Consider the following 56,683-nt stretch of genomic DNA (forward strand, 5'->3'; position numbering starts at 1 on the left):
ATGAGCGGCGTGAATGAAATCCGGTCGACGTTTCTCGACTACTTCAAGAAGAACGGCCATGAGGTCGTGCAGTCGAGCCCGCTGGTGCCGCGCAACGATCCGACGCTGATGTTCACCAATGCCGGCATGGTGCAGTTCAAGAACGTCTTCACCGGCCTCGAACAGCGTCCCTATTCGACGGCAGCGACTGCGCAGAAATGCGTGCGCGCCGGCGGGAAGCACAACGACCTCGACAATGTCGGCTACACCGCCCGCCACCACACCTTCTTTGAAATGCTGGGCAATTTCTCCTTTGGCGATTATTTCAAGGAACGGGCGATCGAACTTGCCTGGAACCTGATCACCAAGGATTTCGCCATCGACGCCAAGCGTCTGCTAGTCACCGTCTACCACACGGATGACGAGGCCTTTGATCTCTGGAAGAAGATTGCCGGTCTTTCCGACGACCGTATCATCCGCATCCCGACCAGCGACAATTTCTGGGCTATGGGCGATACCGGTCCCTGCGGCCCATGCTCCGAAATCTTCTACGATCACGGCGATCATATCTGGGGCGGACCGCCCGGATCCCAGGACGAGGATGGAGATCGCTTCATCGAGATCTGGAACCTCGTCTTCATGCAGTACGAGCAGGTCACCAAGGAAGAGCGTGTCAATCTCCCGCGCCCGTCGATTGATACCGGCATGGGTCTGGAACGTGTCGCAGCTTTGCTGCAGGGCAAACACGACAATTATGACATCGACCTTTTCCGCGCGCTGATTGCGGCCTCCGAGGAAGCGACCGGCGTCAAGGCCGAAGGCGACCAGCGGGCCAGCCACCGCGTCATCGCCGACCATCTCCGGGCGTCTGCCTTCCTCATCGCCGACGGTGTGCTTCCGTCGAACGAGGGCCGAGGCTACGTGCTACGCCGCATCATGCGCCGCGCCATGCGCCATGCGCAGCTGCTCGGCGCCCGCGACCCGCTGATGTGGAAGCTTCTGCCGGCGCTTGTCGGCCAGATGGGCCGCGCCTATCCGGAACTTTTGCGCGCTGAAGCGCTGATCTCCGAAACGCTGAAGCTCGAGGAAACCCGTTTCCGCAAGACGCTGGAACGCGGCCTTGGACTGCTGTCCGACGCATCCGCCGATCTTTCGGAAGGTGATCAGTTTGACGGCGAGACCGCCTTTAAACTCCACGACACATATGGGTTCCCGCTCGACCTCACCCAGGATGCCCTGCGCGCCAAGGGCGTGAGCGTTGATACGGCGGCGTTTACCGCGGCCATGGAGCGCCAGAAGGCAGAGGCGCGGGCCAGCTGGTCTGGCTCCGGCGACAAGGCGACGGAGACGATCTGGTACGAGCTGCGTGAAAAGCTCGGCGCGACCGAGTTCCTCGGTTATGACACTGAGACTGCCGAGGGCGTCGTGCTGGCCGTCGTCAAGGATGGCAAGGTAATTGTCGAGGCGGGCAAGGGTGATACGGTCCAGATCGTTCTCAACCAGACGCCGTTCTACGGCGAATCCGGCGGGCAGATGGGCGATACGGGCGTGATCGTTTCTGATGGTGCCAGGCTTACTGTCACCGACACGCAAAAGCGCGGCGAGGGCGTCTTCGTCCATACATGTACCGTCGAGGACGGCACGTTGAAGACGGGCGATGCTGTCGCACTCACCGTCGATCATGCTCGTCGCTCACGCCTGCGGGCCAATCATTCGGCGACCCACCTGCTTCACGAAGCGCTTCGCGAGGTGCTCGGCACGCACGTGGCGCAGAAGGGCTCGCTTGTTGCGCCCGAGCGCCTGCGGTTCGACGTTTCGCATCCAAAGCCGATGACGGCCGAGGAGTTGAAGGTCGTCGAGGAGATGGCCAATGAGATCATTGTCCAGAACACCGCCGTGACCACGCGCCTGATGAGCGTCGATGACGCCATTGCCGAGGGTGCGATGGCGCTGTTCGGCGAGAAATACGGCGATGAAGTGCGCGTCGTTTCGATGGGGCAGGGCCTGCGCGGTTCCAAGGCCAATCGTCCCTATTCGGTCGAACTCTGCGGCGGCACCCATGTCGGCGCTACCGGCGAGATCGGTCTTGTTCGCATCGTTGGCGAAAGTGCTGTCAGTGCCGGCGTCCGGCGTCTTGAGGCGTTGACCGGGGTTTCGGCCCTTGCCTATCTCAACGAGCAGGACGAGCGGGTGAAGGCCCTGGCAACGACGCTGAAGGTTCAGCCGCAGGATGTTGCGGCCCGCGTCGAGGCGCTGATGGACGAACGCCGCAAGCTGGAGCGCGAACTGACCGAGGCCAAGAAGAAGCTGGCCTTGGGCGGCGGCGAGGCCGGCGGTTCCGCCGATCAGGTTCAGGATATCGGCGGCGTCAAATTCCTCGGCAAAGTCGTGACGGGCGTCGATCCGAAGGATCTGAAGAGCCTGGCTGACGATGGCAAAAAGAGCCTCGGTTCGGGCGTCGTCGCCTTTATCGGCGTATCCAGCGACGGCAAGGCGAGCGCGGTCGTCGCCGTCACCGATGATCTGACCGCCAAGGTTAGCGCGGTCGATCTGGTTCGTGTCGCCTCCGCAGCCCTCGGCGGCAAGGGCGGCGGCGGCCGTGCCGATATGGCCCAGGCTGGTGGCCCCGATGGCGACAAGGCGGCTGATGCCATCCAGGCGGTCGCGACGGCCATCGCCGGCTGAGATCATTCGTCGCTATTTTCGGAAAACCGGGCCGCAACGCCCGGTTTTTTGATTCCGTGTGCCAAGCCGGGGAGGCTTCGCAGGATTTGTCAAATCGCACTATGCTTGTTTCTGCGGGTTCGGCTTGCTTGAGGAGCGACATGAAGGAAACCAGCATCTGGGCGATATATGAGCGCCGCTTGCGGCGCGTATCGGCCTATATCCATGATCATCTTGATGAGGAGCTCGATCTTGATCGGCTCTCGGAGATCGCCTGTCTTTCTCCGCATCACTGGCACCGGGTTTACCGGGCCGTGCATGGCGAGACGCTGGCGGCGACCGTCAAGCGCCTGCGGCTCCACAGGGCTGCCGGCGATCTGGTCGGCACGGATTTTTCTGTCGAAGAGATAGCGAGACGATCGGGCTACCCCAATCTTCAGTCGTTCAACCGGATTTTCAAGTGGGTGTTCGGCATGCCGCCTGCGCGGTACCGGAGAGAGGGAGCCACACGATCTTTCAATCGAATCCGCAAAAAGGACTATCCGTAATGTATGATGTCACACTGAAAACCCTTGCCCCCCGCGAACTCGTCGGGGTGCCCCATGAGGGGTCCTATATGGCGATCGACCGTGCTTTCGAGAGGCTGGGCGGCACGCTGATGGCGCATAACCTCTTTCGTCCGGACATGTGCATGGTCGGCATCTATCTGGACGATCCGGATCTCGTTCCGGAGGACAGACTGCGTTCCTTCGCCTGCGTCACCGAAGGACAGCATGTGCCCACACAGGAGACCTTAGTCCACCAGCATCTTGAGGGCGGTGAATATGCCGTCCTCCGGCACAAGGGACCCTATGCCGACATGCACAAGGCCTATCAGTGGCTTTACGGGGTCTGGCTGCCGCAATCGGACAGGGAATTCCGCGATACCGTGAGGTTCGAGGAGTACGTCAACAATCCCCGCGATACCGCACCGACGGAACTGTTGACGGATATCCACCTGCCGCTGAAATAAGGGCCCTCACTGCACCTTCGCCATGTCGGCGTCATCAAGCGCGCCGGCGCGTCTGGCCGGTTCTCTGGAACTCATGCGTTTTGCATAGGTTTCGAAGGCCGGCCGTTTTTCGATCGTGCCGAACTGAAGGCCCCAGGAGAGTTGCGCACCGATATAGACATCGGCCGCCGAAAAACGCTCTCCGGCGATGAATTCCCGGTTCGAGACGGCGTTTTCCAGCGCATCCATGACATGGTCATAAGTGCCGTAGCCGACCATGCGCTGTCTTTCGACCGGCACGTCGTTTCCGAGGGAGAGGTTGGTTACCGCGGCTTCGAGCGGGCCTGCCGCAAAGAATAGCCAGCGGTAATAGTCCGCCCGATCACCGGTTGCGGGCGCGAGCCCGGCCTCAGGGAAGGCGTCGGCAAGATAGGCGCAGATGGCCGCGCATTCCGTGATGATTCTTTCGCCGTGAACGATGGTCGGGACTTTGCCCATGGGGTTGATACGGCGATAGCTCTCCGATTTCATGCCGGATCCGAAGCCGAGTATTTCGACGCGATAGGGTTTGCCGACTTCTTCCAGCATCCACCGCGCGATGCGCCCGCGTGACATCGGGTTCGTGTATAGAACCAGTTCATTCATCCCGAAATACTCCTCTTGTTTTTCCCATTCTCATTTTATAGCTAAAAACCTCCGCAAAATATGACGCGCGCGACAGTAGCCACGCAAAAGGTAGAGGAACTCCGATAATGGGTCTAAACGGGACGATAAACATCAGGAGATCGCCGGCAAAAATGGCGCTGCTTATCGCAGGCGCGCTTGCCTTCGTCGTGATCGGGATCTGGATCGGCCATATGGGCTATGTCGAAGAGGGAGCCGGATCCTTCCGACTTTTCATCGGCATTTTATCCGTCGTGTTTTTCGGTTTTTGCGGCGTGGTCGGCCTGATCAAGCTCTTCGACCGGAGGGATGCCATTTCGATCCGTCCCGACGGCCTGCTGGTGCCGGACATTTCCCCGTCGGTTATTCGATGGACCGACATCGAGGCTGTGCGTCTTCTTGAAATCAAACGGCAGAGGATGATCGAGCTGGTGCTTGATCCTGAGGCTAGTCGGCGGCTGCCGCGTAGCCGGTTCGCCCGCATGCTGGAGAACGCCAACCGTTCGCTCGGAATCCAGGGCCCCTGTATTGCCGGCACCGGTCTTGATCGACCTGTCGAGGAGGTGGCCCGGCTGATTGTCGAAAGGATCGACGCGGCACGCAGCGCGCCTTCCATCGAGGAACCATAAACAAAGAACCCGGCGCGGGCCGGGTTCTCTGACTGTTTCGTCTTTTAGCTGTCTCAGGCGGCCATGGCCTTCTTGAGGTTCTCGTCGATCTTGTCGAGGAAGCCGGTGGTCGAGAGCCAGGGCTGATCGGGGCCGATGAGCAGCGCCAGGTCCTTGGTCATGAAGCCGCTTTCGACGGTATCGACGCAGACCTTTTCGAGCGTGTCGGCAAACCGTGCAAGTTCGGCATTGTCGTCCAGTTTGGCGCGGTGGGCGAGGCCACGGGTCCAGGCGAAGATCGAGGCGATCGAGTTGGTCGAGGTTTCCTCGCCCTTCTGGTGCTGGCGGTAGTGGCGGGTGACCGTGCCGTGGGCGGCTTCGGCTTCGACCGTCTGGCCATCCGGGGTCATCAGGACGGAGGTCATCAGGCCGAGCGAGCCAAAGCCCTGAGCGACGATATCGGACTGGACGTCGCCGTCATAGTTCTTGCAGGCCCAGACGTAACCGCCGGACCACTTGAGCGCCGAGGCGACCATGTCGTCGATCAGGCGGTGTTCGTACCAGATCTTGGCTTCCTTGAACTTGTCGGCGAATTCGGCGTCGAAGACCTGCTGGAAGATATCCTTGAAGCGGCCGTCATAGACCTTGAGGATTGTGTTCTTGGTCGAGAGATAGACCGGAACGCCACGCTGCAACCCGTAGTTCAGCGACGCGCGGGCGAAATCGGTGATCGATTCGTCGAGATTGTACATGCCCATGGCAACGCCGGCGGCCGGTGCGTCATAGACTTCATGTTCGATTTCCGTACCGTCCTCGCCGACGAACTTCATCGTCAGCTTGCCCTTGCCGGGGAATTTGAAGTCGGTGGCGCGGTACTGGTCACCAAAAGCATGGCGGCCGACGATGATCGGCTTGGTCCAACCGGGAACCAGACGCGGCACGTTCTTGCAGATGATCGGTTCGCGGAAGATGACGCCGCCGAGAATGTTGCGGATCGTGCCGTTCGGCGACTTCCACATCTTCTTCAGGCCGAATTCTTCGACGCGCTGCTCGTCCGGGGTGATGGTGGCGCATTTCACACCGACGCCGTGCTTCTTGATCGCGTTTGCAGAATCGATCGTCACCTGATCGTTGGTCGCATCGCGATTTTCCATGCCAAGGTCGTAATATTCCAGATCGATATCCAGGTAGGGATGGATCAGCTTTTCCTTGATGAACTGCCAGATGATGCGGGTCATTTCATCGCCGTCGAGTTCGACGACCGGATTGGCGACCTTGATCTTTGTCATGTTGCAAACCTCTGCATGGGGTTGGACGATAAACGGGGTTGGGCCCCTATAGCATCCAGTTCCCGACAGGCAAAGGCATACAGCGCATGAATCGCCATAGGCTTTCGATGTATGAGGAGAGACCGCATGAAGGCTCTCGCTCATTGGTGATAACAGTGGCATTCCGGTTCGTCGCTTGGCGATACGCCGCCGGTTGCCACCGGTGATCGATTCGCACTAACTGCTCTAAATGTGTTGGGCGAAGGTGGGAGCGCCGGATGAAGAGGATAGCGGCTTGGGTGGCATTGGTCGTGTTGACGGGCTGGACGCCGGTTCTTGCAGATGGACGCGAAGAGTTGGTCCGTAGCTATGTGGATCGGATCGTCGTTAATTCGCTTGATGAACCGGATCGCCATCAGGCCTATTTCACCGAAAGCCAGTTACTGAACGACTTCAGCGGCGATTTCGTCAACACCTATGCTGACGCATTGAAGGCATCCCGCAAGCGGGGCGATCCAGCTTTGTTCGAGACCGATCCGATGACGGGTGATACCAACCGATGCCCCATCGGCAAGACCGGGATTATCGATCGAACCCGCAGCGACACACGCAACATGCTTGACGTAACAATGGAGACGCCGTCCTGCGATGGTGCCCCGGTGCGTTCGATCCGCCTGATGTTTATTCTTGAACAGGACGATCCGTCTTCCGGCCTCTATCGGATCGACGATGTGCTGCGGTTCATCGATGAGGGAAACTGGTTTTCGTTGAAGGCGTGGCTGGAGCGGCAGACGAAGCCTTGATGCAGCCGTTCCTCTTGCGTTTTGATTTTCTCGCCGCTTTGTGCCAGTGAAGCGCCCGAAAGACAGGAAGGCTTTATTGGCATGGCAGGCACGAACAGCGAGCGCGTTCTTCTCACGGAAGGCCCGGCGATCATTCTGGTGCACCCGCAACTGGGTGAAAACATCGGCATGGTGGCGCGCGCCATGGCGAACTTCGGCCTGTCCGAACTGCGTCTCGTCAGCCCGCGCGACGGTTGGCCGAGCGAAAAAGCCCGCTCCGCTGCGAGCCGTGCCGATCATGTCATCGATGCGGCCAAGGTCTATGACACACTTCCGGAAGCAATCGCCGACCTCAATTTCGTCTATGCGACAACGGCGCGCGATCGATATGGCTATAAGCCGGTGCGTTCTCCGCTGGTGGCGGCCGAAACGCTGCGCAACCGCTTCAACATCGGTGAAGCGACCGGCATCCTGTTTGGGCGCGAGCGCACGGGGCTGACCAACGAAGAAGTGGCGCTGGCCGACGAGATCGTCACGTTTCCGGTCAACCCCGCCTTCGCCTCCCTCAATCTGGCGCAGGCCGTGCTCTTGATGTCCTACGAGTGGATGAAAACCAGCATGGAATCGCGAGAGGAAACATCCTTCCAGGCGCTGGAGCAGCAACCGGCGACCAAGGACCAGTTGCAGGGACTTTTCGACCATGTCGAAGAGGCGCTGGAGGCCCGCGGCTATTTCCGGCCGGCCGCCAAAAAACCGAAATTGATCGACAATCTTCGTGCCGTGTTGACCCGTCCTGCCTTTGCCGAATCCGAAATCCGGCTGGTGCGCGGCATCATCTCGTCACTCGATCGTTTCACCCGCGAGGCGCCGCGCGGGGCAGGGGCGCCGGACAATTCACGCGCGAAAAAGGCTGACGACAGCGGTGACGAACTCTGAACTGAAGCCGATCCTGGTCTTCGACAGCGGCATTGGCGGCCTGACCGTGCTGCGCGAACTGCGCGTGCTGATGCCGGAGCGGCACTTCATCTATATCGCCGACGATGCCGGCTTTCCCTATGGCGGCTGGGAGGAAGAGGCGCTGAAGGAACGGGTGATTTCGCTTTTCGGAAAGTTGCTTGCGGATCACGATCCTGAAATCTGCGTCATCGCCTGCAACACTGCATTTACGCTTGTCGGGGCCGACCTGCGCGCGGCATTCCCGGACATGCGCTTCGTTGGCACCGTGCCGGCGATCAAACCCGCAGCCGAGCGCACACGCTCTGGCCTTGTCTCTGTGCTGGCGACGCCCGGTACCGTCAGGCGTGCCTATACCCGCGATCTCATCCAGTCGTTTGCCTCGCAGTGCCACGTCCGTCTCGTCGGCTCGGAAAATCTCGCCCACATGGCGGAAGCCTATATTCGTGGCGAGCCGATCGATGACGCGGCGGTTCTCTCTGAAATTGCGCAGTGTTTCGTCGAGAAGGAAGGCAGGAAGACCGATATCGTCGTGCTCGCCTGCACGCATTATCCCTTCATGGCCAATGTCTTCCGCCGCCTGGCGCCCTGGCCGGTCGATTGGCTGGATCCGGCGGAAGCAATTGCTCGCCGTGCCCGCAGCCTTGTGCCGCTGCCGGATGGTTTCGCTCCGTTGCACGGAATCGACCCCGCCATTTTCACCTCCGGCAATCCCGATTTCAAGACGCGCCGACTGATGCAGGGGTTCGGCTTGACGGTGAAGTGACAGCTTTCTTCTCTATTTCGGCAAGCGCGAACGGAGATGTGGGGTGCGACGAAACCGCTTTAATATGACAGCCGCATCGCGTAATTCACCCTCTGCAATATTAGTAACATCAAAGTCGGATCATTCATCATGGACATGAAACTATCCAAGCGTCTTTTATTGAAAGGCGCCTGCTGTGGCGCCTTGACCGGCCTTGCCGCCACTGCGGCGTCAACGGCTTTCGTCTCCGCTGCTGCTGCTGCAGAGACGGCCCATACTGCGGTGCCCACCGGTCTTTCGCCGGATGAGGCGCTGGCCTTGCTCAAAAAAGGCAATGAGGATTTTGTCGCCGACAAGGCTCCCGTTCTGCACATCGATCGCAAACGGCGGCTGGAGATTGCCGAGAAGCAGCATCCCTTTGCCGTTCTGGTCGGATGCTCGGACTCGCGCGTTCCGCCCGAACTGTTGTTCGGCCGCGGTCTTGGCGATCTTTTCATCGTTCGCGTGGCTGGCAACACTGTCGGTCTGACAGGCCTCGGCAGCATCGAGTATGCCGTGGACCATCTCGGCACGCCGCTGATCGTCGTTCTCGGTCATGAGCGTTGCGGGGCGGTGGGTGCGGCTATCAGCCTCGTCAAGGAGCACGTCAGCTTCGACACTGCGATCGAGGCGATGGTGGCGCCGATCCTGCCGGCTGTGCTGAAAGCGCAGACAATGGACGGAGACCTGCTGGACAATTCCGTCAGGGAAAATGTTGCCAACGTCGTGGCCCGTTTGAAAACCACCGGAGGCGTCATCGGGGAAAAGTTGGAAGCAGGAACGCTGAAGATCGTCGGTGCCCGCTACGACCTCGACGAGGGCAAGGTCGAGTTCATCGCCTGACCAGTGTTTTGGCGGTTTGATACCAAAGTTTAAAAGGGGTGACGGCGAACAAATTTGTGCCGCCACCTTTTCGTCCTCCCGGCGATGCGCGCTGCAATTCTGTGGGTTACGATCGATCCTGCGGGCAAAACCGGAGGAACGATGATAAACGTCTTCGAGTGTCAAGGGGTCGCGACGAAATCCGGCGTGCACTGACAGCTTGAAAACGAGGGTGTGAATGAAAGTCGGCATCGACATGGGCACGGCGTCCGACGGGACGAGCGTTCCGCTCGATATCGAAGAGCTTCTGGCGACCCGCCTGCTGGTGCAGGGCAATTCGGGCTCTGGAAAGTCGCATCTTCTGCGTCGCCTTCTCGAACAGTCGGCTCCCTGGGTCCAGCAGTGCATCATCGATCCGGAAGGCGACTTCGTCACGCTCGCCGATAAATTCGGTCATGTGGTGATCGAGGGTGAGCGGACCGAAGCCGAACTGATCGGCATTGCCGGGCGTATCCGCCAGCATCGCGTCTCCTGCGTCCTGTCGCTGGAAGGTCTTGATATCGAGCAGCAGATGCGCAGCGCCGGTATTTTCCTCAATGCGATGTTCGACGCCGATCGCGACTATTGGTATCCGGTGCTGGTGGTGGTCGACGAGGCGCAGATGTTTGCGCCGTCGGTTGCCGGCGACGTTTCGGAAGAAGCGCGTAAGATCTCGCTCGGCGCCATGACCAACCTGATGTGCCGAGGAAGAAAACGCGGCCTGGCCGGCGTCATCGCCACGCAGCGACTGGCAAAGCTTGCCAAGAACGTCGCGGCCGAAGCATCCAACTTTCTGATGGGGCGCACCTTTCTCGATATCGACATGGCGCGCGCCGCCGATCTTTTGGGCATGGACCGTCGCACGGCGGAAATGTTCCGGGACCTGAAGCGCGGCTCCTTCGTGGCGCTGGGCCCGGCCCTGTCGCGCCGGCCGCTGCCGGTCACGATCGGCAATGTCGAGACGTCGGCGCGCTCGACCAGCCCGAAACTGACGCCATTGCCGGAAGCGGTCGCTGATGTCGAAGACCTGATCTTCACGCCGGACCCGGAAGAACTGATCCGCCCGATCACAAGACGAGCAAGCGCGCCGCGGCCGACCACCGATATTCTGGCGGAACTTTCCCGCCCGCGGCCCGAACCGGTTGCCGCCACGGAGCCGCGTGCGCCGGTTGTTGAAATGCCGGCCGCGGATCGCGAAGCCTTGCTGGATGGTCTGCTTGCCGAGATTCTCGAAAATCCCGATGCAGCGTTTCGCGCCGATGCCGAACTGTTCCAGGATTTTCTTGTCCGCTGTCGGATCTGCCGGGTTCCCGGTGCGCCACTTTCGCTCAGCGCCTTCCGCCGCAAGATGGCGGTCGCGCGCTCTGGTGTCGATCCGCAGACTGCCGCCAGCGAGATCTGGGCCTCGGCGCTTATCCTTTCCCGCAACGTGACCGACGATCTGCAGGGCGTTTTCCTGCTGGTCGCACAATCGGCCGTGCGCGGCCTGCCATGCCCGTCCGATGCGATGATCGCGCGCGCCTACGGCACCCACTCCGCCCGCCGCGCCCGCCGACTTCTCGGCTATTTCGAGGAGCAGGGGCTGATCGTCGTGCACAGCGATCTCTCCGGCAAACGAATCGTCGCCTTTCCGGATTTGCAGGTGGAGACTGCGCCGGGGCTGCGGATGCGGTCTATGATGTAGCCGGGACCCGCAGCGCCGCGGAGTGATGGAGTCCTTTATTTTACCTTCGGTCGCGGCAGACCCGGATTATAGTCGGAGAAATATGCGCCATCTGAACTTAACCCAAGTTTGGTAATGGCATAATTTTTCAAATTTTTGGCTTTTTCATAGGGCAGATAAGCACTAAGCCCGCCGACGATGAGTGGATAATATTCATTTCCAATCTGACGTTCGCCGACAAATGCTTGCAAATCCGGAGAAGATGCGTTCACTTCAGCGGCTTTTCTAAGCGCTACATCGGCTTGCTTGTAGGATCCAATTACAACCCAAAATCGACGAGTCTCTCCTCCATCTAGGCCAAGAATATATTTGAGCCCGTTTATTCTGCTGGAAGAATCGGCGTCCGCAATGTCCTGAGCAACGGCAGGTGGAAAGAAAAAGCCTCTATCTCCGCTGCCTTGTTCGTAGGCAATCCCGCGACGGGCTGGGCAAGCCATGGTGCAATAAGGGCAGGTGCAGAGACGCCAATCGCAAAAACCTTCATTCGCACCGACTCGTCCATCATGCACGCGATAACGGCGCCTAAAAACATCAGCAACGGTGCTTGGATGAATATCATTGCTTTGAGAGATGCTGCTTTGGTAAATTCGTCAGCACTAAGCAACGTAGACAAAACGACGGCGTCGAGCGCCAGCAATTTTGTGACGACTGCCGCAAGACCGCCCAAGCTACCTATGAAGCCTTTCTGCCACATTGGCAGTAACCCGCTGGTGGCTGAACGAGCGATATGAACATCTGCCATAGCTTGCCTCATTAGTTGTATTTCGTATTTAATGCAACTCATGCTCCTGTATCAAGTAGTTAGTTGAGAGGCGATTGACTTTATGTCCAATTCCCCTAAAGACCCGCTCAACGCCGGGCCGAAATGCCCGGTGTTTTATTTGACATGTCCCGTGGATTCTCCGTTAGCGTAATGTGAGAAGCCTGTCAGAGCTTTCAAAAGAAGTTCAGAGGAGGGCGTGTTTCCTTGATCCGGTTTGGCAACAGACCGGTGTAACCTGTTGAAGGGAAATACGATGAGCAAGCGCGAATCGTCCAAGTACAAAATTGACCGCCGTATGGGCGAAAATATCTGGGGTCGTCCGAAGTCCCCGGTCAACCGTCGCGAATATGGCCCAGGCCAGCACGGCCAGCGCCGCAAGTCCAAGCTTTCCGACTTCGGTGTGCAGCTGCGCGCCAAGCAGAAGCTCAAGGGCTATTACGGCGACGTTCGTGAGAAGCAGTTCCGTGCGATTTTCGCCGAAGCTGACCGTCGCAAGGGTGACACCTCCGAAAACCTGATCGGCCTGCTCGAATCGCGTCTGGACGCGATCGTCTACCGTGCCAAGTTCGTACCGACGGTCTTTGCTGCCCGTCAGTTCGTCAACCATGGTCACGTCACGGTCAACGGCATTCGCGTCAACATCGGTTCGTACCGCTGCAAGGCTGGCGACGTGATCGAAGTTCGCGAAAAGTCCAAGCAGCTCGTCATCGTTCTCGAAGCGGTTTCGCTCGCTGAACGCGATGTTCCTGATTATATCGATGTCGATCACCACAAGATGGTCGCGACTTTCGTTCGCGTGCCGGCTCTCTCTGACGTACCGTATCCGGTCGTCATGGAACCGAACCTGGTCGTCGAATTCTATTCGCGTTGATTTGTTGAGGCTTGCGCCTTGCGAATTTCGGAAAAGCCACTCAGAGATGAGTGGCTTTTTTGTTGCCCAATCTCGACCAAGACCCATCCGGAGAATGACTGATGCCAGGCACGGAACCCTTGGACCTGCAGTCGATAATCGATGATATTCATCGCGAGCTGACGCCGAGGCTCGGCGAGGGCAAGGTCGCCGACTATATTCCGCAGTTGGCGCGCGTCGATACGAAGCGGTTCGGCATGGCCATCGTGACAGTCGATGGCGCCATTCACATGGCCGGCGACGCCGAAATGCCATTTTCGATCCAGAGCATTTCCAAGGTTTTCACGCTGACGCTGGCGCTCGGCAAACATGGCGAGAACATCTGGAAGCGGGTCGGGCGCGAGCCGTCGGGATCAGCCTTCAATTCCATTGTCCAGCTCGAGCATGAGCATGGCATCCCCCGCAATCCCTTCATCAATGCCGGTGCGATCGCCATCACCGATCTGGTGCTCGCTGGCCATACACCGAAGGAGGCGATCGGCGAAATCGTGCGTTTTGTGCGTTACCTCGCCGACGAGGACGATATCGTCATCGATGCCGAAGTGGCGCGCTCGGAAGCGGCGACCGGCTACCGCAATTTTGCGCTTGCGAATTTCATGCGGTCGTTTGGAAAACTCGACCATCCCGTCGATCATGTGCTGGGCGCCTATTTTCATCAATGCGCGCTGTCGATGAGTTGTGTCCACCTCGCCAAGGCGGGCCTGTTTCTAGCCGCGTCCGGCACCAATCCGCTGACAAAACACTCCGTGGTTTCGCGCCAGAGGGCGCGGCGCATCAATGCGCTGATGCTGACTTGCGGCCATTATGATGGTTCGGGGGATTTCGCCTATCGCGTTGGTCTGCCTGGCAAGAGCGGTGTCGGTGGCGGCATTCTGTGTGTTGCTCCGGGCAAGGCCGCTGTCGCGGTATGGTCGCCGGGTCTCAACCATAACGGCAATTCGCTGATCGGGTCGCTGGCTCTGGAAATGCTCGCCAACCGCACCGGCTGGTCGGTCTTCGGCGCCTGAACAGCCGTTTGACGAAGTTTCCCCGCTGACGCTGCATTTTTCCTTGATCTTGCTGGTTTAGGCGGGCAAGTGCAGGGCAATGTTTTCGTGCACCGGTTTTCACCGCGCGCCTTTGATCCGGGACTTTGTCATGGATATTGCCGTTCAACCACCCATCACCGAAGTCGAAGGTTTGCTGAACAAAGCGGACCAGACCGCCGACGACATGATGCATCCGATTTTCGCGAAGATGCCGTCCTCGGTGTCCTTCAACAAGCTGCGCAAGCGGCTGCTGCGACAGGTGCGCCAGGCGATCGAGGACTTCGGCATGCTGAAAGGCCAGAAGCGCTGGCTGATCGGTGTTTCCGGCGGCAAGGACAGCTACAGCCTTTTAGCCTTGTTGATCGATCTTAAATGGCGCGGCCTGCTGCCGGTCGAACTCATCGCCTGCAATCTCGATCAGGGTCAGCCGAATTTCCCCAAGCACATCCTGCCGGAGTATCTCGCCTCGATCGGTGTCGAACACCGGATCGAATATCGTGACACCTATTCGATCGTGAAGGAAAAGGTTCCGGCCGGCGGCACCTATTGTGCGCTCTGTTCGCGCCTGCGCCGCGGCAATCTGTACCGGATCGCGCGCGAGGAGAGGTGTGACGCGCTGGTGCTCGGCCATCACCGGGAGGATATCCTCGAAACCTTCTTCATGAATTTCTTCCACGGCGGGCGTCTCGCCACCATGCCGGCAAAGCTGTTGAACGACGAGGGCGATCTGATGGTGCTGCGGCCGCTTGCCTACGCGGCCGAGGACGATCTTGCAAAGTTCGCGAGCGCCATGGAATTTCCGATCATCCCCTGCGATCTCTGCGGCTCACAGGACGGGCTGGAGCGCAATGCGCTGAAAGCCATGCTCGCCGATATCGAGCGGCGCATGCCCGGCCGCAAGGACACGATGCTGCGGGCGCTCGGCCACGCCAATCCCTCGCATCTGCTCGATCCCAAGCTGTTTGATTTCCAATCTCTCGTCGCGGAGCCCAAAGCATGACATCTGCCATCGATATCGCTGCCATCGCCAATATCCTCCAAGAAGCCGCCTTCAAGGAAATCCTGCCAAAGTTCCGCAATCTCGGTACGGGCGACGTGCGGGTGAAGACGGAGGCGATCGATCTGGTGACCGAGGCGGACGAAGCCGCCGAGCGCTTGATCAAGGCGCGGATGGCGGAACTCGCGCCGGATGCCTTGTTCATCGGCGAGGAATCAGTCTCCGCAAACCCGGCGCTACTTGCTGGTCTGGCCGGGGCTGATCTTGCCATCGTCGTCGATCCGATCGACGGCACGTTCAATTATGCGGCCGGCCTGCCACTGTTCGGCGTCATGGCCGCGGTCGTTTCCAAGGGCGAAACGGTCGCCGGCCTCATCTATGATCCGATGGGCAATGACTGGGTCATCGCCGAAAAGAGTTCTGGCGCCTGGCTGTGCAAGGCAGATGGTTCGCAGGAGCAGCTTTCGACTGTTCCCTCCGTCCCGCTTGATCAACTCGTTGGCTGTGCATCGACGGGATTTTACGCACCGGAGAACCGCCGGGAAGTCATGGGCAATATGGCCAAGGTTCGGATTGCCACAAGCTATCGCTGTGCAGCCCATGAATACCGGGCTTTCACGGCCGGGCATTTCCATTTCCTGATGTACCAGAAGCTGATGCCCTGGGATCATCTGGCGGGCACGCTGATCGCGCAGGAGGCCGGCGCCTATGCGGCGCGCTTCGATGGTTCGCCTTACCTGCCGCATCATGTAGACGGTGGCCTGCTGCTCGCGCCGGACAGGGACACTTGGGAAGAACTGCGCCGCGAAGTCTTCACGGTCTGATCGTTTTAGGGACATACGAAAAGCCCGCGGGAATCGCTTCCCTAGGGCTTATTTATATGAACTAGAAACAGGTTACATATGGCCGCCGTGATCAACGGTGGCGTGGTCATCGCTGGGGTGACTGAACAGCTTGCCATTCTCCGCCCAGAGCGTCGCAAGGATCGTCAGCACGCCGAATGCGGCGAAACCCGCCACCAGCGGAAAGATCGTTCCGTCGAACATCTGGCCGATTGCGCCGCCGAGAAGGGCGCCGCCCGTGGTCGAGACGAAGCCCGTGATCGCCGTGGCGGTGCCGGCGATATGGCCCATGGGCTCGAGGCTGATGGCCGTGAAGTTTGTCGTGATGACGGCGAAGAACATCAAGAGCACGCTGAACGCGATATAGGCGACCATGAAGGGCGGGCGGCCACCCAGCGCATAGAGGCTGATTGCGATTGAAACCAGCGTAAACAGGATCATCGCGACATGCGAGATGCGCCGCATGCCGAAGCTGCGGACGAAATAGCCATTGGCGAAATTGGCGATAGCGATGCCGCCGGCGGTTCCGGCAAAGGCAAGCGGCAGCCATTCGCCAAGGCCGTAGACGACGCCGAACACCTGCTGCACGGTGACGATGTAGGCGCAGATGACCGCCATGAACAAGGTCAGCCCGATCATGTAGCCGCAGGTGACGCGGTTGGTCAGCACCGTGACAAACCCGGATGCGACAGTAGCGACCGATAGCGGCTGGCGCTCGGAAACCGGCAGTGATTCCTTCATCCGCAGCAGCGCCCACACAAACAGGATCGCGCCGATGATGCCGAGTGCGATGAAAATCCAGTGCCAGCTGGCAACCGAAATGATCAGCTGTCCCACCGAAGGAGCGACGATCGGCACCACCATGAAGACAATGAAGACATAGGACATGACCCGCGCCATGTCGCGTCCGCCAAAACAGTCACGTACGATCGCCATGCTGTTGATGCGTACGGCGGCAGCACCGATGCCCTGGATGAACCGCAGGATCAGCAGCGTCTGGAAGTCTTCGACGAAGGCGGCGAGGAACATCGTGAACGCATAGAAGGCAAGGCCGGCCAGCAGTGTGGTGCGGCGTCCGAAAGCATCCGAAAGGCTGCCGAAGACGATCTGCGAGACACCGAAGCCAAGGAAGAACACGCCGATGACCAGTTGGGCGTCGTTCGGGTCCGAGACTTTGAGAGCGGTGCCGATCGCCGGCAAAGCCGGTAGCATGATGTCGATCGCCATGGCGACGCTGGCGGTCATCAGCGCGATGGTGATGACGAATTCAAGGAAGCCAAGGCCGATCCGGCGGGAACCCGGCTGGCTCAAGTCTTCTGTCGTCGTGGTGGAAGTCATTTTGGGTCCTATGGAATTCGGGAGCGGAGATCGGCGTCCTGATCGGGGAGAAATCACGACGCCGGATTGTGGGGACTAAAGAGCCTGCCTTTTTCGGCGATCAGGACGAAGCCGAGACCGATGGCAGAAAGCACGAAGAAGCCGATCGCAAGTGGCGTGACGGTGCCATCGAAAGCCTGGCCGATCGCTGCGCCGATGACCGCACCGCCGATCGTCTGGGTAAATCCCAGCACCGATGATGCCGTTCCGGCAACATGGCCGAGCGGTTCCATTGCCATGGCGTTGAAGTTGGGGCCGATCAGGCCGAACTGGAACATCGCCAGCGCATAGAGCACAACGAACAGCCAGAGCGGAACCGGACCGAACAGCGATGCGATCATCCAGATCAGGCTGACGGTCGCAAAACCGATCAGGGCGCCATGCGACAGGCGTCGCATGCCATAGCGCTTTACCATGCGGGAATTGGTGAAGGAGGCGACCGCCATCATGCCGGCGAAACCGGCAAAGACCAGCGGGAACCAGACGCCGAGCCCATATATGCCGACGAGGATCTGCTGGGCGGAGTTGATGAAGCCGAACAGCGATCCGAAGATGAATGACGTCGCCAGCGTGTAGAACAGCGCCACACGGTTGGTGAGAACGATCCGGAAGGCACCGAGGATGGAGGCGGCTGTGAACGGCCGGCGATTTTCATCATCAAGCGTTTCTGGAAGCTTAAGGCTGACCAGCGTTGCCACCAGCGCGGCAAACAGCGCAATCACCACGAAGATCATATGCCATTCGGCAAACAGCATGATCAACTGTCCGATACTCGGTGCGATGACCGGCACCACCATGAAGACCATCATCACCAGCGACATGACTTCGGCCATCTGGCGACCGCCGTAGACGTCGCGAACGATCGATACGGAAATCACCCGCGTTGCCGCCGCTCCGATGCCCTGGACGAAGCGAAGGGCCAGCAGTCCGGCAAAGCTTGGAACGAAGACAATGGCAAGGGCGCAGACGCCATAGATGGCAAGGCCGACAAGCAGGGGGATCTTGCGTCCGAACCTGTCGGACAGCGGCCCGAAGAACAGCTGCGCGCTACCCATGCCGATCAGATAGGAGGTGATCACGTATTGCCGATGATTTTCATCGATGACGCCGAGGCTCGCCCCGATTTCCTGGAGACCGGGCAACATAATGTCGATCGAAATCGCGTTTATGGCCATCAGCATGGCCATGAGAGCCACGAACTGGGCCTTGGAAAGTATCGGAAGTCCTGGTGCCTCGGATGTGGTGGTCATGACGTCTATCCTGGCAGATGCGCAGACGGCGCATGCGGTATGAAAGGCAACCGGCTGACCCGGCTGGACAATTGACCGTCGGCAGGCTGAGAGAGCCGGTCGGCATGTCGGAAACGTTTTCGAGCGACGGCGCTGCATGTCGCGGGATGGCGGATGGCTGTAGGGATTTTGCGCCATGCGACGACATGGCAGTGCCGCGACTACAGTTCTAACGGGTGGTCTAAATCGCGTCCTGTGCAGCCGGCCATTGATCCCACTTGAGAGATCATGATCTCTCAATGAAAGGAGAATAATGGTAGATGCTGATCAAGGGGCTTCAATATTAGAATTTGTTTGTAATCCCCAAGAATCAAAAAAGGCGGAAGCCCGCCTTTTCCGCTCTCGATATCGAAGGGCTGCGGATCAGGCCGCGCCCTTCACCGAAATTCCCTGCTCTTCGAGATGCGACTGCAGTTCGCCGGCCTGGAACATCTCACGCACGATGTCGCAGCCGCCGATAAATTCGCCCTTGATGTAGAGCTGCGGGATCGTCGGCCAGTTGGAATAGTCCTTGATGCCCTGACGCAGATCCGCGTCGGCAAGGATGTTGATGCCCTTGTAGTCGACGCCGATGTAGTCGAGCATCTGCACGACCTGCCCGGAGAAACCACACTGCGGAAACTGCGGTGTGCCCTTCATGAAAAGAACGACGTCGTTGCTCTTCACTTCGTTTTCGATGAAATCGTTAATTCCGCTCATGGTCTTGTCCTTCCTGCGCCCGCTTCAAGGGGCGGGGCTGTCATTTTCCCTAGATAACATGCGCGCCACCGATTTTCATCACCCAATTGAAGAAAAATGATGGCCCTCACAAAATATCGGGAGGCTTGTTATCGACTGCGGGCCCTGCTTCGCGATGCTGCCGTACGCCTCCGGCTCACTTGCTTTTTCGGTGCCGCGCGCTTGACCGTCCTTGTCTTCTTGAAGCGGCCGGTTGTTGCCGAACGCGTCTGACGCTTTTTGCGCTTCGTCGTCGTCTTGGCGCCAGCCTTCTTCAGGATTTCCTTGAGTACGTTCTCGACGACGCCCGTCACCAGTTCATTGATCAGGCCGGCCATGCGCGCTACTCCGGTGCCGAGGTCTGGAGGGCAAGCGCGTGCAGCACGCCGCCCATATTGCCCTTCAGCGCGTTGTAGACCATCTGGTGCTGCTGGACGCGGCTCTTGCCTCTAAAGGCTTCGGCAACGACTTCCGCGGCATAATGATCGCCGTCACCGGCGAGGTCACGGATCGTGACCTTTGCGCCGGGAATGCCGGATTTGATCATGTCTTCAATATCGCCAGGTGCCATCGGCATGCTTGGTACTCCCTGAAATTACTCGGCGGCGATCTTTGTCTCGCCATCCATGAAGTCAGGGAACCATGATTCATGGGCCAAGCGCAATTGCTGAATTGCCAGCGGCCGTGCCGCGCCCAGAGTTACCTGCGCACCACCGGTCTTGCCGATTTCAGCGACCACGACACCGGCCTTGGCCGCCGCCTCGATGATGCCGACTGCCTTGCCGGCCGCAACCGCGACGACGTAGCGGCCCTGGTCTTCGCCGAAGAAGGCCGGGATTGCATCGCCGACGGGGGTTGAAATGACGGCACCGATGTCGCCAGCCATCGCCATTTCGACAACGGCAAGTGCCAGACCGCCCGACGAGCAGTCATGAACCGCCGTGACCTTACCATCCAGGATGAGGCCGCGGACGAAATCGCCAACCTTGCGCTCATGGGCGAGATCGACATGCGGGGCAGGGCCATCGGTACGGCCATGGATATCGCGCAGATAGACCGTCTGGCCGAGATGCGTGCCCCAGCCTTCCGGCGCTCCGATCAAAAGGATGGTTTCGCCTTCCGATGCAAAGCGGATGCGCGCCATTTTCGACCAGTCGCTGAGCAAACCGACGCCGCCAATGGTCGGGGTCGGCAGGATACCCTGGCCGTTGGTCTCGTTATAGAGTGAGACATTGCCCGAGACGATCGGGAAATCGAGCACCCGGCAGGCCTCGCCGATGCCCTTGATGGCATGCACGAGCTGGCTCATGATTTCCGGGCGTTCCGGATTGCCGAAATTGAGGTTGTCGGTCGCCGCCAGGGGCAGTGCGCCGGTCGCGGTGATGTTGCGCCAGCATTCGGCCACGGCCTGCTTGCCGCCTTCAAAAGCATCGGCCTCGACATAGCGCGGCGTGACGTCGGAGGAGAAGGCGAGCGCCTTGGTGTCATGGCCCTCGACCCGCACGACGCCGGCATCGCCGCCCGGCAGTTGCAGCGAATTGCCCTGGATCAGCGTGTCGTATTGTTCGTAGACCCAGCGGCGCGAGGAATTGTTGGCCGAGCCGACGAGCGAAAGCACGGCATCGGCAACGTCCGACTGCGGTACGTCGCCGACAGCCAGCGGAGCGGCCACCTTGGCCGGCGTCCAGGGACGATCATATTCCGGGGCTTCGTCGCCCAGTTCCTTGATTGGTAGGTTGGCGACTTCCTCGCCCTGGTGGATGACACGGAAGCGCAGGTCGTCAGTGGTCTTGCCGACGATTGCGAAATCGAGACCCCATTTGACGAAGATCGCCTTGGCGACCTCTTCCTTGGAGGGCTCGAGCACCATGAGCATGCGCTCCTGGCTTTCCGACAGCATCATCTCATAGGCCGTCATGCGCTCTTCGCGCACCGGCACCTGATCGAGCAGCAATTCGATGCCGAGATCGCCCTTGGCGCCCATCTCGACGGCCGAGCAGGTGAGACCGGCGGCACCCATATCCTGGATGGCGATAACGGCGCCGGTTTTCATCAGTTCGAGGCAGGCTTCCAGCAGGCACTTTTCGGTGAAGGGGTCGCCGACCTGAACGGTCGGGCGTTTTTCCTCGATCGATTCGTCGAATTCGGCAGACGCCATGGTGGCACCGCCGACTCCGTCACGGCCGGTCTTGGCGCCGAGATAGACGACGGGCAGGCCGACGCCCTTGGCTTCCGACAGGAAGATCGCATCGGACTTGGCAAGGCCGGCTGCAAAGGCGTTGACGAGAATGTTGCCGTTGTAGCGCGCGTCGAATTCGACCTCGCCGCCGACTGTCGGCACGCCGAAGGAGTTGCCGTAACCGCCGACGCCGGCGACAACGCCCGAGACGAGGTGGCGGGTCTTGGGATGATCCGGCGCGCCGAAGCGCAGCGCGTTCATGGCGGCGATCGGACGCGCCCCCATGGTGAAGACGTCGCGCAGGATGCCGCCGACGCCGGTCGCAGCCCCCTGATAGGGCTCGATATAGGACGGGTGGTTGTGGCTCTCCATCTTGAAGACGACGACGTCGCCGTCATCGATATCCACCACGCCGGCATTTTCGCCGGGGCCCTGGATGACGCGCGGCCCGGTCGTCGGTAGCGTCTTCAGCCATTTCTTCGAGGATTTGTAGGAGCAGTGTTCGTTCCACATCGCCGAGAAGATGCCGAGTTCGGTAAAGGTCGGCTCGCGCCCGATCAGGCCCAGAATGCGCTGATACTCATCCGGCTTCAGCCCATGCGAGGCGATCAGGTCCGGGGTGATGGGGCGGGTATTGGAAATGGTCATGGTGATCCGTCGGGTCCGTTGGCGCATTCGGCAAGCCGGAAAAAGCCGGGCGGCAGGAATGCAAGAAACAATGAGCGCGCTTTGCGGCTTCTTAGCCCATGCGGCGGCGCGGTGCGACAGGAAAATGCCAATCCGGATAGGGCAAACAGCGGATTTCTGTGGGGCAGGCGAAGGCAGCCGACGGTGTCACGCAAAACTATCATAGCCCGTTCTGCCGCTATCGAGCAATCGACGTAGTGTCTGGAAGCCGTGACGGACCTCCTCGCGGTTTTGTGGGGAGGAAAAGCCGATGCGGGCGCGGTGAAAAACGCTGTCCGTGCGTCCGGCCTTGAACTCGTCCTCGTCATCGACAAGCACGCCTTCGGCAAGGGCGGCATTTTTGAACGTGCCCGACAGCCAGGGTTCCGGAAGCTTCAGCCAAAGGAACGGCACATGCGGATGGGAGTTGAACTCCAGGCCTGAAAAGATGTCTCGCGCCATCTGCTCGCGCAGCCTGATTTCAGCAATCCCATTTTCGCGCAGCCGCCGACCTTCGCCGGTCAGGACCAGACGGGCACAGAGCTCTGCCAGAAGAAAAGGCATGCCGCCGCTCACCATTTTGTGGGCGATGCGGATGCGCTGGCTGAAATGCGGCGGGCAGGCGACCCAGCCGCCGCGAACACCGGCGGCAACTGATTTCGACAGGCCGCCGACGAGAAAGGTGCGTTCCGGCGCAAGTTCTGCCAGGAGTGGTGTCGGATCACCGGTCATGGCGCCATAAAGATCGTCCTCCAGCAGCCAGACACTGTGCCGGCGGGCGATATCGACGATCGCCTTACGCCGCTCCAGCGACAGCGTGACCACGGTCGGGTTCTGGGCCGCCGGCATCAGGAAGGCGAGTTTCGGATGTTGTTGCGCGCAGACCCGTTCGAAATCCTCCGGAATAAGGCCAAGATGATCCGATTCCATGAGAACTTGCCGGCGTCCGATCAGACCGGCGCTGCGGCTGATCTGTGAATAGGTCAGGTTCTCGAAAGCGATCTTGTCGCCCGGTGCTGTCACCGCGGCAATCACCGCCACAGCACCCGCATGGGCACCGAGTGTTGGCACGATACAATCGGGGGCAGGGCGGAAATTGCCCTTGGCCAGCCATTGGCTACCGGCTTCGAACCAGTGATCGGGGAAATTGCGGGCATAGCTGGCGATATCGAACTGATGCTCGCGGGTAATGTCATGCAGCAAGGCTTCCAGCGTCGCGCTCTGGCCGACATCGGGGGCCGCCGTGCTGTCGAAGCGCAACTTGCCCGTAGGCGCGTTGATGGGGCGCGTACCGGCGAGCGACGCCGTCAGCGGATCAGCCTGCTCTGCGGGTCTGCTCTCCGGCTTGTCGAGCACATAGGTGCCTCTGCCGACTTCACCGCTGACGAGGCCGCGTTCGCGCACCAGCGTATAGGCCCGCCCGACGGTGCCAATCGTCACCCCGATATCGAAGGCGAGATTGCGTTGCGGCGGCAGCTTGGTGCCCACCGAAAGCACGCCGTCCATGATCGCTTGCTCGATCTGGTCGGCAATGCGGGCGTAAAGCGGGCCTTGGCCCTGCGTGGGGTCGGGTATCCAATTTGTCATGGTAACAATTATCTACATTGCACCAATTGCCATGTCAATTAAGTAGCATTGCTACTGACACAAATAGGCAATGCAGATTGATTGGGTGCAATGATGACAATCGAGACAATGCAATCGGAATATGGCACATCCTTCCCAAAGCGGGCGCGTGCACATGTTCGCATTGCCTCCTGGTTCGCAACCGTGTGGGCATGGTTGATGTGGCAGAGTGAAAAGTCACGGACGCGCATTGCGCTTTCCGAACTGACGGACAGCCAGCTCGACGATATCGGCGTCACGCGGGCCGAGGCTCGACGGGAAGCCTGCCAGTCCTTCTGGAATTAATCGCGGAGCCGCATTCATCACAGCTGAAGAACGTTCGACAATCTGCTCTTTACCCTGCCAGCGCGCGCTGCGATGCGTGTATCAGTTACATGCGGGATTGCCGGAGGCCCAGCGACGGATATCCGTCTTCATGCGCGCGCCGACTGGCTCATCAAGCAGGGGGCCGAAAGCCTGCATCTGCGCGGGCTGACCTTCGGCCTGGACAACGGCAAGTGGCCGCGATTCCGGAGAGTTGCGATGCACAATGAGAATGCGCGGGCGTCCGGAGAAGGAGTTGAGCTCCGGGGCAAGGCGGTATGCCTTGAAGGCAGAATCACCCGATTTGAACCAGCAGCGATTGGCTCCGAGAGCGACACGCTCCATCGTCGGCAGAGCCGCGGCGCTTTTTGTTGGTGCCGGCGGTCGCTCGGACTGGCAGCCGGCTGTCAGCGCCAACAAGCCCGTGGCGCCGGCAATCGCCAATCGGCGGAAGATGATGGATGTGCGCATCGGAAAGCCTCGGTGATTCGATCTCGTATCGAAGCTTCTATCAGCCAGAAGGTTAAGCAGCGATGACTTCCAGCGCCGATGCGATCAGACCACGACCGTCCGAGCCGCCATGGCCAGCCTCGATAAGGTTTTCCGGGTGCGGCATCATGCCGAGAATATTGCCCTTGGCGTTGATCAAGCCTGCAATGTCGTTGATGGAACCGTTGGGGTTCGTACCTTCGGCATAGCGGAACAGAACCTGGCCGTTGCCTTCGATCGACTTCAGAGTCTCTTCGTCGGCGAAGTAATTGCCGTCGTGATGAGCGACCGGGCAGCGGATGATCTGCCCCTTGCTGTAGGCGCGGGTGAAGTCCGTTTCGGCATTCACCACTTCCAGCTTGATTTCCTTGCAGACGAATTTCAGCGACGCGTTGCGCATCAGCGCGCCCGGCAGGAGGCCGGCCTCGACGAGGATCTGGAAACCGTTGCAGACGCCCAGAACCTTGACGCCCGCTTCTGCCTTGGCCTTGATCGCCTGCATCACCGGCATGCGCGCGGCGATCGCGCCGCAACGCAGATAGTCCCCATAGGAAAAGCCGCCCGGGATGACGATCAGGTCGACGTCCGGAATTTCTGTTTCCGTCTGCCAGATCGTGACCGGCGCCGTGCCGGAAATCTTGGTGATCGCAGCGATCATGTCACGATCGCGATTGAGGCCTGGAAGCTGGACGACGGCGGACTTCATGGGTGCGGTTCAAACCTTGATTGGGCCTCGGCAAGCTCACGCAGCTCTAGGCGGTTTTCGATACGGTCGAGACGAGTCTCGTGGCGGGAAAGAATGCCGTAGATATTATGAATGTCCTGCTGCATCGAAACCATTGTTCCGCGCATCGCATTCAGTTCTAGTCGGATTTCTCGTTGACCTTCCTTCAAGGCGGCAACGTCGCCATGAACGCGCTTCAGCAATTCATACATCAGTTCGTTTGTGATGTCGGCCATTGCATCACCTCATTCAACCATCAGGCGAGTGAGATAGTGTAATTCTCAATCACCGTATTGGCGAGCAGTTTTTCGCACATGGCTTTCAGGTCAGCCTCGGCCTTGGCCCTGTCGGCGGTCTCGATCTGGATATCGAAGACCTTGCCCTGGCGGACATGGCCGATGCCGTCAAAGCCGAGAGCGCCGAGGGCGCCTTCGATTGCCTTGCCCTGGGGGTCTAGAACGCCGTTCTTCAGCGTCACAGTCACGCGTGCGTTGATCACTGTCGTCTTTCCTGCTTATTTCACCAGAACCGGGCCGGAGCCGCGCGGTGGTTCGTTTTCGTTCATGATGCCGAGGCGTCGCGCCACTTCCTGATAGGCCTCGACGAGGCCGCCCATGTCGCGGCGGAAGCGGTCCTTGTCCATCTTTTCCTTGGTTTCGACGTCCCACAGACGGCAGCTGTCCGGCGAGATCTCATCCGCCAGGATGATGCGCATCATGTCGCCTTCGAAGAGGCGGCCGCATTCGATCTTGAAATCGACCAGCTGGATGCCGACGCCCAGAAACAGGCCGGTGAGGAAGTCGTTGATGCGGATGGCAAGCGCCATGATGTCGTCGAGTTCCTGTGGGCTTGCCCAACCGAACGCCGTGATGTGCTCTTCAGAGACCATCGGATCGTCCAGCGCGTCAGCCTTGTAGTAAAACTCGATGATCGAGCGCGGCAGGACCACGCCTTCCTCGATGCCAAGACGCTTGGCGAGAGAACCGGCGGCAACATTGCGCACGACGATCTCAAGCGGAATGATCTCCACTTCCTTGATCAACTGCTCGCGCATGTTGAGGCGGCGGATGAAATGGGTCGGGATGCCGATCCTGTTCAGATGCGTGAAGATATATTCGGAAATGCGATTGTTGAGCACGCCCTTGCCGTCGATAACCTCATGCTTCTTCGCGTTGAAGGCTGTAGCATCATCCTTGAAGAACTGGATCAGAGTGCCCGGCTCGGGACCTTCGTAAAGGATCTTTGCCTTGCCTTCGTAGATACGGCGGCGACGATTCATCAATGTTGTCTCTATGGTTGCTGGCGCTCTTGGGCTGCGCCATCGGCATTCTCTAGTCGGGTCATTAACCGAAAAGAATACATTTCACAATCGCGGTCTCAGCCGTTCCCCTGAATTAGGTGAGGGTAACACGAAAGTCGCCAAAGCGGAAAACTTGCATTGCACTTTCGCCGAGCTTTTGGTTTATGGGCGAAAAGCCGTTTCGGCGCGGACTCTTTTGGGGAGATTGAAGGATGGTCAATATGCAGGATCGCGAAAAAGCATTTGAATCGAAGTTCGCACTCGACGAAGAGTTGAGGTTCAAGGCAGAAGCCCGCCGCAACAAGCTTCTCGGTCTGTGGGCTGCAGGCCTTCTCGGCAAGTCCGACGCTGATGCGTATGCCAGGGAAGTGGTCGCCGCCGATTTCGAGGAAGTCGGTCACGAAGATGTCGTTCGCAAAATCCGCGCAGACTTTGATGCCGCGGGCATCGCTCAGAGCGACGAGCAGATCTCGCCTGAAAATGCTGGAATTGCTTTCCGAAGCCGTGACACAGATTCAGAACGGCTGATCCGTCGCAGCCGGTGATGATTTGAAAAGCCGTGCAGCCTCGCTGCACGGCTTTTTTATGCCGTCACATCTTTTCGTATCGTTCGGCGCGACCACTGCTCCGGCCGTGCTGCCGGGCGCCAGTTCTCGCAGCGCGCAAAAATTTCGAGATCCGTCTTCGACATCGGCTTTGCAAACGCGTAGCCCTGCAGGATGTCGCATCCGAGGTCGCGCAGAATATGCGCGTGCGCGAGCGTTTCAACGCCTTCGGCGACCACTTCGATGTTCAGCGAATGGCCGATATCAATGATCGAGCCGACGAGGCGGCGCTGTTCGGCCGCAACCGTGATCGGCTCCACCAAAGCCCGATCGATTTTCAGGCGGCTTGGGCTCAGCTTCAGCAAGCCGACGATCGAAGCATGCCCGGTCCCGAAGTCGTCGATTTCAACATCGATACCCAGTCCCTTCAGCGCGCTGATCGTTTCGGTCACGGATTCTTCAAGATCATCGAGAAAGATCGACTCCAGCAGTTCGAAGGAAAGAATGCCGGGCCTGATCGTCAATGCTTTCAGACTTTCAATCAGGCCCGGTTCGCGCAGCCGGCGAGAGGAGACATTGACGGAAAATCGTTGAATTCCGAGCCCCATGCGGTCCCAGTCGTCGAAATCGTTCAAGGCCTGTTCGGCGATGACCCGGTCGATTGCCGAGAGTGCGTTCACGTCCTCGGCGACCTTGAGGAAATAGGCGGGAGCCAGCAAACCATGCACAGGATGGCGCCAGCGCGCCAGCGTCTCGACGCTGGTAATATCCAGCGAACGCGCGCAGAATTGTGGCTGGTAAAAAGGCACGAATTCGTGTTCCTCCAACCCTTTCATGATCTCGTCGGCAGTCTTCTTGGCGTGGTGGATCTGTGTCTGAAGCTGTGTCGTGAAGAATTCGTAACGGTTGCGTCCAAGCCCCTTGGCGCGGTAAAGCGCGATATCCGCATTCATCAGTGACTGCTTGGCATCATGCGCATCTTCGCCGACCCAGGCTATGCCGACACTTGCCCCGAAGCGGCAAAGATGCCCTTCATGGGAAACCGGCTGCCGAAGTGCGCCAATGACGGCATCGGTCATTGTCACGATCTCGGTCCTGTTGCGGCCAGGGCCGCAAAGAACGACAAACTCATCACCGCCAATCCGCGCCACGAAATCGTCGGTTTGTACCAACGTGGCCAGTGTCCTGGCTGTGTGGATCAGCATAGCGTCACCGGCCTGGTGGCCGAGCGTATCGTTGATCTGTTTGAAACGATCGAGATCGATATGGAGAATCGCGGAGTATTTCAGCTTGTCGCTGGCCCATTCTTCGAGACGCTGATCAAGAAAACGGCGATTGGGAAGGCCGGTGAGATGGTCATGCAGCGCATTGTATTCAATGCGAACACGGGCGGCTTCAAGCTCCTGATTGCGCGCGTCCGCCAACATTTTGGCGCGTGCCAGTTCCTCCTGCAACGCCACGTCTTCCGTGACATCCCAATTGGCACCGATCAGTCTGCTTGCACCATCTGCATCGAGATAAGGGGCTGCATTCGAGCGGATGGAGCGAATGGTTCCGTCTTCCAGGACAATCCGAAATGCGTTCACAAAGGGCTTCTGTTCGCGGACGGCCTCGGCAACATTTTCGGATGCCGTGTTCAGATCTTCCGGGTGAACGAGCTTTTCCCAATCCGCTGGTGAATACCGACTTCCCGGTCGATCAAGGCCATAAATCTGCATCATCCGCTCATCCCAGAGGGCCTCGCCAGTATCGAGATTGAAGTCGAAGACGCCGATTTTCGAGACATCCAAAGCGAGCCGGAGCTTGCGGGAAATTTCGGCGAGTGTCGCTTCGTCGCGCTTGCGCTCCGTGACGTCCGTATCCGTACCGATGATGCGGCTTGGTTTGCCGTTCGGGTACCATTCGATGGATGAACCGCGGCTTTCGATCCAGACCCAGTGACCATCGGCATGACGCTCGCGATACTGGAAAACACTGAAGGCGACTTTGCCTTCATCCTGCAGTCGGATGGAGGCGAGAACATGCGCCTGATCGTCGGGATGGACACCCTCCAACCATTTTTCGAGGGAACCATCAACCGTTGCATCCGGGGCAAGGCCGCGGATTTTGCGCCAGGTTGATGAATAGAAGAACTCGTCTTTCTGGAAGTTGTGATCCCAGACCCCCTGATACGCGCTCTCAAGGGCGTATTTCCAGCGTGTCTCGCTTTCCTGCAGCGCGCCGAGCGTTTGCATCAGGCTGTCGATTATTTGTGTCTGGATGATCACCTCGAAGTGACCGGTCTGCACGCTCAGCCTGGCAAAACTCACGATCGTCCAGATCGGCTCAGCCTGTTTCGGCTGCAGGCGGATGGAAATCGTTCCTGGCCAATGCGTTGCCTTGCGTGTGTCGGAAAGCGCTTGATCAACGGCGGGCACGTCGTCCGCATGAATGAACGTCCGGAACGGCAGACCGGCGAGATTGCTGGTTTCTGACCCCGTCAATCGCGTGAATGCGGGGTTTGCCGACTGGATAATACCCTCTGCCGTGACGACGCAGATACCGCTGCCGGCCTGCTTCAAAATGGCGGAATCCATTCCGGCCGCCGCAGGCATCGGTGGTTCCTGCCAGTTTTTCGGGTCGCTGATGATGGGCACCGATGTTCGAACTCGCTTATTTTCAGCGATGATGATCAAGGACAATGAAATTCAGATTAATGACGAGGTATTTACGGCTTGTTCCATGAATTGCCTGCTCTCGGCATGTAGCGTGGCAAAACGTCTGAATATACCGATCGCCTCTAGTCTTCTTTTCCGGAATTGCCGTTCATGGCTTCAGTCGGCTGAGGAACTGGGCGAACACCATGGTTCCCTCCGGCCAGGGACCATGCCCCGATTCGGTATTGATATGGCCGGACTCTCCCGCGTCCACCAGAAGCGAGCCCCAGGCATTGGCGATGTCTCCCGCATGATCATAGCTGCAGAACGGATCATTGCGGCTGGCAACGATCATCGAGGGGAAGGGCAGTGGATCGCGCGGGTAGGGTCCGAACGTCATCAGGTGCTTTGGCTTAATCTTTGGATTGGCGACATCTGGAGGTGCGACGAGAAACGCGCCCGCGATCTTCTTGTCTATTCCCGATATGGCATGGGCGACGGCTGCGACACCGAGCGAATGGGCGACGATGACGATGGGCTTGGTGGCGGCATTCGCCTCTTCCACCATGCGAGCGATCCAATCCTCTCGCACCGGTTTTGACCACTCCGCCTGTTCGACACGCCTTGCCGATGCGAGCTTGCTCTGCCAGCGGGTCTGCCAATGTTCCGGGCCGGAATTGGTGTAGCCTGGGACGATGAGGATATCTGCTTCGGATGATTTCATGGTAACGGCGATGTGAGGTCGAGGAGGGATGAAGTCAAGTGAAAGAATGGCGCAACGGGTGTAGGGTATCGCCAAAGGCGGTGGTGTCACAACCGCTTTGTGCCGTCTGCTGAAGCGGCAATTGGGTTCAGAACGCATGCGCTCACCTGTCATGCCTTTTCTTGACGATGGCGTCGTGCCTTCCGGATCAGGTTGGTGACGTGGATCAACAAGGAGGATGGCTATGACGGCTTTTCACGTAATGGCGGGGCCGGGCGACGTCGTCGCGCACCCTGGAATTCGCAAGATCGGCGTGGCCGATGTCTTCGATGCGTTGCGCCTGGGTTTTGAGGATTTCCGCACCAAGCCATCCCATTATGCTTTTCTGTGCCTGATCTATCCGATTGCAGGTGTCGTCCTCGCCACCTGGAGTTCGGGCGTGGACATGCTGCCCATCCTCTATCCTCTCGCTTCCGGCTTCGCTCTCCTGGGACCGGTCGCGGCCATCGGCCTCTATGAAATCAGCCGGCGTCGCGAGCAAGGTCTCGATACCTCGTGGCGACACGCGTTCGATGTTCGCCATTCGCCCGCCTTGCCGGCGATCCTTGTCGTCGCTGCGATGCTTTTAATCCTGTTCGTTGCGTGGCTGATCGTCGCACAGGCGCTCTATGTGCGGTTTCTCGGCGAGGTTCCGCCCGCCTCGCTTTCGGCTTTCATGAGCGGCATTGTCGGCACGGAAGCGGGCATCGGCTTGATCCTCGTTGGAAATGCGGTCGGCTTTGTTTTCGCCGCCGTCGTTCTGGCAACCGTCGTAGTGTCGTTTCCGCTTTTGCTGGATCGCGACGTGGGTGCTGTTTCCGCCGTTGAAACATCGATCCGCGCCACGCTTGCCAATCCTGTTCCGGTTGCCGTCTGGGGCTTGGTGGTTGCGGCAGGCCTTTTGCTCGGTTCGCTCCCGGTCTTTATCGGGCTGATCGTCGTGATGCCTATTCTCGGTCATGCGACCTGGCATCTCTATCGCAAGATGGTCGAGCCGGAACAGATCGGCTAAAACGCTTGGCGCAGCTTTAAAGGCCGCCTTTTGGGGCGGCCTGTTGCAGGTGGCTGGGTATTCAGACTTAGCGGAAGAATTTGTAGTAGGACGAAATCTGCGCCGCCGTATTCGACGAAATATTCAGCTTTATGCCGATCTTGTCGCTGCGATACCAGTGCACGGTCCCCGTGAGGTGACCCAGCTCCTCGCTCTCGATCGTCACTTCCTGGCCGGTCTTGGCATTGATGTCGAAATAGAGCTGGAAGCAGATGCCCGCTGGCGACAGGTCCTTGACGATGCCGCGGCTCTTGCCGTTCTTGCAACTGACCGTGCCCGTAAACTTCGTTGCTGTGCGCTTGGCCTTCCGCTCAATGACTTGCTGCTGTGGCATATATCCTCCATCTCCGCATGGATCCGTCTGGAAACGATGGCAGAAAAGGCTGAAGGATATTTGAGGAATTTCGCCGGCATTTTACCGATCTGCTCCGATTGCAGACAGATTGGAGAAGGGAGGCGTGAACGCCTCCCTTTCAAGCGTCAGCCGAAGACTCGGCCGAAAATCGTATCGACGTGCTTGGTGTGGTAGCCCAGATCGAATTTCTCGCGGATTTCGCTTTCGGGCAAAAGGGCGCGAACTTCGCTATCGGCCAGCAGTTCTTCGAGGAAGTCCTTGCCTTCTTCCCAGACGCGCATGGCATTGCGCTGGACGAGGCGGTAGGAATCCTCGCGCGAAGCGCCAGCCTGGGTCAGGGCCAGGAGCACACGCTGCGAGTGAACGAGACCACGAAACTTGTTCATGTTCTTCATCATGTTATCGGGATAGACGAGCAGCTTGTCGATGACGCCCGTGAGCCGCGCTAGCGCGAAATCGAGCGTCACCGTCGCGTCCGGTCCGATCATGCGCTCGACCGAGGAGTGCGAAATGTCGCGCTCGTGCCAGAGCGCCACGTTCTCCATGGCCGGCAGGGCAAAGGCGCGGACCATGCGCGACAGGCCGGTGAGATTTTCGGTTAGCACCGGATTGCGCTTGTGCGGCATGGCCGACGAACCCTTCTGGCCCGGAGAGAAGTATTCTTCCGCTTCGAGCACTTCGGTGCGCTGCAGATGGCGGATTTCCGTTGCCACGCGTTCGACGCAGGAGGCGATGACGCCGAGGGTCGCGAAATACATCGCATGGCGGTCGCGCGGAATGACCTGCGTCGAGACCGGTTCTGCCGCAAGGCCCATGGCCTTCGCGACATGTTCTTCGACGCGCGGGTCGATATTGGCGAAGGTGCCGACGGCGCCGGAAATCGCGCAGGTGGCGATTTCTTCGCGGGCCGCGATCAGGCGCTTCTTGCAGCGCTCGAATTCGGCATAGGCAAGCGCCAGCTTGACGCCGAACGTCGTCGGCTCGGCGTGGATGCCGTGCGAGCGGCCGATGGTCACCGTGTCCTTGTGCTCGAAAGCGCGGCGCTTCAGTGCCTCCAGCAACTTGTCGAGATCAGCGAGCAGAAGGTCGCTGGCCTTGACGAGTTGGACGTTGAAGCAGGTGTCGAGCACGTCGGACGAGGTCATGCCCTGATGCACGAAGCGCGCGTCCGGGCCGACGATTTCGGCGAGATGCGTCAGGAAGGCGATAACGTCATGCTTGGTCACTGCCTCGATTGCGTCGATGCGGTCAACGTCGAATGTGGCGGCTCCGCCTTTTTCCCAGATCGTTTTTGCGGCTTCCTTGGGAATGACGCCCAACTCTGCCAGCGCGTCGCAGGCATGCGCCTCGATCTCGAACCAGATGCGGAATTTGGTTTCCGGCGACCAGATGGCCACCATTTCCGGACGGGAGTAACGCGGGATCATGGGCTCTCAGCTTTCGTCATCAGGGAAGTTTGGTTGTGCCTCTAGCAAAGATGGCGCGCAATCTCAACGCTGCATATCGTGCGGACGCATGGCCAGCCACAGACTGGCTACTACCAGAGCAGCCAGTCCGAAGGGAAGATAGAGCCTGACGCCCATGACAACGAACTGGTAGGAGGCGGACGCCGAGGTGAAGACGAATTGGTAGACCCATATCCTCGTGCCGAAGGGTGCATGCCATTGCTCGAAGAAAAGGCGGTAGTGCAGGGCAAATAAAAGCGTCGTCGAGGCGATCGTCAGGACAGTGAAGCAGAGGAAATAGGCGGCAAACCGAGTCTCAACGCTGCGACCCAAGGCACAGAACCGGCCGATGAAAATCGAAAAGGGCCAGGCGATCACGCCACCTGCGAAATACAATGTGAGAATTTTCGTCAGCTGGAATGTGGCTCCCACTTCACGCAGCAAAAGTGCGATGAGTGCAGATGCCGCCATCAGAAGACCCCAGATCGGCGTGCCGAGCAGCAACTCACGCCGGCTTGGCAATGCTGCCCGCAGGCGTTGCCCGGAGCGCCCGAAGATGCCCTGCGGTCCTACCACTGCACTTTTGGATCTCGACCGTCATGTGCCGGACCCAGCGCCGCCGCCGGCAGCCCAATTCATCTCAGTCCGCTTTCCGCCGCTGTCCGCAACTCATCGATCGCAGTCCGGTAACCTTCGATAGAACCCGCCCTGAAGATCGCGGAGCCTGCAACGAAGACATTGGCGCCGGCGCTGGAGGCGATTGCGATCGTCTCGGGGGCTATGCCGCCATCGACCTCAAGGTCGATCGGTCGATCCCCGATCATGGCGCGGATGCGGCGGATCTTTTCCGCAGTGGCATTGACGAATTTCTGGCCGCCGAAGCCTGGGTTCACGGTCATTACCAGAACGAGATCCACAGTATCGAGCACGTATTCGATCACGCTTTCCGGGGTGGCCGGATTGAGCGAAACGCCGGCCTTCTTGCCGAGTGCCCGGATGCTCTGCAGTGATCGATGGAGATGCGGACCGGCCTCTGCATGCACGGTGATAATATCGCAACCGGCCTTGGCGAAGGCTTCGAGGTAGGGATCGGCAGGGGCAATCATCAGGTGGCAATCGAAGGTCGCCGTCGTATAGGGGCGCAGCGACTTGATGACATCCGGGCCGAAGGAGATATTGGGAACAAAATGCCCGTCCATCACGTCGAGATGGATCCAGTCGGCTCCCGCCTCCGCGACATCACGCACTTCCTGTCCGAGTTTTGCGAAATCTGCAGCCAGAATGGACGGGGAAATCCGGATCGGCAAAGGCATGATGACAGGCACTCCCTAGGTTTTCCCGGCCATAGCATTGCTTTTGGGATCAAACAACATTTCCGAGCGCCACATTCTCGTTATTGCGGATTTCGAACCGATTGCCATGTGGGCAGAAGATCGCCCTCCGCGGGGCTTGCCGCGTAAACGCCCCTTGCAATCGCTCTCGCCATGGTTGACGTGGCTGCCGCCCCGAGATCGATGAAGTCCTGCACGGAAACGGTCTTGCCGCTTGCGCCGGTGGCCAGGGCAAACACGAGATCACCATCAAGCGGCGTATGCGAGGGCCATAGCGCCCGGGAAAAACCGTCATGCGCCGAAATCGCCAGTCGTTTGGCTTCCGCCTTTGACAGGACCGCGTCGGTCGCGATCAAGGCGATCGTCGTGTTCTGAGCCTCGATTTTCTGCTCACGGAACTTGATGCGCAGATCGCGGGCATTGTGGGGGAAAGGGTACGGCATTCCGAGACCGCCAAATTCCATGTTTTCCTCGAAGGGTGCCGCCCAAAAATGCCCCGTATCGCCGATCGTTGCGGAACCAAGCGCGTTGACCGCGACCAGTGCGCCGATGGTGATGCCGTTTGGCAGGGCCATTGACGCCGAGCCGAGGCCACCCTTGAAGGTCGCGGTCAGTGCACCGGTGCCGGCACCTGCCGTTCCCGTGGCGAAATTCCGCGACGCCGCCTCAACCGCTGCGTAACCGAGATCGCGATAGGGCGGATAGCGCCCCCAGTCCTTGTTGCCGCCATTGATGAGGTCAAACAGGATTGCTGCCGGAACGATCGGGACGCGAAGCGGGCCGACGGCAAAGCCACGTCCCATTTCGCGCAGGGCCGCCTGCACACCGGAGGCGGCATCCAGGCCGAAAGCCGAGCCGCCGGAAAGAACGAGCGCATCGACTGTCTGTACGGCGTTGTGGGGCTCCAGGAGATCGGTCTCGCGCGTGCCGGGCGCTCCACCAAGCACCTGTACCGCGGCAATTGCGGGAGGATCGCACAGCACCACGGTCACGCCGGATTTCAGTGTCGCGTCCGCGGCGTTTCCGACGGTCAGTCCGCCGACATCGGTGATCAGGTTGAGCGGGCCGGGCCGCATCAGTCTGCCGGTGGAAGAGGGGATACGGGCACGAAACGGCCGTCTTGCCACCGCATCAGCCGATAGGGATTATCGGCCAGCTCGTGGCCCTTATCAAAGCGGATCGCGCCAAGAGCTGTCGGGTAGGGGCCTTTGGCGAGCGCATCCAGCAATCCGGTGCCATCCTTTGCCGCCTGATCCTTTGCCAGTTCCAGCAGTGATACCGCTGCAAAGGAAGGCAGTACATATCCTTCCGGCACAAGCCCAGTGGCCTTCATGGCGGCGCTGACGGCTTTTGCCTCGGGCAGGGTCGCGTAATCCGGCAAGGTGACGGCCAAAACGCCGTTTTCCAGCGGAACGGTCTGGTCGGCGGCGCTGAGCGCTTCGCCGCCCATGAGCGTCAGGTCAAACGATTCCGACTTCGCGTCACGCGCGATGATCGCCGTATCTATGCGGTCGCCACCGGTGAATACGTGTGTCGCGCCGCTCTTGGCCAGCCTGCGCACGAGCGCCACCTGCTGCTCCTGCGCGGGACGATAGGTATCGTTGAAGACAGGCGTCAGCCCGATCGCGGCAAGTGCTTCGCGCACGCTCTCGACAAGCTCGCGCCCGTGGATCGTGCCGTCATCGATCAGTCCGAGCGGTTCGCCTTTCCAGCGCGACAGGATGATGTCGGTGATCCGCGCCGCTTCCGCCTTCGCATTCGGCACCAGCCGGAAGAACGGCCATTTCTTGCGCAACGCATCTTCCATCAGGATATCGGAGCGAACGCTGAGCGAAAGTGCTGGCATCGACGATTCGGCAAGGGCCGGTAGGACGGCCTCAAGGCTTTCGGTGCAGAGAAAGCCGATGGCAGCCTCGGCGCCTGCTGCAACGACCGCCTTGGCGAGCGCTTCACTATCTGTTGTCTCGCAGGTCTCGTTGATCGGAATGATTTCCGAGCCGTGGTCCTGCGCCTGGAACTGCGCACCATCCAGAATCTGCTTGCCGAGAAGGGCAAATGGACCTTCGGTCGGCGCGACGACGGCGATTTTCAGACCTTCCGCCCGCGCCGGTTTGGCCTGCGTCATCGCTGCCATGTTCAGGCCTATCAGGATCAGGATTGCGACGAAGGAACGGTACATACAGCTTTCCAGGTGAAGAAAGGCCATGTTTTAAAGATGTGGTCGCAAGCGTCAAAGGAAAAGATCGAAGCCTCGCCGCATACCATAACAATTGCCGCGATTAAGCCAGAAATTCGCCGCTTGGCGGGTTTCATAATTCTTTTCAATGGCTATGTATGGGCTGCACTCGATCAGGAGAAAGCAGTGTTGGACAAGCCGCGACTCGATCCGTTGACCTACCGCGATGCCATGAGCCGGCTCGCGGCGCATGTGCAGGTCGTCACGGCCGCCAAGGATGGCGAGCGTCGCGGCGTGACAGTGACGGCCGCATGTTCGGTCTCGGACAATCCTCCGACCCTTCTGGTCTGCCTGAACGGCGCCAATCCGCGAAACGCCATTTTCTCCCTCGGCGGCAGCTTTGCGCTCAATCTTCTTTCGGCCGACGAGACCGATATTGCCCATGCTTTTTCAGGGCGCGATCAACTGGATTCGGCCCTGCGTTTTTCAAGGGCCGCCTGGACGACACTGGAGACCGGCTCTCCGGTGTTGACGAACGCCGCAGCAGCTTTTGACTGCCGGATCATCGATGTGAAGACGGTTGCGACACATATCGTGCTGTTCGGCGAAGTCGTCGCCGTGAAGCTCGGCGAAAAGAAACCGGCTCTGCTTTATCTGGACCGGAGCTACCGCACGCTGTAGGTTTTCCCAAGGGAGAACGCATCATGACGTCATATCAAAGCGGGACGATACCGGCCTCTATCGGTGAGACGATGGCGATGCTCGAATCGGGCGATTATCTGGCTGGAACTGCGCTGGCGACGGTGCTCTTTCTGTCGCTGCGCATGAAGCGGCCGCTGTTTCTGGAAGGCGAAGCCGGCGTCGGCAAGACGGAGATCGCCAAGGTTCTGGCTAAGGCACTGAACCGCCCGCTGATCCGACTGCAATGCTACGAGGGTCTCGACGTCTCGTCTGCCGTCTATGAGTGGAACTATGCCGCGCAAATGCTGGAAATCCGTCTTTCCGAGGCATCCGGAACGACTGATCGATCGCGCATCGAAAGCGATATTTTTTCCGAGAGATACCTGATCCGCCGTCCGGTGCTGCAGGCGATTTCGGGTGAGCCCGGCAGTGCGCCAGTATTCCTGATCGACGAACTGGATCGCACGGACGAGGCGTTCGAGGCGTTTCTGCTGGAAGTGCTTTCCGATTTTCAGGTGACGATCCCGGAACTCGGCACGATCCGCGCGCAAGAGCCGCCGATCGTCATCATCACGACAAACCGGACGCGCGAGGTGCATGATGCCCTTAAGCGCCGTTGCCTTTATCACTGGGTGGATTATCCGAGGGCAGAGCAGGAACTGGAGATCATCCGGCGCAAGGTTCCGGGCTGCAATGCGCTCCTTTCACAGGAAATCGTGGCCTATGTGCAGAAGCTGCGCACACTCGATCTCTTCAAGAATCCCGGCGTTGCCGAAACGATCGACTGGGCGACGGCCCTGACCGAACTCGACCGTCTGGCGCTCGATCCTGATACCATTGCCGATACGCTCGGCACCTTGTTGAAATACCAGGATGATATCGCCCGCATCGAAGGCAGCGAGGGGCGCCAAATCCTCGACGAGGTGCGGGCCGAACAACGGGCGGTGGGCTGATCATGGAAGCCTTTGTTCAACAGTCTGAAAGCGCGGTGAGACGGCCGGAAGACGGACGCGTCCCAGATGAAGGGCGGCTGGCCGACAACATCGTCTTCTTTGCCCGCGTGTTGCGCAAGGCCGGCCTCAAGATCGGTCCAGGCGCCGTTGCCGATGCTATCAGGGCCGTGGCGCTGATTGGCATCGGCTCACGGGCGGAGTTTCACGCGGCGCTGCACAGCATCTTCGTCAAGCGGCACGAGGACAGTGCGGTCTTCGACGAGGCGTTCCGGTTGTTCTGGCGCTCGCGCGATCTTGTCGAGAAAATGATCGCGATGCTCTCGCCCAAGATGGCGGATCAGCGGGAGAAGGAAAAACGAAGGGCCGGCGAGGCGCGTGTCAGCGATGCGCTGTTTTCCGGCCAGGATGCAAGCCGGCCGCCGCGCGGCGAGCCCGAGGTCGAAATTGATGCGCGTTTTACCGCGTCCGGAGGCGAAGTGTTTCGCGAGACGGATTTTGCACAGATGACGGCCGTGGAGCTCGCAGCCGCGAAAAAGGCGCTCACGGGGCTCGTTCTGCCAATGGACCGCGTGACGACTCGGCGTTTTCAGGCCTCCCGCCGTCCGCGACGCATCGATCCGCGCGCCACGATGCGCGATGCGATGAAGACTGGCGGCGATCTCATCCTACCGCGCTTTCGCGAACCGAAGACCATCCACCCGCCGCTTGTGGTGCTTGCCGACATTTCCGGCTCGATGAGCCAGTACACCCGCATCTTCCTGCATTTTCTGCATGTGCTGACGGAAAAGCGCCGGCGCGTACACGCTTTCCTGTTCGGCACGCAACTGACCAATGTGACGCGGCAGATGAAGAACCGAGATCCGGACCAGGCTATCGACGATTGCACGGGGGCGGTGCGGGACTGGTCGGGTGGCACGCGCATCGGCGAGACCCTGCATCTGTTCAACCGGCTCTGGGCGCGAAGAGTGCTCGGGCAGGGCGCTGTCGTGCTTTTTATAACCGATGGGCTGGAGCGGGAAGACGTCGGCGATCTCGCGCGCGAGATGGATCGTCTGCACCGCTCGTGCCGCCGGCTCATCTGGCTGAACCCGCTGTTGCGGTTTGAGGGCTTTGAAGCACGCGCCCGTGGCGTCCGGGCCATGCTGCCGCATGTCGATGAATTCCGCGCCGTCCACAATCTGCAGGCCATCGCAGATCTCGTCGATGCGTTGTCAGGAACGCGCCGTGGCGAGTGCGACCCGCGCCGTTTCATGGGCCGGATATGAGTTCGGAATCGAAGGGCTGTACCATGCTCCAGACACCATATGAAAACGATCCGCTGATGGTGGCCGAACGCTGGTTGAGGGACGGCCGGAAGGTTGCCATCGCCACTGTCATCGAGACTTGGGGCTCGGCGCCGCGCCCGGTCGGCAGTCATCTGGTGATCGATGTCGATGGCAATTTTCATGGCTCGGTCTCGGGCGGCTGCGTCGAGGGTGCGGTGATTAGCGAGGCGGTCGATGTCATCGAGCATGGACAGGCGAAGGTGTTGGACTTCGGCGTTGCGGACGAAACGGCATGGCGTGTCGGCCTGTCCTGTGGCGGCCGGATCCGCATCCATGTTGCAAAACTGGGTGACGCATGAGGACAGGTGATCTTTCCGCGCTCAATGCCGCGCGTTTGCGCCGGGAAGCCGTGCTGTCGATCACCCGACTTTCTGACGACAGCAGTGTCATCTTCCTTGAGGGTCAGGCGTCGCCGCCTGGCCTTGAGGATTCGGTTCGGCTTGCCTTCCGAAGTGGAAAATCCGCGTTAGTCGAAGCCACCGGAGAAGCGCTGTTTCTCAACGTCTATCTGCCGCCACCCCGCATCGTGGTTATTGGTGCCGTGCACATTTCCCAGGCGCTTGCGGTACTGAGTGCGATTGCAGGCTTTGATCTGCTCATCATCGATCCCCGCACAGCCTTCGCCACGCCGGAGCGTTTTGTCGGCGTTGATCTTGTCGCCGACTGGCCAGAGGACGTGTTGAAAATCCGTCAGCTTGATCCTTATACCGCGCTCGTCGCGGTGACCCATGACCCGAAGATCGACGATTTTCCCCTGAAAGCCGCTCTGGATTGTGGATGCTTTTATGTGGGCGCTCTGGGTAGCCGCAAAACCCATGCGAGCCGGGTGGAGCGGTTGCGGGCCAATGGCGTGGCGGAAGATGCCTTAGAGCGCATATCGGCACCGATCGGGCTCGATATCGGTGCCGCCAACCCGGCCGAAATCGCCGTCGCAATCCTTGCGGACATCATCGGCGCGTTCCGCTCCCGCGACATTTCGAGCGTGCCGGAGACTGCCGTATGAAATTTGGTTCCGTTCCCGTCGCCCAAGCAGAAGGCTGCGTGCTGGGACATGCGGTTAAGCTTACAGGCCAGCGATTGCCCAAGGGGCATGTGCTGACGCGGGACGATATCGTTCTGCTGGGGGTGAGCGGCGTGATGGACGTTATCGTCGCGCGGCTGGATGCGGGCGACCTGCTGGAGGATGTTGCGGCGCGCCAGCTTGCGGCGGTGATCCGCCTCGACCACATGCGCGCGTCGGAGGCGGCTACAGGGCGCGTGAACATATACGCGACTGTGGACGGCCTATTCATGCCTGATGTTGCTGTGGTCGATCGTTTGAACCGGATCCATCCGGCGATCACCCTTGCTTGTCTTGCCGATCATAAGCCCGTACGCGCCGGCGATATGGTGGCGACCGTCAAGATCATTCCGCTGGCCGTCGCTGGCGCCGCTGTCGAGCAGGCTCGTGCGCTGCTTGGGTCTGCATCGGCCTTTGCCGTCAAACCCTTCATGTCCAAGCGGGTGACGCTTGTCGCTACCACGCTGCCATCGCTTAAGCACGGCGTGATGGATAAGACGCGGCGGATTCTGGAGGATCGGCTTCTCCCATCGAAAAGCACGCTTGTGGAGGAACTGCGCGTAAAGCACGACGCGGATGCCATTGCGCAGACAATCAAAAAAGCGGCTGTCACCTCCGACCTGATCATCATCTTCGGCGCCTCGGCGGTTGCCGACCAAGATGACGTGCTGCCGGCGGGCTTGCGGCTTGCCGGCGGTGTGGTGGATTATCTCGGCATGCCGGTCGATCCGGGTAACCTGATCGTCGTCGGCCGTGTTGGCGATATTCCGGTCTTAGGGGCACCCGGCTGCGCCCGCAGTCCCAGGGAAAACGGTTTTGACTGGGTCCTGAACCGCATTCTGGTGGGGGAGCAGCCATCGGCGTACGATATTTCGGGCATGGGCGTCGGCGGCTTGCTGATGGAAATACCGACCAGGCCGCGGCCGCGCGAACGGTCGCAGGGAGAGGAAAAGCTGGTAAGCGTTGAGATTGTCGTGCTCGCGGCCGGCAAGGCAAGCCGCATGGGGGCGTCTGGCCATCACAAGTTGCTGGCCGAATTCGAGGGTGTGCCGATGGTCCGCAAGGCGGTGGAAGCAGCCATGTGTGCGGCCGAATCACGGGTCATCGTCGTCACCGGGCATCGCGCGGTGGAGATCATCGACGTCCTCAAGGGGCTTGATATTGCGACCGAATACAATGACCAATACGCCGATGGCATGGCGACCTCGTTGAAAACGGGGCTCAATTCCGTCGATCCCAAAACAAGCGGGCTTCTGGTGATGCTCGCCGACATGCCGGGAATTGACGCGGGGCACCTGCGCCGGATGATTACCGCTTTTACCGAAGCGAATGGGGAAGCCGTGGTGCGTGCCAGCCATGACGGCAAACGCGGCAATCCGGTCATTCTTCCGCGGGCGACGTTCGCAGCAATTGGGAATCTGCAGGGTGATGTCGGCGCGCGCCACGTCATCGAAACCTGCGGACTGCCGATCATCGATATCGAACTCGGGTCGGCCGCTCATCTGGATCTGGATACAACCGATGCCGTGCTCGCGGCCGGTGGAGTTTTGAAAGGGTAATCGATATGGACAATGCTGCGATTGAGGAGATGTTCGAAACGCTCGGTCCCGTCAGCATCCGACGCATGTTTGGTGGAAAGGGTGTCTATGTCGACGGCCGGATTCTTGCCCTTGAGGTGGATGGCGAAATCCTGTTGAAGGCCGATGACATCAGCGCGCCTGAGTTCGAGGTCGCCGCAAGCCGTCAATGGGCCTATGACGGCAAGGGCAAACCGGTGCGGATGCCCTATTGGTCGGTTCCCGAGGAGGCTTTCGATGATCCGGACGAGATGGCGCGCTGGGTAAGGCTTGCCTATGAGGCCGCCCTCAGGGCCAAGAAATAACGATCAGGCCTGCCTTGCCTTCAATGCCGCAACGGCATCTTCCGCAAAGCGTGACAGCGGTTGAGGCAGGTTGTCGAGTGCGTACCAGCCGATATCCGAAAGCTTATCGGGTTCGGTCAGCCTTGGTTCGCCTGAGAAATTCTCCGTCACATAGATCAGCGAAACCCAGTGCTGGCGGTCGGCGGCTACAATCTGTTCGCTGACGCAGAGAAATTCGACCGAACCGATAGACAGCCCGCTTTCCTCTTCGGCTTCGCGCACTGCACCGTCCCTGGAGAGCTCTAGGTGATCGACCTTGCCGCCAACGATGTTCCAGTGCCCGGATTCCGGCGCCTTCAATCGCTTGCAAAGCAAAAGCCTGCCGTCTTTTACAACGGCAAGCCCACATCCCACACCGGGGAAATCAATGCCTGGAAGGGCCATGCGACAGCCTTACAGATCAGGCCTTGCCGGCGATCAGCATGAAGGCAGGGATATCGTCACCGAAGCCAACCGGCGTCGGACCGTCATCCTGGTCGCGGCGGTAGCGATTGCGACGATCGCGATTGTCATCGTTAGCCGGATAAGGAGCAGGTGCAGAACGGTTGCTGTTGCGGCCGGCGTGCTGCGGTTTCGTTTCTGCCTTGCGTTCTGATTTCACAGGTTCTGCCTTTATGATGACCGGTTCGATCTCTTTGGGAATATCGTCTGTTTTGATGTCCGATTTGTGACCGGGCTCCATGCTTGCGCTGTAGCCATGCACCGCGCGAGGGCGTTCACGATCATTTTCCTTGCGGCGTCCGCCACGCTTGCCGTCACGACCGCCACGCTCCGGCTTGCCGGAGCTTTCATGGCTTTCCATCGGGGCGGGCAGGGCGGAAAGGTCGCCATTCAGCCATTCGATCTTCTTGTCGATGAGCTTTTCGATGGCATCGGCAAATTTGCTATCGCGCTTGGAAACCAGCGTGAAGGCGGCACCTGAGCGACCGGCTCGGCCGGTGCGGCCAATGCGGTGAACATAGTCTTCCGCATGGATCGGCACGTCGAAGTTAAACACGTGGCTGACATCCGGAATATCGAGGCCGCGGGCTGCGACATCGGAAGCGACAAGGAGGGTGATCGCATTGTCCTTGAAACCGGCCAGCATTTTTGTGCGCGAGCTCTGGTCCATGTCGCCGTGCAGGGCGCCGACCGAAAAGCCGTGACGCGACAGCGAGCGATAGAGCTCCGCCACATCAAGCTTGCGATTGCAGAAGATGATGGCGTTCTTCAGATCGTCCTGCTTCTGGATCAGATCGCGCAGGACGGCACGCTTTTCGTAGTCTTTCGAATGGGTCGCAACGAATCGCTGCGTGACGGTCGTCGCTGTCGAGGAGCGAACGGAAACTTCAACGCGTTCCGGATTCTGCAGGAATCGGTCGGCCAGCTTCTGGATTTCCGGCGGCATGGTCGCCGAGAAGAACAGCGTCTGGCGCGTGAACGGAATGAGCTTGGCGATACGCTCGATATCCGGGATGAAGCCCATGTCGAGCATGCGGTCGGCCTCGTCGATGACGAGAACTTCGACGCCTGTCATCAACAGCTTGCCGCGTTCGCAATGGTCGAGCAAGCGACCGGGCGTGCAGATCAGAACGTCCGCGCCACGTTCGATCTTTCGGTCCTGCTCTTCGAACGAGACGCCGCCGATCAGGAGTGCGACGTTCAGCTTGTGATTCTTGCCGTATTTTTCAAAGTTCTCTGCGACCTGCGCCGCCAGTTCGCGGGTCGGCTCGAGGATCAGCGTGCGGGGCATGCGGGCCCGGGCGCGCCCCTTTTCGAGTAGCGTCAGCATCGGTAGAACGAAGGAGGCCGTCTTGCCGGTTCCGGTCTGGGCGATGCCCAGAATATCGCGCCGCTGAAGGGCTGGCGGAATGGCTCCCGCCTGAATGGGGGTCGGAATGGTGTAGCCCGCATCGGTCACTGCGGAAAGAACTTTTGGCTCAGGCCAAGATCAGCAAAAGTGGTCAAAGGGAGATCTGTTTCCGTTCCGGTTCAATTGAACTCTGGTGTCTCGGCAATGCTTTGACTGCCGTCGTCGGGCCTATTAAGCCCAACGACGGATAAAGTCAAGAAATCCGGGCATTTCAGGGAAGGAACGGTAAATTTAAAGGGTGAACGACGGCTGGGCGCGGTCAGTTGATATATTGTGTCAATTTTATTCCGGCGTTAAGAAAACGCATCGGATCGACGGCTTGCCCGTTCAGGCGGACTTCATAATGCAGATGCGGCCCGGTGGAGCGCCCGGTGCTTCCTGATTTCGCAATGGACTGGCCGGTCGAAATCTTGTCTCCGACGTTGACGAGAATGGTCGACAGATGCGCGTAACGCGTCGTAATCCCGTTGCCGTGATCGATTTCGACCAAATTGCCATAGCCGCCTGTGCGGCCGGCTGTGATCACCATGCCGGGTCCTGTTGCATGGATCGCCGTACCGACGGGCGCACGAAAATCGATGCCGGCATGCAGGGCAAGGCGCCCCAGGAACGGATCGAGACGATTGCCGAAGCGGCTGGTAATATCGCTTGCGGGAGAGGGATTGTTGAAGGGCAGGCTTTTGGCCTGGGTGCGGGCACGCTCAAGCCGGACCAGCGCGCTGTCGAGCGCAACTAGCGAATTGTCGAAGGCTTCTGTGGTTTCCGGCTCGACGAAGGGGCCGCCAATTGCGGTGTCATCGGAGAGAGGGGCAGCGAGTTCGGCAACTTCGCCCGTCGCGCGATCTTCCGGCTTGATTCTCGTTTTCGCCAGGATGGTGTCGATGGCGTTGGCTGTTTCAAAGGCACCTGTGGTCAAGGTCCTGATCCGCGCCACCTGATCGCGCTCGATGTCCTTCAGCGACAGCGTCACCCTGGAAAAAGCCGGTCGGCCCGATCCGACATTGTTTCCTGCGATCCCATTTGCGATGCGGACGGCGGCGCGTAAGCCGCAAGTGTTGTCCGTTTATCGGCTTTCGAGCCATCCAGTCCCATGAGGCGTTCGATTGCCTTCATGCCGCCGCTGGCATCGGCGCGTTTTTCGTAGGCCAGAGGGTTCGCGGTCGGCACCGGAATTTCGCCACTGGAAAGCCCAGAATCCTCGGCCCGCTCAAGAAGAGAGCCCAGCTTTCCATGCCGGGAGGACAGTGCCATCTGCTGCTCCAGCAGCTTTTCGACCTTTTCCTCAACGACCTGCTGATCGAGCAATTGCCGGCTCGTGACGCGATCGACCTGCGCGCGCAGGGCAGCGATCCGGTCTTCATATTCATACTGCATGCGTGCCTGCCGGGCCATCGTGCCGCCGATCAGGTCGTCGCGCAGGACGAGATAGGATGTCGCGGCGAAATAACCGATGGTGAAGACGCAAAGGAAGCAGACGGCCAGTGCTGCCATCCACGGCTCGACGATCATGTGACGGACCCGATCGCCGCTCGCCAGGATAATGATGTGCTTTTGCGTACGTTTGCCGAAGACCCGGCTTTCCGATTGAGCACCCACTAGATCACCCCCGAAACCTGCGATTCTCGCCGTCCTTATGGTTGGGGATTAGATACTGTTAAGGTTAATAAAGGCTTGCCGGCGCAGGCGCGCTACCATTGCTGTCAGTTGTTCACGGACGCCGTCATGGAACGATAGAACGACGGCGTCAGGCCGGCTTCGGCACGGGCAATGTCGTTGAACGGTGCTTTCAAAGGACCACGAAAATTCGCCCGCACCAGTGCCTGAAAAGTCGCGGCCGGATCGCGTTTTTCGCGGGCACAGAGAAAGCGGAACCACTTGGCTCCCACCGCCACATGGCCTTTTTCGTCGTGGTAGATGATATTGAGCACTGCAGCGCTGTCGTGGTCTCCGACCTCGCGCATCCTGGCCTGCAGTGCGGGGGTAACATCCAGACCACGCGCTTCGAGAATCAGCGGGACAACCGCAAGCCGCGTCGTCAGGTCGTTGCGGGTATCGTGGGCTGCCTGCCACAGCCCGTCATGGGCGGGCAGGTCGCCATAGTCCGCGCCCATCTGGCGCAAGCGATCACGCACCAGGCGAAAATGCTTCGCTTCCTCAAAGGCCACGCGCATCCAACCGTCGAAAAAGGAATTCGGAACCGGTTCCGTCACGAAGCGGGCAACGATATCGAGTGCAAGGTCGATGGCATTCAATTCAATATGGGCAATGGCGTGCATCAGGGCAATGCGGCCACGCTCCGTGGTCAGCGCCCGTTTTGCGACCTGCCGGGGCGGAATGAGTTCCGGCTTTTCCGGCCGACCCGGCCGATCCGGAACCGTAGTGTCGAGCGGGGAGCGCAGGGACAGCGTCCGCTCTGACCAGCGCCTGGCGGTTTCCTGCGCAAGTTCGGTCTTCAGGTCGAGGTCGTCGGCCCGGATTGCCCGGGCAGCGCCGTCACGCAGGCTGCGGATTGCGGCAAACTCGCTCATTCGCACGTCCCTCGGCGCATTCAGAGCGCCTTGACGGCGTTAAGAACATCTTCGGCATGTCCGGGGACCTTGACCTTTTCCCAAACCTTGGCAACCTTGCCCTCAGCATCGATCAAGACAGTTGTACGGTCAACGCCCATATATTTGCGGCCGTACATGCTTTTTCCACCCAGACCCCATAGGCGGTCAGCGTTGCCTTTTCTTCGTCCGAAGCCAGAATTACGGACAGCGCATGTTTCTTTGCGAACTTGTCATGGCTTTTCACAGAATCCGGCGATAGCCCGATCACGACCGCGCCGGCGGCTTCGAAGCTGTCGGCGAGGGCGGTGAACGCGATCGATTCGGCCGTGCACCCGCTGGTGTCGTCCTTTGGATAGAAGAAGAGCACCACGGCCTTGCCTTTAAATTGCGCAAGCGAGACCGTTCCGCCCCCGTCACGGGGCAAGCTAAAGTCCGGGGCCGGCGAGTCGATGGTCAATTCAGTCATGAAAATCCCTTTCTTTTGTCGAATTGCCGCGATGAATTCGATCGCGGTGATATCCTACGCTTCGATCGTCAATGTGGATTTCGACAGCGTTTTGACAGGGATCCGATGGAAGTACCAGAGTTCCATTGCTCTGCCCCGGTGGTTTGACTAGTGTTTTCCAAGGACTGTCTTTTCGACCAGCATTCTCCAGGTCAAAACGGCTCGGCATAACAACGATCGTTCCGGTTTATGGTCTTCGGTCAGAATATGCCGCGGGTCATGACAGGTTTCGGGCATGGCAGAACGTGTAGACTGCCCTATGTTCGAATTTGAATGTGCAGGAGGCTCATCGACTCGATGAACGAAATACCCAGCGAAAAGGTCAGTTTTCGCAAACAAGACATTGTTGCGCTCCATTCGCTGCCTTCGGCTCAGGCGCATGATCCTTGCATAGTGCACGCACCCTCCAGCCGTCGCCACTTCTGGGCCGTCTGTCGGGCGGTGGTTTATCTGCTCGTCGCCTGTGCGGTCTTGTTCGGCGGCTTGCTGGCGGCCATCGAAGGCGGCGCGCTTGATGCAACGCTGAATGCACGCGCTCAAAAGGCGCTGAATGCTGCCCTTGGCGATGCATATCACGCCGAGGTGGAGAGCACAGTGTTGCGGCTGACCACGAACGGATCGCTGGCGCTAAAAGCCCAGAATGTCACTTTGGTCGAAAATAACTCCAGCAAGCGTCTGATCACCACCGAATCGGTATCGATCGAACTCGATACCCTGGCGCTACTGGGCGGCAGGATCGCAGTCTCGCGGCTCGAGGCGGACGGCGCCATGCTGGACCCAACGCTTCTACCGCGGGGGCAGGCGATCGATCTAAGTGCAATGCGTATCGCCAGGATAGGCCAGGGACTGGAGGGGTCTTCGGGCAGATCGACCGGATTTCACAATTGATCTCGCGCAGCAAAACCCAGGTCGTGCGACTGTCGGATCTCAGACTCTCGCTGGCCGGGCCGCGCAAAAGTATCATTTCTGTCGTTGTCGAAAGGCTCGACTTCAACCGCGCGGTCGATGGTTCGATGCAGATCTCGGGCCTGATACAGGTCAATGGTCAAGCAAGCGATCTGACGCTTGAAGCGGCCAGCAAGGACGGCCGTATCGTCAGCCTGGCTGGCAGCGGCACCGGCATTCCGCTGGCGCCATTTCTTTATCGCCCGGAGGCGGGGCTGGAGCAAGCCTTCGGGGTTGTTTCTCGCGCCGAAGTTAACATCAACGCCGTCCGCGCCACCGAAGAAAACAAACCCGTTCTGCAGGTAACAGCACAGACAGGCGAAGGCCTATTCCATGCCGGTGGCTTCACGTCCGACTTGAAGAAATCTGTCCTTGCTCTCGCCTATGACTTTGATCGTCAGTCGGTCGAAATTCTTCCATCTGGTGTCAATTTCGGCCGATCCGCTTTCCCTTTCACCGGCGCCGTGAGCGACATCGCCGCATCCAACGAAACCATCAACAGTGGTTTCACTGTTGATCTCCTTTTACAGTCGGCCAGTGCGTCACCCGTCGATGTAACAGAACGACCATTGATCTTCGACGCCAAGGCGGGTGGCCGTTTCCTGACAGACAGTCACGAACTGACGTTCGACGAGTTGACGGTTTCTAGCGCTCTGGGGTCGGTCGCGGGTTCACTCTCCCTGACATTCGGAGATACCTCGCCGCAGATAAGCTTTGCCGCCCTCACTGACAACGTGCAGTCGGCAGCCGTCAAGCAATTGTGGCCGTGGTGGGTGGGCAAGACTGCACGTCGATGGGTTATCGCCAATATCTACGGGGGCACGGCGAAAAATGCCAAGCTCGAAGTCTTCCTTCCCAAGGGCCGCATCAGCAACACGGTGGGGCCGTTGCAATTGAATGACCGCGAGCTGTCCGTCAGCTTTGATATCGAGGACGCCCGGGTAAACCTGGCCGGAGATATTCCGCCCCTGCGCGATGCTGCCGGTCGCTTCACTCTGAAAGGGGAGCATATGGATGTCGCGATCAATGGTGGCACGGCCTATTTCCCCTCGGGCCGATCCGTTAGCCTCACAGGGGGCAATTTCGTCATCCCTAATGTTCACCAGAAACCGCTGATGGCGGAGATGAAGATTGAAGTGGGTGGCGAGGCTGACGCCATAGCCGAACTGGTCAGCTACCGCCCGATCCGCGCTCTGCAGCGCACATCCTTCAAGGCGGAGGATTTTTCCGGGCCGATGACGGCACAAGTCGGTGCCCGTTTCGGCCTCGTCACGGCTCAGAACCCGCCGCCACCACAATGGCAGACGGAAATGGTCCTGAATGGCGTCACACTCAACAAGCAGATCGCTGGGCGGGACATCTCAGATATCGAGGGCACGTTGCGCGTTGATGAAACTCAGGCTGTCCTTGATTCCAAAGCCGCGATCGACGGTATGCCAATGGAACTGTCGGTGGTCGAACCCGTCGGCGCGGCCAGCACTGTCAAACGCAAACGAGAGATATCGGGCACTTTGAACGGTGACGCCGTTCGCAAGATGGCGCCCGGGCTTGCGGGCATTGTCAATGGGGCGGTCGGCCTGAATCTATCAATAGACGAGAACGACAAGCAGACGGTAACAGCCGATCTCGGACAGGCCTCCATCTCCTTGCCATGGGTCGGCTGGTCGAAGGGGTCTGGTGTAGGTGCCAAGGCTATGTTTTCTGCGGCGAACAAAGATGGGCTGATAACGATCGATGATTTTGCACTGACCGGTGACGGATTTGGTGCGCGTGGCAGCTTGCAAATCGACAAGGCTGGCTTGAATACGGCGCGCTTTACCTCCGTGCGCCTTGCTGCCGGCGATAACTATTCCGTCAATGTTGCCCGACAAAAAGGCGGCTATAGCATGGCGGTCCAGGGCACCTCAGCCGATGTACGCCCGGTCCTGGATCAGTTGCGAAAGCCATCGGACGCAACGCAGGGCGGGGAGGACGGAAAAAGCGTTTCGATCGAGGCACAACTCGATCAGGTAAAGGGCTTCCATAATGAAGTTCTTTCGAATGTCAATTTCGTCTACAAACTCCGCGGTCGCGAGATCACCGGACTGGCGTTGTCGGCGATTACGGACAGCGGTCAGGCGGTGGTCGCCAAGCTCGTGAAGGGCAACCCGGACAACACGCTGGAATTGACCAGTGGCGACGCGGCGTCGCTTGCCCGGTTTGCGGATATCTACAGCAACATGCGCGGTGGGCTGCTCAATCTGAAACTGCGCGACCGTGGCGCCGGCTCTTGGCGCGGTGCGATTGATATCCGCAAGTTTACGCTCGTCAACGAGGACCGCTTGAAATCGATGGTTTCGACACCGGCAGACGCCAATGGGCGCAGCCTCAACCAGGCCGTCAAGGGTGATATCGACGTCAGCACGGCGCGTTTCGAGCGTGGTTTTGCTGAACTCATTCTCGATCCGGGGTCTGTCCGCGTCGATCGCGGCGTCGTGCGGGGCACGGATATCGGCGCCACCTTCCAGGGAACGGTCCACGATGCTAACGGCCAGATGGACATGACCGGCACCTTCATGCCGGCCTATGGCCTCAACCGGTTGTTTGGTGAGTTGCCGCTGATTGGCGCCATTCTCGGGAACGGTCGCGACCGGGGTCTGCTAGGGATCACGTTCAAGCTTGACGGTCCGTTCAAAAAACCGCGGCTGACCATCAACCCGCTCTCGATCATTGCACCTGGCGTATTCCGGAGCATTTTCGAGTTTTAAGATCGGTCTTCCTCGGCGTCCGTTCTAAATCCTGTCCGAAGTGGTTCAAGTTTTTGCGAATTGCTATGCCAATATCTTTTTGCGAGTCAGTTGCACTTGCAAAAATATGAAGTCGGGCTATAGATGCAGTTGCAACTCATTCGCAACAAGGAGATTGATGGGAATGCCTGATCGCTTCATGCAAAAAACATTCATTTGGATTGCCGGTGTCGTAGTCCTGGGTCTGAGTGCGGGAGCATCCTTCGCGCAGGAAAAATTCAAGGTTGCGACGACATTCACTGTCATCGCCGACATGGCAAAAAATGTTGCGGGCGACGCAGCCATAGTCGAGTCGATCACCAAGCCCGGCGCAGAGATACATAACTATTCGCCGACGCCGGGTGACATCCAGCGAGCGCAGGGCGCGCAGCTCATCCTCTGGAATGGCCTTAACCTTGAGCTTTGGTTCGAGAAGTTCTTCCAGAATCTGCACGACGTCCCGAGCGTCGTCGTGTCTGACGGCGTCGAACCCATGGGTATTTCAGAGGGACCTTACGAGGGTAAACCCAATCCACATGCCTGGATGTCGCCCAACAACGCGATGATTTACGTGGACAATATCCGCGACGCGCTGATGAAATACGATCCTGCGAACGCCAAGACCTATGAGGCGAACGCGAGCGCCTACAAGGCGACGATCGAGGCAACGATTGCGCCGATCCGCCAGAAGCTCGACGCGATCCCTGAAAACAAGCGCTGGCTCGTGTCGAGCGAGGGTGCCTTCAGCTATCTGGCCCGCGACTTCGGCCTCAAGGAGTTGTACCTCTGGCCGATCAATGCCGACCAGCAGGGGACGCCGCAGCAGGTCCGCAAGGTGATCGACGGAGTCCGCGCCAACAAGATCGCCGCCGTGTTCAGCGAAAGCACGATTTCCGACAAGCCCGCGCGGCAGGTCGCCCGCGAAACGGGCGCGCTCTACGGCGGTGTCCTCTATGTTGATTCGCTAAGCGAAGCGGACGGCCCTGTACCGACCTACCTCGATCTGTTGCGTGTGACCTCCGACACGGTGGAAAAAGGTCTTGCCCAGGGAGCGTCGCAATGAATGCCATTGTTCCGGGCCTGAGTATCCCTCCCGCAAGGTTCGTGGAGGAGACGCCCGGCCTTATCGTTGCCGATGCCTCCGTCACCTACCGCAATGGCCACACTGCGCTGAGGGATGTGAGCTTTGCGATCCCCACAGGAACGATCACCGCCCTTGTCGGCGTGAACGGGTCCGGCAAATCGACTTTGTTCAAGGCGATCATGGGGTTCGTCCGCCTTGCGAAAGGCGAGATCCGCATCCTGGGGCTGCCGGTCGAGCAGGCGCTCAAGAAGAACCTCGTGGCCTATGTGCCGCAGAGCGAAGACGTGGACTGGAATTTCCCCGTGCTGGTCGAGGACGTGGTCATGATGGGTCGCTACGGCCACATGGGCATGATGCGCATCGCCAAAGCCGCGGACCGGGACGCGGTTTCAACCGCCCTTGAGCGGGTCGGCATGAGCGAATTCCGAAAGCGCCAGATCGGCGAATTGTCCGGTGGCCAGAAGAAGCGTGTTTTTCTGGCGCGTGCGCTTGCCCAGGACGGGCGTGTGATTTTGCTCGACGAGCCCTTCACCGGCGTCGATGTCAAGACGGAAGATGCCATCGTGGTTTTGCTGCAGTCGTTACGGGACGAGGGGCGGGTCATGCTGGTATCGACGCATAATCTCGGCAGCGTGCCGGAGTTCTGCGACCGTACCGTGCTGATCAAGGGAACAGTTCTGGCCCATGGTCCAACACGGGAAACCTTCACCCAGGCCAATCTCGAAAAGACCTTTGGCGGCGTGCTTCGCCACTTTGTCCTCAACCGGCCGGATGGCAGCGCGCATCAACCGACGGGTTTCCTCACCGATGACGAGCGTCCCCTGATTCTCTACCAGGACGATTTGCCCGGCAGCAATGGTGGCCGCGACTGATGGCTTTGCTCCTCGAACCTTTCACCTACAACTACATGGTCAATGCCATGTGGGTCTGTGCCCTTGTCGGCGCCGTATGCGCCTTCCTGTCCTGTTATCTGATGCTCAAGGGCTGGTCGCTGATCGGTGACGCGCTCTCCCATGCCATCGTGCCCGGTGTGGCCGGCGCCTATATGATCGGCCTGCCGTTTTCAATCGGCGCCTTTTTCTCCGGCGGCCTTGCTGCCGCGACCATGCTGTTTCTCAACCAGCGGACCAAGCTGAAAGAAGATGCCATCATCGGACTGATCTTCACCTCCTTCTTCGGTCTCGGCCTGTTCATGGCGTCACTCTCGCCCATGTCCGTCAACATCCAAACGATCGTGCTCGGCAACGTGCTCGCCATCACACCGGAGGACACGCTCCAGCTCGCCATTATCGGCTTCGTTTCGCTCGCGGTGCTGCTGGTCAAATGGAAGGACCTGATGGTTGTCTTCTTCGATGAAACCCATGCCCGCTCGATCGGTCTCAAACCGACCCTCTTGAAGATCATGTTTTTCACGCTTCTTTCCGCATCCACCGTTGCAGCTCTGCAGACGGTCGGCGCCTTTCTGGTGATCTGCATGGTGGTCACGCCGGGCGCGACTGCCTATCTGCTGACGGACCGCTTCCCCAAGCTCTTGATGATCGCAGTAATCATTGGCGCGCTCACCAGCTTTGTCGGTGCTTATGCCAGCTACTTCCTCGATGGCGCCACCGGCGGCATCATTGTCTGCCTGCAGACGCTGGTTTTCCTGGCGGCCTTTTTCTTCGCCCCCAAGCACGGCATGCTGGCGGCCCGTCGCAGGGCACGCAGCACACTGGAGGCCGCCCCATGAACCTGCTCGAAACATTGCTTGCGCCGTTCCAGTTCGAATTCATGGTCAATGCGCTTGTTATCTCCGTGCTTGTGGCCGTGCCGGCCGCTCTGCTGTCGTGTTTTCTTGTCCTCAAGGGTTGGTCGCTGATGGGGGATGCGATCTCGCATGCGATCCTGCCCGGTATCGTGATCGCCTATATCATCGGCATTCCGCTGGCGATCGGCGCCTTTGTCGCGGGGATGACCTGCGCCGTGACGACGGGCTTCCTGAAAGACAACAGCCGCATCAAGCAGGATACGGTGATGGGGATCGTCTTTTCCGGAATGTTCGGCTTCGGCCTCGTCCTCTACGTCAAAATCCAGTCAGACGTACATCTCGACCACATCCTGTTCGGCGACATGCTGGGGGTGGGCTGGCGCGATATCGCCGAGACGGGGCTGATTGCCGCGTTCGCCAGCGCCATCATCATCGTCAAATGGCGCGATCTGCTGCTGCATGCGTTCGATCCGGCGCAGGCGCGCGCCATCGGCCTGCCGGTCAGGCTGCTGCATTACGGCTTGCTTTGCCTGATCTCGCTGACGATCGTCGGTGCATTGAAGGCCGTCGGCCTGATCCTGGCCATTGCGGTGCTGATCGCGCCCGGAGCCATTGCCTTCCTGTTGACCCGGACGTTCAAGGGCATGCTTGTCGTGTCGGTGTTGATTGGCACCACCGCCTCGTTCCTAGGCGTTTATCTGTCCTTTTTCATCGACAGCGCTCCGGCTCCGACCATCGTCCTGCTGATGACCGCGGCTTTTATCGTCGCTTTCGTGGTTTCGACGCGGAAAGCCGCAAGAACAGAATCCGGAGAAACCGAACCGCAGTCCGGATGACTGGCCGCGGGACACGAAAGCCAAGCTATATCAGGGCTTGATCGAACGGCGAGCGCCCTTGCCGTCCAGTGGTTTGACGTAGATTTCCAGCTTGTGGCTGACGATCGAAAAGCCATGCTTGCGCGCAATATCTTCCTGGAGGCGCTCGATCTCATCGGATCGGAATTCGGTGACTTCACCGGTTTCGATGTTGATCAGATGGTCATGATGTTCCTGCGCCACCGGCTCATAGCGGGCACGCCCGTCGCCGAACGTGTGCCTCTCCAGGATTCCTGGTCCTGAAGAAGCTTGACCGTCCGGTAGACGGTGGCGATCGATATGCGCGGATCAACGGTGCTGACACGGCGGTGCAACTCGACCACGTCAGGATGATCGGTCGCCTCCGAGAGCACTGTCATAATCACGCGCCGCTGCCCCGTCATGCGGAGACCTTTTTCTTTGCAGAGGCGTGTGATCTGTTCGTTGGACTGCATATGCATGGCACTCAAAGTTTTCCAATGGTCCAGCCCGTTCGACACAAGCCGGTTTCGACCTTCGATTTATCGCAGTTGAACGCGAAATACAAAACCCCTGACGCGCCGACGGTTACCCGTCGCCGCGTTAGGGAAGCAGAGCGATCGCCGCTCTCAGACCGGGCGCACGAGAATGTGCTTCTTCTTGCCGAGCGAAAGCTTGATCACACCATCGCCTGTTACTTCGCCAGTACCGATCACCGCGCGATCGTCGCTCATCGCGACGTCGTTGACGCGAACCGCGCCGTCTTTCAGGAATTGACGCACCTTGCCGTTGGATTCGGCAAGGCCGGCCCGCACGAACAGCGCCAGAATGCCGATGCCGGCTTCAAGCTCCGCCGCCGGAACGTCGATCGACGGCAGGTTGTCGGCGAGCGCGCCTTCCTCGAAGGTCTTGCGGGCGGTTTCCGCGGCCTGCTCGGCCGCCCCCGACCATGCAGCATTGCCGTGATTTCCGTGGCGAGGATCTTCTTGACGTCGTTGATCTCGGCGCCGCCCAGTTGCGACAGGCGGGCGATCTCGTCCATCGGCAACGTGGTGTACAGCTTCAGGAAGCGCGAGACGTCGGCGTCCTCTGTGTTGCGCCAGTATTGCCAGAAATCATAGGGACCGAGCATGTCCGGGTTCAGCCAGACGGCGCCATTCATCGATTTGCCCATCTTGGCACCGGACGATGTCGTGAGAAGCGGCGAGGTGAGCGCGTAGAGTTGCGGCGTGCCCATGCGATGGCCGAGATCGATGCCGTTGATGATGTTGCCCCACTGGTCGGAACCACCCATCTGCAGCCGGCAGCCAGTACGCTTGCTCAGTTCGACGAAGTCGTAGGCCTGCAGGATCATGTAGTTGAATTCGAGGAACGAGAGCGACTGCTCGCGGTCAAGCCGCGTCTTGACACTGTCGAAGGCCAGCATGCGGTTGACGGAAAAATGCCGACCGACATCACGCAGGAATTCGAGATAGTTGATGCCGAGCAGCCAGTCGGCATTGTTGATCATCAGGGCGTCCTTCGGCCCTTCGCCATAGGTCAGGTAGTTCGAAAAGACCGTTTTGATGCTCGCAATGTTGGCGCCGATCGTCTCCGGTGTCATCAGTTGACGAGCCTCATCCTTGAAGGAGGGATCACCCACCATGCCGGTGCCGCCACCCATCAGCGAGATTGGCCGGTGGCCCGTCTTCTGCA

At 59.5% G+C, this 56,683-nt stretch carries 50 protein-coding genes and 8 pseudogenes (1 of these 58 cut by a window edge); 27 read left to right on the plus strand and 31 right to left on the minus strand.

What is annotated here, in order from left to right:
- Positions 1-2,664, plus strand: a complete 2,664-nt coding sequence (gene alaS / locus P6U16_RS00005; RefSeq protein WP_277702122.1) for an alanine--tRNA ligase — start codon at positions 1-3, stop codon at positions 2,662-2,664.
- 140 nt (positions 2,665-2,804) lie between these two features.
- Positions 2,805-3,655: pseudogene (locus P6U16_RS00010) on the plus strand (AraC family transcriptional regulator).
- Between the two features lie 6 nt (positions 3,656-3,661).
- Here the strand turns inward: P6U16_RS00010 and P6U16_RS00015 are convergent.
- Positions 3,662-4,279, minus strand: a complete 618-nt coding sequence (locus P6U16_RS00015) for a glutathione S-transferase family protein (protein ID WP_277702123.1) — start codon at positions 4,277-4,279, stop codon at positions 3,662-3,664.
- A gap of 152 nt (positions 4,280-4,431) precedes the next feature.
- On the opposite strand from P6U16_RS00015, the gene P6U16_RS00020 reads away from it, so the two are divergent.
- Positions 4,432-4,926, plus strand: coding sequence for an STM3941 family protein (locus P6U16_RS00020; protein WP_277702124.1), 495 nt, complete (start codon positions 4,432-4,434; stop codon positions 4,924-4,926).
- 53 nt (positions 4,927-4,979) lie between these two features.
- On the opposite strand, the gene P6U16_RS00025 is transcribed toward P6U16_RS00020, so the two are convergent.
- Positions 4,980-6,194: an NADP-dependent isocitrate dehydrogenase gene (locus tag P6U16_RS00025; RefSeq protein ID WP_277702125.1), complete on the minus strand. Its 1,215-nt coding sequence runs from the start codon at positions 6,192-6,194 to the stop codon at positions 4,980-4,982.
- Positions 6,195-6,451: 257 nt separating this feature from the next.
- On the opposite strand from P6U16_RS00025, the gene P6U16_RS00030 reads away from it, so the two are divergent.
- The 5 genes from P6U16_RS00030 (at position 6,452) to P6U16_RS00050 (ending at position 11,238) form a co-directional block, all read left to right on the plus strand.
- On the plus strand, positions 6,452-6,976 hold the full coding sequence (locus P6U16_RS00030) for a hypothetical protein (protein ID WP_277702126.1): 525 nt from the start codon (positions 6,452-6,454) through the stop codon (positions 6,974-6,976).
- Positions 6,977-7,057: 81 nt separating this feature from the next.
- Positions 7,058-7,891: an RNA methyltransferase gene (locus P6U16_RS00035; protein WP_277702127.1), complete on the plus strand. Its 834-nt coding sequence runs from the start codon at positions 7,058-7,060 to the stop codon at positions 7,889-7,891.
- Positions 7,878-8,675 carry a glutamate racemase gene (gene murI, locus P6U16_RS00040; RefSeq protein WP_277702128.1) on the plus strand — a complete coding sequence of 266 codons (798 nt, stop codon included), beginning with the start codon at positions 7,878-7,880 and terminating at the stop codon, positions 8,673-8,675. Before P6U16_RS00035 ends, murI begins: the two co-directional genes overlap by 14 nt.
- A gap of 129 nt (positions 8,676-8,804) precedes the next feature.
- On the plus strand, positions 8,805-9,536 hold the full coding sequence (locus P6U16_RS00045) for a carbonic anhydrase (protein ID WP_277702129.1): 732 nt from the start codon (positions 8,805-8,807) through the stop codon (positions 9,534-9,536).
- Positions 9,537-9,753: 217 nt separating this feature from the next.
- Positions 9,754-11,238 (plus strand): ATP-binding protein, encoded by a 1,485-nt coding sequence (locus P6U16_RS00050; RefSeq protein WP_277702130.1) that lies wholly within the window; start codon positions 9,754-9,756, stop codon positions 11,236-11,238.
- 35 nt (positions 11,239-11,273) lie between these two features.
- On the opposite strand, the gene P6U16_RS00055 is transcribed toward P6U16_RS00050, so the two are convergent.
- On the minus strand, positions 11,274-11,489 hold the full coding sequence (locus P6U16_RS00055) for a hypothetical protein (protein WP_277702131.1): 216 nt from the start codon (positions 11,487-11,489) through the stop codon (positions 11,274-11,276).
- A gap of 107 nt (positions 11,490-11,596) precedes the next feature.
- Positions 11,597-12,019, minus strand: a complete 423-nt coding sequence (locus P6U16_RS00060) for a hypothetical protein (RefSeq protein ID WP_277702132.1) — start codon at positions 12,017-12,019, stop codon at positions 11,597-11,599.
- A gap of 274 nt (positions 12,020-12,293) precedes the next feature.
- Here P6U16_RS00060 and rpsD point away from each other — a divergent pair, with 274 nt between their 5' ends.
- The 4 genes from rpsD to P6U16_RS00080 all read left to right on the plus strand — a co-directional run bounded on the left by rpsD (position 12,294) and on the right by P6U16_RS00080 (position 15,799).
- Positions 12,294-12,911, plus strand: coding sequence for a 30S ribosomal protein S4 (rpsD, locus tag P6U16_RS00065; protein ID WP_277702133.1), 618 nt, complete (start codon positions 12,294-12,296; stop codon positions 12,909-12,911).
- A 101-nt stretch (positions 12,912-13,012) separates the two neighbouring features.
- Positions 13,013-13,957: a glutaminase gene (locus P6U16_RS00070; protein WP_277702134.1), complete on the plus strand. Its 945-nt coding sequence runs from the start codon at positions 13,013-13,015 to the stop codon at positions 13,955-13,957.
- A gap of 205 nt (positions 13,958-14,162) precedes the next feature.
- On the plus strand, positions 14,163-14,978 hold the full coding sequence (gene ttcA, locus P6U16_RS00075) for a tRNA 2-thiocytidine(32) synthetase TtcA (RefSeq protein ID WP_277703940.1): 816 nt from the start codon (positions 14,163-14,165) through the stop codon (positions 14,976-14,978).
- Positions 14,975-15,799: an inositol monophosphatase family protein gene (locus P6U16_RS00080; protein WP_277702135.1), complete on the plus strand. Its 825-nt coding sequence runs from the start codon at positions 14,975-14,977 to the stop codon at positions 15,797-15,799. Before ttcA ends, P6U16_RS00080 begins: the two co-directional genes overlap by 4 nt.
- Before the next feature lie 72 nt (positions 15,800-15,871).
- On the opposite strand, the gene P6U16_RS00085 is transcribed toward P6U16_RS00080, so the two are convergent.
- From P6U16_RS00085 to P6U16_RS00115, 7 genes are all read right to left on the minus strand, one after another.
- Positions 15,872-17,155, minus strand: a complete 1,284-nt coding sequence (locus P6U16_RS00085) for a multidrug effflux MFS transporter (RefSeq protein WP_277702136.1) — start codon at positions 17,153-17,155, stop codon at positions 15,872-15,874.
- Positions 17,156-17,208: 53 nt separating this feature from the next.
- On the minus strand, positions 17,209-18,444 hold the full coding sequence (locus P6U16_RS00090; RefSeq protein ID WP_277702137.1) for a multidrug effflux MFS transporter: 1,236 nt from the start codon (positions 18,442-18,444) through the stop codon (positions 17,209-17,211).
- Between the two features lie 402 nt (positions 18,445-18,846).
- On the minus strand, positions 18,847-19,182 hold the full coding sequence (grxD, locus tag P6U16_RS00095; RefSeq protein WP_277702138.1) for a Grx4 family monothiol glutaredoxin: 336 nt from the start codon (positions 19,180-19,182) through the stop codon (positions 18,847-18,849).
- A gap of 128 nt (positions 19,183-19,310) precedes the next feature.
- On the minus strand, positions 19,311-19,538 hold the full coding sequence (locus tag P6U16_RS00100; RefSeq protein WP_277702139.1) for a hypothetical protein: 228 nt from the start codon (positions 19,536-19,538) through the stop codon (positions 19,311-19,313).
- A gap of 5 nt (positions 19,539-19,543) precedes the next feature.
- Positions 19,544-19,777 carry a BolA family transcriptional regulator gene (locus P6U16_RS00105; RefSeq protein ID WP_037095612.1) on the minus strand — a complete coding sequence of 78 codons (234 nt, stop codon included), beginning with the start codon at positions 19,775-19,777 and terminating at the stop codon, positions 19,544-19,546.
- 18 nt (positions 19,778-19,795) lie between these two features.
- On the minus strand, positions 19,796-22,027 hold the full coding sequence (gene purL, locus P6U16_RS00110; RefSeq protein ID WP_277702140.1) for a phosphoribosylformylglycinamidine synthase subunit PurL: 2,232 nt from the start codon (positions 22,025-22,027) through the stop codon (positions 19,796-19,798).
- A gap of 186 nt (positions 22,028-22,213) precedes the next feature.
- Positions 22,214-23,632 carry a PLP-dependent aminotransferase family protein gene (locus P6U16_RS00115; RefSeq protein ID WP_277702141.1) on the minus strand — a complete coding sequence of 473 codons (1,419 nt, stop codon included), beginning with the start codon at positions 23,630-23,632 and terminating at the stop codon, positions 22,214-22,216.
- 198 nt (positions 23,633-23,830) lie between these two features.
- Here P6U16_RS00115 and P6U16_RS00120 point away from each other — a divergent pair, with 198 nt between their 5' ends.
- On the plus strand, positions 23,831-23,956 hold the full coding sequence (locus tag P6U16_RS00120; RefSeq protein ID WP_277702142.1) for a DUF1127 domain-containing protein: 126 nt from the start codon (positions 23,831-23,833) through the stop codon (positions 23,954-23,956).
- An 81-nt stretch (positions 23,957-24,037) separates the two neighbouring features.
- Here P6U16_RS00120 and P6U16_RS00125 read toward each other — a convergent pair whose 3' ends face one another.
- Genes P6U16_RS00125 through purC form a run of 5 tightly spaced genes read right to left on the minus strand, consistent with a single transcriptional unit; the run spans position 24,038 to position 26,466 of the window.
- Complete coding sequence (locus tag P6U16_RS00125; RefSeq protein WP_277702143.1) at positions 24,038-24,445, minus strand: hypothetical protein; 408 nt, start codon at positions 24,443-24,445, stop codon at positions 24,038-24,040.
- A 52-nt stretch (positions 24,446-24,497) separates the two neighbouring features.
- Positions 24,498-25,169 (minus strand): phosphoribosylformylglycinamidine synthase subunit PurQ, encoded by a 672-nt coding sequence (purQ, locus tag P6U16_RS00130; protein WP_277702144.1) that lies wholly within the window; start codon positions 25,167-25,169, stop codon positions 24,498-24,500.
- Entirely contained in the window at positions 25,166-25,423 is a 258-nt protein-coding gene (locus P6U16_RS00135; protein WP_277702145.1) for a hypothetical protein, read from the minus strand. Before P6U16_RS00135 ends, purQ begins: the two co-directional genes overlap by 4 nt.
- Positions 25,424-25,443: 20 nt before the next feature.
- The gene (purS, locus tag P6U16_RS00140) at positions 25,444-25,686 is read right to left on the minus strand and encodes a phosphoribosylformylglycinamidine synthase subunit PurS (RefSeq protein WP_277702146.1); all 243 of its coding nucleotides are present in this window, start codon (positions 25,684-25,686) and stop codon (positions 25,444-25,446) included.
- 15 nt (positions 25,687-25,701) lie between these two features.
- Positions 25,702-26,466, minus strand: a complete 765-nt coding sequence (gene purC / locus P6U16_RS00145; protein WP_037159871.1) for a phosphoribosylaminoimidazolesuccinocarboxamide synthase — start codon at positions 26,464-26,466, stop codon at positions 25,702-25,704.
- Between the two features lie 233 nt (positions 26,467-26,699).
- On the opposite strand from purC, the pseudogene P6U16_RS00150 reads away from it, so the two are divergent.
- Positions 26,700-27,015 (plus strand): annotated as a pseudogene (locus tag P6U16_RS00150) (ATPase inhibitor subunit zeta).
- Positions 27,016-27,070: 55 nt separating this feature from the next.
- Here the strand turns inward: P6U16_RS00150 and P6U16_RS00155 are convergent.
- Positions 27,071-29,608, minus strand: coding sequence for a bifunctional diguanylate cyclase/phosphodiesterase (locus P6U16_RS00155; RefSeq protein ID WP_277702147.1), 2,538 nt, complete (start codon positions 29,606-29,608; stop codon positions 27,071-27,073).
- Between the two features lie 229 nt (positions 29,609-29,837).
- Positions 29,838-30,392: an alpha/beta hydrolase gene (locus P6U16_RS00160; protein ID WP_277702148.1), complete on the minus strand. Its 555-nt coding sequence runs from the start codon at positions 30,390-30,392 to the stop codon at positions 29,838-29,840.
- A gap of 223 nt (positions 30,393-30,615) precedes the next feature.
- On the opposite strand from P6U16_RS00160, the gene P6U16_RS00165 reads away from it, so the two are divergent.
- Positions 30,616-31,422 carry a DUF2189 domain-containing protein gene (locus P6U16_RS00165; RefSeq protein ID WP_277702149.1) on the plus strand — a complete coding sequence of 269 codons (807 nt, stop codon included), beginning with the start codon at positions 30,616-30,618 and terminating at the stop codon, positions 31,420-31,422.
- A gap of 67 nt (positions 31,423-31,489) precedes the next feature.
- Here P6U16_RS00165 and P6U16_RS00170 read toward each other — a convergent pair whose 3' ends face one another.
- From P6U16_RS00170 to P6U16_RS00195, 6 genes are all read right to left on the minus strand, one after another.
- Positions 31,490-31,795: a PilZ domain-containing protein gene (locus P6U16_RS00170; RefSeq protein ID WP_277702150.1), complete on the minus strand. Its 306-nt coding sequence runs from the start codon at positions 31,793-31,795 to the stop codon at positions 31,490-31,492.
- A gap of 146 nt (positions 31,796-31,941) precedes the next feature.
- Positions 31,942-33,243, minus strand: coding sequence for an adenylosuccinate lyase (gene purB / locus P6U16_RS00175; protein WP_277702151.1), 1,302 nt, complete (start codon positions 33,241-33,243; stop codon positions 31,942-31,944).
- Between the two features lie 63 nt (positions 33,244-33,306).
- Positions 33,307-33,837 carry a hypothetical protein gene (locus tag P6U16_RS00180; RefSeq protein WP_277702152.1) on the minus strand — a complete coding sequence of 177 codons (531 nt, stop codon included), beginning with the start codon at positions 33,835-33,837 and terminating at the stop codon, positions 33,307-33,309.
- A 59-nt stretch (positions 33,838-33,896) separates the two neighbouring features.
- A complete protein-coding gene (gene rpe / locus P6U16_RS00185; protein ID WP_277702153.1) occupies positions 33,897-34,574 on the minus strand; it encodes a ribulose-phosphate 3-epimerase in 678 nt (225 codons plus the stop codon).
- A gap of 80 nt (positions 34,575-34,654) precedes the next feature.
- Positions 34,655-35,671, minus strand: a complete 1,017-nt coding sequence (locus P6U16_RS00190; RefSeq protein ID WP_277703942.1) for a P1 family peptidase — start codon at positions 35,669-35,671, stop codon at positions 34,655-34,657.
- A complete protein-coding gene (locus tag P6U16_RS00195) occupies positions 35,668-36,771 on the minus strand; it encodes a branched-chain amino acid ABC transporter substrate-binding protein (protein ID WP_277702154.1) in 1,104 nt (367 codons plus the stop codon). Before P6U16_RS00195 ends, P6U16_RS00190 begins: the two co-directional genes overlap by 4 nt.
- 228 nt (positions 36,772-36,999) lie before the next feature.
- Between P6U16_RS00195 and P6U16_RS00200 the strand changes: the two genes are divergently transcribed.
- From P6U16_RS00200 to P6U16_RS00230, 7 genes are read left to right on the plus strand one after another with little or no spacing between them, the layout of a single operon-like run.
- A complete protein-coding gene (locus P6U16_RS00200) occupies positions 37,000-37,449 on the plus strand; it encodes a flavin reductase family protein (RefSeq protein ID WP_277703943.1) in 450 nt (149 codons plus the stop codon).
- 23 nt (positions 37,450-37,472) lie between these two features.
- Complete coding sequence (locus P6U16_RS00205) at positions 37,473-38,402, plus strand: MoxR family ATPase (RefSeq protein WP_277702155.1); 930 nt, start codon at positions 37,473-37,475, stop codon at positions 38,400-38,402.
- 2 nt (positions 38,403-38,404) lie between these two features.
- Positions 38,405-39,667: a VWA domain-containing protein gene (locus P6U16_RS00210; RefSeq protein ID WP_277702156.1), complete on the plus strand. Its 1,263-nt coding sequence runs from the start codon at positions 38,405-38,407 to the stop codon at positions 39,665-39,667.
- A 23-nt stretch (positions 39,668-39,690) separates the two neighbouring features.
- Positions 39,691-40,026, plus strand: a complete 336-nt coding sequence (locus P6U16_RS00215; RefSeq protein ID WP_277702157.1) for an XdhC family protein — start codon at positions 39,691-39,693, stop codon at positions 40,024-40,026.
- Positions 40,023-40,730, plus strand: coding sequence for an XdhC family protein (locus P6U16_RS00220; protein WP_277702158.1), 708 nt, complete (start codon positions 40,023-40,025; stop codon positions 40,728-40,730). Before P6U16_RS00215 ends, P6U16_RS00220 begins: the two co-directional genes overlap by 4 nt.
- A complete protein-coding gene (locus tag P6U16_RS00225; RefSeq protein WP_277702159.1) occupies positions 40,727-42,346 on the plus strand; it encodes a molybdopterin-binding/glycosyltransferase family 2 protein in 1,620 nt (539 codons plus the stop codon). Before P6U16_RS00220 ends, P6U16_RS00225 begins: the two co-directional genes overlap by 4 nt.
- 5 nt (positions 42,347-42,351) lie before the next feature.
- Positions 42,352-42,669, plus strand: coding sequence for a TfoX/Sxy family protein (locus tag P6U16_RS00230; RefSeq protein ID WP_277702160.1), 318 nt, complete (start codon positions 42,352-42,354; stop codon positions 42,667-42,669).
- 3 nt (positions 42,670-42,672) lie between these two features.
- Here the strand turns inward: P6U16_RS00230 and P6U16_RS00235 are convergent, their stop codons facing one another.
- The 5 genes and pseudogenes from P6U16_RS00235 to P6U16_RS00255 all read right to left on the minus strand — a co-directional run bounded on the left by P6U16_RS00235 (position 42,673) and on the right by P6U16_RS00255 (position 47,575).
- A complete protein-coding gene (locus P6U16_RS00235; protein WP_277702161.1) occupies positions 42,673-43,092 on the minus strand; it encodes an NUDIX domain-containing protein in 420 nt (139 codons plus the stop codon).
- A gap of 16 nt (positions 43,093-43,108) precedes the next feature.
- Positions 43,109-44,655, minus strand: a pseudogene (locus tag P6U16_RS00240) (DEAD/DEAH box helicase).
- 164 nt (positions 44,656-44,819) lie between these two features.
- Positions 44,820-46,156: pseudogene (locus P6U16_RS00245) on the minus strand (M23 family metallopeptidase).
- Positions 46,157-46,260: 104 nt separating this feature from the next.
- The gene (locus tag P6U16_RS00250; protein WP_277702162.1) at positions 46,261-47,088 is read right to left on the minus strand and encodes a ferritin-like domain-containing protein; all 828 of its coding nucleotides are present in this window, start codon (positions 47,086-47,088) and stop codon (positions 46,261-46,263) included.
- A 20-nt stretch (positions 47,089-47,108) separates the two neighbouring features.
- Positions 47,109-47,575, minus strand: a pseudogene (locus P6U16_RS00255) (peroxiredoxin).
- Between the two features lie 336 nt (positions 47,576-47,911).
- Between P6U16_RS00255 and P6U16_RS00265 the strand changes: the two are divergent.
- The 5 genes and pseudogenes from P6U16_RS00265 to P6U16_RS00285 all read left to right on the plus strand — a co-directional run bounded on the left by P6U16_RS00265 (position 47,912) and on the right by P6U16_RS00285 (position 54,991).
- Positions 47,912-51,306, plus strand: a pseudogene (locus tag P6U16_RS00265) (DUF3971 domain-containing protein).
- Between the two features lie 178 nt (positions 51,307-51,484).
- Positions 51,485-52,387 carry a metal ABC transporter substrate-binding protein gene (locus P6U16_RS00270; RefSeq protein ID WP_277703944.1) on the plus strand — a complete coding sequence of 301 codons (903 nt, stop codon included), beginning with the start codon at positions 51,485-51,487 and terminating at the stop codon, positions 52,385-52,387.
- On the plus strand, positions 52,384-53,280 hold the full coding sequence (locus P6U16_RS00275) for a manganese/iron ABC transporter ATP-binding protein (protein ID WP_277702165.1): 897 nt from the start codon (positions 52,384-52,386) through the stop codon (positions 53,278-53,280). Before P6U16_RS00270 ends, P6U16_RS00275 begins: the two co-directional genes overlap by 4 nt.
- Complete coding sequence (locus tag P6U16_RS00280; protein ID WP_277703945.1) at positions 53,277-54,137, plus strand: metal ABC transporter permease; 861 nt, start codon at positions 53,277-53,279, stop codon at positions 54,135-54,137. The genes P6U16_RS00275 and P6U16_RS00280 overlap by 4 nt, the downstream gene beginning before the upstream one ends.
- Complete coding sequence (locus P6U16_RS00285; protein WP_277702166.1) at positions 54,134-54,991, plus strand: metal ABC transporter permease; 858 nt, start codon at positions 54,134-54,136, stop codon at positions 54,989-54,991. The genes P6U16_RS00280 and P6U16_RS00285 overlap by 4 nt, the downstream gene beginning before the upstream one ends.
- Before the next feature lie 30 nt (positions 54,992-55,021).
- On the opposite strand, the pseudogene P6U16_RS00290 reads toward P6U16_RS00285, so the two are convergent.
- Positions 55,022-55,470: pseudogene (locus P6U16_RS00290) on the minus strand (Fur family transcriptional regulator).
- A gap of 147 nt (positions 55,471-55,617) precedes the next feature.
- A pseudogene (gene tyrS / locus P6U16_RS00295) lies at positions 55,618-56,683 on the minus strand (tyrosine--tRNA ligase); it runs 187 nt beyond the window's last position.

The organism is Rhizobium sp. 32-5/1 (assembly GCF_029537235.1).
In the GTDB taxonomy this organism is placed as follows: domain Bacteria; phylum Pseudomonadota; class Alphaproteobacteria; order Rhizobiales; family Rhizobiaceae; genus Pararhizobium.

Coding starts and splice junctions, on each gene's coding strand:
- alaS (WP_277702122.1), top strand. CDS start 1: ATGAGCGGCGTGAATGAAATCCGGTCGACGTTTCTCGACTACTTCAAG.
- P6U16_RS00015 (WP_277702123.1), bottom strand. CDS start 4,279: ATGAATGAACTGGTTCTATACACGAACCCGATGTCACGCGGGCGCATC.
- P6U16_RS00020 (WP_277702124.1), top strand. CDS start 4,432: ATGGCGCTGCTTATCGCAGGCGCGCTTGCCTTCGTCGTGATCGGGATC.
- P6U16_RS00025 (WP_277702125.1), bottom strand. CDS start 6,194: ATGACAAAGATCAAGGTCGCCAATCCGGTCGTCGAACTCGACGGCGAT.
- P6U16_RS00030 (WP_277702126.1), top strand. CDS start 6,452: ATGAAGAGGATAGCGGCTTGGGTGGCATTGGTCGTGTTGACGGGCTGG.
- P6U16_RS00035 (WP_277702127.1), top strand. CDS start 7,058: ATGGCAGGCACGAACAGCGAGCGCGTTCTTCTCACGGAAGGCCCGGCG.
- P6U16_RS00045 (WP_277702129.1), top strand. CDS start 8,805: ATGGACATGAAACTATCCAAGCGTCTTTTATTGAAAGGCGCCTGCTGT.
- P6U16_RS00050 (WP_277702130.1), top strand. CDS start 9,754: ATGAAAGTCGGCATCGACATGGGCACGGCGTCCGACGGGACGAGCGTT.
- P6U16_RS00060 (WP_277702132.1), bottom strand. CDS start 12,019: ATGGCAGATGTTCATATCGCTCGTTCAGCCACCAGCGGGTTACTGCCA.
- rpsD (WP_277702133.1), top strand. CDS start 12,294: ATGAGCAAGCGCGAATCGTCCAAGTACAAAATTGACCGCCGTATGGGC.
- P6U16_RS00070 (WP_277702134.1), top strand. CDS start 13,013: ATGCCAGGCACGGAACCCTTGGACCTGCAGTCGATAATCGATGATATT.
- ttcA (WP_277703940.1), top strand. CDS start 14,163: ATGATGCATCCGATTTTCGCGAAGATGCCGTCCTCGGTGTCCTTCAAC.
- P6U16_RS00080 (WP_277702135.1), top strand. CDS start 14,975: ATGACATCTGCCATCGATATCGCTGCCATCGCCAATATCCTCCAAGAA.
- P6U16_RS00085 (WP_277702136.1), bottom strand. CDS start 17,155: ATGACTTCCACCACGACGACAGAAGACTTGAGCCAGCCGGGTTCCCGC.
- P6U16_RS00090 (WP_277702137.1), bottom strand. CDS start 18,444: ATGACCACCACATCCGAGGCACCAGGACTTCCGATACTTTCCAAGGCC.
- grxD (WP_277702138.1), bottom strand. CDS start 19,182: ATGAGCGGAATTAACGATTTCATCGAAAACGAAGTGAAGAGCAACGAC.
- P6U16_RS00100 (WP_277702139.1), bottom strand. CDS start 19,538: ATGGCCGGCCTGATCAATGAACTGGTGACGGGCGTCGTCGAGAACGTA.
- P6U16_RS00105 (WP_037095612.1), bottom strand. CDS start 19,777: ATGCCGATGGCACCTGGCGATATTGAAGACATGATCAAATCCGGCATT.
- purL (WP_277702140.1), bottom strand. CDS start 22,027: ATGACCATTTCCAATACCCGCCCCATCACCCCGGACCTGATCGCCTCG.
- P6U16_RS00115 (WP_277702141.1), bottom strand. CDS start 23,632: ATGACAAATTGGATACCCGACCCCACGCAGGGCCAAGGCCCGCTTTAC.
- P6U16_RS00120 (WP_277702142.1), top strand. CDS start 23,831: ATGTGGCAGAGTGAAAAGTCACGGACGCGCATTGCGCTTTCCGAACTG.
- P6U16_RS00125 (WP_277702143.1), bottom strand. CDS start 24,445: ATGCGCACATCCATCATCTTCCGCCGATTGGCGATTGCCGGCGCCACG.
- purQ (WP_277702144.1), bottom strand. CDS start 25,169: ATGAAGTCCGCCGTCGTCCAGCTTCCAGGCCTCAATCGCGATCGTGAC.
- P6U16_RS00135 (WP_277702145.1), bottom strand. CDS start 25,423: ATGGCCGACATCACAAACGAACTGATGTATGAATTGCTGAAGCGCGTT.
- purC (WP_037159871.1), bottom strand. CDS start 26,466: ATGAATCGTCGCCGCCGTATCTACGAAGGCAAGGCAAAGATCCTTTAC.
- P6U16_RS00155 (WP_277702147.1), bottom strand. CDS start 29,608: ATGGATTCCGCCATTTTGAAGCAGGCCGGCAGCGGTATCTGCGTCGTC.
- P6U16_RS00160 (WP_277702148.1), bottom strand. CDS start 30,392: ATGAAATCATCCGAAGCAGATATCCTCATCGTCCCAGGCTACACCAAT.
- P6U16_RS00165 (WP_277702149.1), top strand. CDS start 30,616: ATGACGGCTTTTCACGTAATGGCGGGGCCGGGCGACGTCGTCGCGCAC.
- P6U16_RS00170 (WP_277702150.1), bottom strand. CDS start 31,795: ATGCCACAGCAGCAAGTCATTGAGCGGAAGGCCAAGCGCACAGCAACG.
- purB (WP_277702151.1), bottom strand. CDS start 33,243: ATGATCCCGCGTTACTCCCGTCCGGAAATGGTGGCCATCTGGTCGCCG.
- rpe (WP_277702153.1), bottom strand. CDS start 34,574: ATGCCTTTGCCGATCCGGATTTCCCCGTCCATTCTGGCTGCAGATTTC.
- P6U16_RS00195 (WP_277702154.1), bottom strand. CDS start 36,771: ATGTACCGTTCCTTCGTCGCAATCCTGATCCTGATAGGCCTGAACATG.
- P6U16_RS00200 (WP_277703943.1), top strand. CDS start 37,000: ATGAGCCGGCTCGCGGCGCATGTGCAGGTCGTCACGGCCGCCAAGGAT.
- P6U16_RS00205 (WP_277702155.1), top strand. CDS start 37,473: ATGACGTCATATCAAAGCGGGACGATACCGGCCTCTATCGGTGAGACG.
- P6U16_RS00210 (WP_277702156.1), top strand. CDS start 38,405: ATGGAAGCCTTTGTTCAACAGTCTGAAAGCGCGGTGAGACGGCCGGAA.
- P6U16_RS00215 (WP_277702157.1), top strand. CDS start 39,691: ATGCTCCAGACACCATATGAAAACGATCCGCTGATGGTGGCCGAACGC.
- P6U16_RS00220 (WP_277702158.1), top strand. CDS start 40,023: ATGAGGACAGGTGATCTTTCCGCGCTCAATGCCGCGCGTTTGCGCCGG.
- P6U16_RS00225 (WP_277702159.1), top strand. CDS start 40,727: ATGAAATTTGGTTCCGTTCCCGTCGCCCAAGCAGAAGGCTGCGTGCTG.
- P6U16_RS00230 (WP_277702160.1), top strand. CDS start 42,352: ATGGACAATGCTGCGATTGAGGAGATGTTCGAAACGCTCGGTCCCGTC.
- P6U16_RS00235 (WP_277702161.1), bottom strand. CDS start 43,092: ATGGCCCTTCCAGGCATTGATTTCCCCGGTGTGGGATGTGGGCTTGCC.
- P6U16_RS00250 (WP_277702162.1), bottom strand. CDS start 47,088: ATGAGCGAGTTTGCCGCAATCCGCAGCCTGCGTGACGGCGCTGCCCGG.
- P6U16_RS00270 (WP_277703944.1), top strand. CDS start 51,485: ATGCAAAAAACATTCATTTGGATTGCCGGTGTCGTAGTCCTGGGTCTG.
- P6U16_RS00275 (WP_277702165.1), top strand. CDS start 52,384: ATGAATGCCATTGTTCCGGGCCTGAGTATCCCTCCCGCAAGGTTCGTG.
- P6U16_RS00285 (WP_277702166.1), top strand. CDS start 54,134: ATGAACCTGCTCGAAACATTGCTTGCGCCGTTCCAGTTCGAATTCATG.